Raw genomic sequence first — 47,075 nt, 5'->3', positions numbered from 1 at the left:
CCTCCCCCCCCACAACCCCCCCCCCCCCCCCCCACCCCCCCCCCCCCCCCCCCTCCCCCCCCCCCCCCCCCCGCTGTCGCGGGTGCGGTGCGTCTGCGATGCGTACGGCGGGGTGCCCTGCGTACGGCGGCGCTCGACGACCTGGGTACGGCGGGGGCTCAGCGCGCGAAGAGCTGCGCGATGTGCGCGGGCGCGTCCGTACCGGCCCATTCGACGGCGCTCTGGATCACCGCCGGGGTGGCCTCGAAGCACCTGTTGTCGGGCGAGCCCAACTCGAAGGGGGCGGGAAGGAATTCCGACGTCCGCAGCCGCTCGAAGAGCTGGGCCGCGCCGGCCTTGGCCTCCAGCGTGCCCGCCTCGACCTGCTGGCAGATGGAGCGGGTGAAGCCGAGCAGCTCCGATATGTCCTGGCCGACCGGGGCCGGGAGTCCGGGCACATCGCGCTTCTCCAGGTCGCGGAAGACCTGCTCGTCGCGCTCGGGGTCGGCCATGAAGGTGCGGTACGCCCGGTCGATGGTGACCGTCGGCAGGATGCTGGTCGACTCCCACACCCGGATGACCGCGTTCCACAGGTCGTAGTCGCGGAAGCCGACGAAGGAGCAGTAGACGAGGTCGTCGTGGATGTCGAACAGGCCCTGCTGGAGGCTGTCGACATACGCGAACCGCTCGACGGACCAGTCGCCGTCCTTGGACGCCTCGATCAGCCGCCAGGCGAGGGCGTTGACGACCTCGAGGGTGTTGGTCAGGCCGCGCGAGTACAGCGCGTCGATGAATCCGGCGGCGTGCGCGGTCAGACAGTAGCGCTCGCCGACGGTCTGCGTCGCGGAGTACTGGAGCCGGCCGGTGGCCACCCACGGGCGTACGGCGGTGGCGTCGGCGAACTGCTCGGCGATCTCGGGGTACCGCTCCAGGAACTGGTCGAACTGCTCCTGCGCGGAGACGCCGGGCTCGGCGGGGAATTTGCGCTCGTCCAGTTGCAGGCCCACGCTGCACAGCGGGTTGAGGGCGCCGTCGTGGTTGTCGAACGGGATCACCCAGAGCCAGCCGCCGTCGAAGACGTGGTGCAGGGTACCGTTGTGCCAGGGGCTGGGCTGCTTGTGCGAGCGGGCCGCCTTCGCGTCGTCGAAGGGTGTGACGCCGACCATGTGCGTGAACAGCGAGCGCGAGTGCGCCCTGGCGCGGGTCGGGGTCTCGCGCAGCCCGAACTTCTCCGCGACCGGCGACCGGAAGCCGCTGCCGTCGATGAGGTAACTGGCTTGGAATTCCTCGCCCTTGTCGGACCTCATCAGCACCCCGTGCTCGGGGAACACCTCGATGTCGGCGATCTTCGTGGCGACCTTGGGCACCGCTCCGTACTTCACGGCGAGGTTGAACAGATAGGCGTCCACGTCCTGCCGGAACAGGTGCGTCTCGGTGCGCTGCCACTCTGGCACCACGAGCTGGTTGATCTGCTCGGGGTCCTGCGGCTGCCCTTCGACGTGGTAGACGAAGCCGAAGTTCTGCTTGCGCCCACACGACGGGGCGATCTTCTCCTGGATGCCCTTGAAGCTGGCCAGCGGCTCGATCTCGGGCACCTGGTAGCGCTCGGCGATGATCCGGGTCATCGACGAGGTGTACGGGATGGTGGACTCCCCCACCGCGAAGCGCGGGTGCACGCCCGCGTCGATGAGCAGGACCTTCACCCCGTTGCGGGCCAGCACCGAGCCCAGCAGACCGCCGGCCATTCCCGCGCCGAGGATCGCCACGTCGAACTTCTCATTGGACTGGGCCTGTTGGGCGGTTGTTTTCATGCTGCTTCGTCCCTCCCGGGTAGGAATGTGTCGGGGCACGCGAAAACGTCCCCGGCTCCCGGTGCGGGAGAGGGGACGTCACGGGGTCGGTGCGGTGCTGCTGCTCGCCGCGCTGTCGCGGGGCGGTGCGGTCAGTCCAGGGTGCGCAGCACGACGGCGGAGTTGAAGCCGCCGTGGCCGCGGGCCACCACCAGCGTGGTGCGCAGTTCCGCGGTGCGCGGCGACAGGACCAGATTGAGGTCGTAGCCGGGGGACGGCAGATCGTCCGCGGTCGGCGGGATCAGGCCCTCCTCCATGGCGAGCAGGGCTGCCGCCAGGTCCAGCGGCGCGGCCGTGCCCGGGTAGCGGCGCCCGGTCATGGTGCGGGGCGCGGTGACGGGTACCGCGTGCACGCCGAACACCGCGGTGACGGCGGCCGATTCGGCCGCGTCGAGGCCGGGGACGAACACCGCGTCCACCTCGCCGGGGACGGCTCCCGCGTCGCACAGGGCCAGTTCCACCGCGCGCCGCAGGCCCGGTTCGCGTCCACCGCTCGGGTCGGGGTCGAAGGTCGCGCCGTATCCGGCGACCTCGCCGTAGATCTTGGCGCCGCGGGCCAGGGCCGCGTGCGCAGTCTCCAGTACCAGCAGCGCTCCGCCGCCGGGCCGGGCGGCGGGCGGCGGGGTGTGCGCGCTCCAGGTGGCGGGGCAGACCGGCGCGTCCACACCGCCGGAGACGATGAGCCGTCCGCCCTGCCGGATCTGCCGCCGGGCGTGCGCCACGGCGTCCAGGCCCTTCATGCCGTCCCTGATCGAGATCTGGCCGCTGCTGACGGCGTAGAACCAGGCGAAGGAGCGGTACGCGCCGCTCTGCCGCCCGGCCTGGCCGCGCGGTCCGCCGGTGCCGGTGCCGGCCCGGAAGCGGGCGCCGAAGCCGGGCCCGCGGCCCTCGCCGTACCGCCCGCCGGGAGCCGCGGCGGCGGCAGCCGCGGCGGTGACGGCCGTCACCGCGTCGGGGCCGAAGTCGGGCAGGTCCTGCGGGCGGATGCCCGCGTCGGCCAGCGCCCAGTCCGCTGCGGCCAGCGCGAGCCGGGCCATCCGGTCGGCCTGCGGCGCGGGCCTGCCCCACAGTTGGTCGCCCGGAGCGGGGTCGAGGAGGGCGGCGGTCTGCCAGGCGGGTTCGCCCGCCGTACGGGCCTCGCCGTGCCGTCCGGCGCCGCGCCCGCTCCCGCACGCCTGCGCCCAGTAGTTGCGGGCGCCCAGTCCCGCGGGCGAGACGATGCCCAGACCTGTCACCACCACAGCGCCGGTCACGGCACCCTCCGCAGCAGCTCGGCCGCGCCGGGCACCCGCCCGGTGCGGCGGGTGGGCGGGGCCGGTCGGGCCCGCTCCACGATCGCCGTGCTGTCCATGGCCACGCCTTTCCGCAGTGCCCGAGCATGGACACCGCGCCCGAGCATGGACACCGCGCCCGGTGGCGCGGTGCCCGCCGATTCCGGCCGTTCAGGCGCCCGGTCGTCGGTGCCCGGGTCCGGTCAGACCTTGAACAGCTCCTTCTTCGCGTAACCGCGCTGCCAGATCAGCTTGTTGACGACGCGCAGCGGCGGCGGGAAGGACCCGAGGAACCGCTTCTGGTCGTCCGGCGTCGCGTCGTCGATGACCCAGGGGATGTAGACGCTGACGCCGCTGATGCCGAGGTTCTTGGCGTTGGCGAGCCCGAAGGTCCGCCATTCGGCGGGCGACAGCACGTCCTGGATCAGCGGCAGCGCGGCCTCCTCCTCGTGCGTGAAGTGGCCGTCCATCACCTGGTAAAGGTCCTCGATCAGCGCGGCCAGGTCGCCCCCGCCGCCCTTGATCGCGGTGTCCACCGCCTCGATGCGCGGGCCCAGCTCGGCGTGCTCCTCTTCCATTTCCTTCATCAGCCGCTGATCGTCGGGACGGTCGGCGATCTTGGCCTCCACCTGCGGCCACAGCGCCCGGTCCTCGACCGAGTGGTGGTTGTGGAGCTGGTGATTGAAGTTGTCCCACCCCGCGCGCACCTGCGGCGCCGTCGCCTGACCGGCGGCCACCGCGGTCGCCAGCCGGCGCAGGTCGCGTCGGAACGCCTTGTGCGTCGCATACATGACGGTGAAATCGATGTCCACGTTCGGGTCTTTCGACTCGGCCACGACGGCCCACCACTTTCTTCGTACGAATGTCGTTATCGGCCCCCCGGGGATCGGGGTGACCGCTCGGAGCCTCGACGGTCCGGAGGCTCCCCTCCGGGCCCGGCGTCCGGGCCACCGCCAGACCGTGTCCGGCCCCGCGGATAAAGAGCTTCGGGCCACGGTCGATGTGACATCGTGGCACCGTGTGATCATTCCAGCACTCATGGAGATCGGTGGGGCGCGCCGGAATATCGCAGGTGAAAGAGACGCGCGTCACATTTCGCGGCGCGAGTGTCACGCTTTCGGGTCCGCGGTACCTCATAGGTAAAACGCATCACGGGAGGCTCACATCGTGTCCGACACTCCGGCTCAGCTCCCCTCGGCTGCTGGTGACCGCGCGACCGAGGTGTTCGTCGGCCATCGGGAACTCCTGTTCTCGGTGGTCTACAACCTGCTCGGCAGTGTCTCCGACACCGAGGACGTCCTCCAGGAGACCTGGCTGGCCTGGGCCCGCCGGGTCCGCCAGCCGGACGCCGAGGAGATCGACAACCCGCGCGCGTACCTGGTGCGGATCGCGGTCAACCAGGCGCTCGCCCGGCAGGCGACGATCAGCCGTCGCCGCGAGACGTACATCGGCCCCTGGCTGCCCGAGCCGCTGCTGACCCGTACGCCCGACGCCCTCGACAGCCCGCAGGGCGCGCAGGCCGTGGACGCCGCGGAGTCCGCGCTGCGCACCGAGTCGGTGTCCATGGCGCTGCTCGTGGTGCTGGAGACGCTGACGCCGCTGGAGCGGGCGGTCTTCGTCCTGCACGAGGTGTTCGGCTACGCGCACACGGAGATCGCCGAGATCCTGGGACGCAGCCCGTCCGCGATCCGGCAGCTCGCGCACCGGGCGCGCGAGCACGTCCAGGCCAGGCGGCCCCGCTACCAGGCCGATCCGCACCTCCAGCAGCAGGTCACCGAGCGGTTCGTGGCCGCCGCGCTCGGCGGCGACATCGCCGAGCTGATGAGCCTGCTCGCGCCGGACGTGACGATGTGGACCGACGGCGGCGGCAAGGTCCGCTCCGCGCTCCGGCCGGTCAACGGCCGGGACAAGGTCGCCCGCTTCCTCAACGGCTACGCCACCAGCCGGTTGCCCGAGTCGCTGGACATCCGCTACCAGCAGGTCAACGGCGACCCGTCGGCCGTCGTCTTCTCCGGCGACTCGCCGTACGCGGTCATGGTCATGGACCTCAACCCGAGCAACGACCAGATCACCGACATCTACCTGGTCACCAACCCCGACAAGCTCTCCCGGGTCCGGCTCGACGAGAGCGGTGAGCCGACGGGCGCGCCGCGGCTCGCGCCGGACGCGGTGCCCGAGCCGGAGCTGGACCCCGAGCAGGAGGACGCGCACCCCCGGGAGGCCGGACGGCGCGCGGACACCCCCTAGGCCCGGGAGCCGCCGGGTGAATCCCCCGGACCGGCCGCCCCCCGTCACCCGACGGCGCGCAGGGCGCCGGTCACCCGGCGGCTCCCGACCCCCGTCGCGAGGACGGTGCGCGACGGTACGGACTACTGTGGCGCGCTGACCGGCGGGCCGCCGTGCGGTCCGCCCTGCGGCCGGGCTGCGGTGATGCCGTGCCGCTCGCCGACCGCCTTGATCGTGTCCCAGTCGGGCCGCTCGGGGCGGGTCAGCACCTCGCTCAGCTCCTCGAAGAACAGCTCGATGCCGCCGGGCGTCATCGTGCAGAGCATGAGTCCCGTGGTCTCGCCCACGTTGAAGAAGGAGTGCCACACGCCGCGCGGGCCGTGCACCATCGTCCCGGCGGGCGCCTTGTGGATCTCCTCGCCGACCTTGACCTCGAATTCGCCCTCGAGGACGTAGAAGGACTCGTCGGTGTCATGGTGCACATGCCACACCGAGCCCTCCCCCGCGGGCATCCGGACCTCGTAGAACGAGGAACGGCCGCTGGTGTCCGAGCCGCGCAGCAGGAAGCGGGTCTCCTCGCCTCCGCCGTATGTGATCGGTACGACGTCCTCCAGTCGGACGACCTTGCCGGAATCCACGCCCATCACACCCTCCACCGGTCGAATTCGGGAACTCGCAGAAACGTCAGGAACACGAACAGCGCGGATCACCTCGGATCCACGCGGAAGACCGCGGGGCGTCGCGAAATACCGCCGTGCGACGCACCGCCGTGCCAAGGAGACAGGGAACGGGCGGGGCGGTCAGCCGTCGATGATGGGGTGCACGCCGCGCAGTTCCTCCTCCAGCGCGCCGAGCCAGCCGCGGAAGAAGACCAGCGGCTCCTGGTGCTGCCGGGGCACGCCCAACTCGACCACGCGGCCGAGGAAGATCGTGTGGTCGCCGCCGTCGAACTCCTCGACCAGGTGGCAGGACAGGAACGCCAGCGCCTCGCTGAGCACCGGAACGCCCGTCACCGACGGGTGGTTGGCCACGTCGTGGATCTCCGCGGTGCCCTTGCCCGCGAAGGCGCGGGCCACGCCCTCCTGCTGCCCCTGGAGGAAGTTGACGACGAATTTCCCCGACTCCCGCACGACGGACCGCAGTCGGGACTCGTTGTGCAGGCAGAACAGCACCAGCGGCGGGTCGAGGGAGACCGAGGTGAACGAGTTCACCGTGGTGCCTTCGGCGTTGCCGTCCTCGCCGCTGGTGATCACCGTCACGCCGGTCACGAACATCCCGCACACCGTCCGCAGTGACCGGCCGTCCACCGGGTGCGCCTGGTGCAGTGACATCAGTCTGCTCAACGGGGCCGGTTCGCCCACCCGTTCCTCCGGCGGCGCCACCGTATTTCCGGCGACGGTCCCGGCCGCCACCGCGTTCGACGACATCGCACCTGCCATCGTCCACACCTCCCACACCACAGAGCCCGACAACGCGATTCAGGGGCCGCACCCGGACGTCAGGGGACGGTCGCCATGGTCGTTCGGAGAGAATCAAAGAGAATCAGGGAGAATCCGCGAGATTCGTGAAGATTCGTAGAGATTCCGAGAGAAAGGACCGCGCCGGGGGCTTTCGCCGACACCGCACCGGATCCTGACTACCAGGTTCTTCGGTCCGCCGGTCCGTCACAAGATCCCCGGCTTCAGGTCTCGGTCAGGAACCACAGATGCACCGCCCGACCTTCCGGAAAGGGCCAGGCGCGTGTCAGAGGAGTGTCAGATCCGGCGGTCGGCGGGCGAGAGCCGACCGACCGGCGGCCCGCCGACCGACGTCCGGCCGGAGGCGGTTGGCCGTCAGACCGCGCGGCCGAGCGCGGTGAGCATCTGCCGTCCGCCGGGGCCGAGCGGGAAGCAGTTGGTCCTGGCGAGCCCGGCGCGCAGCGCGAGGCTCCCGCCGAAGGACGCGAGGTCGGCGTCGGGCGCGGTCACGACCAGCGCCACGCCGAACCGGCCGCCGACGGCGACGACACGCTCGGCGAGCCGGGTGGCCTCCAGGTCGTCGGCGAAGACGAGTCGGCAGTCCTCGACGGCGAGCACGATGCCCTGCCAGGTGTCGGTGGGATCGGGGACCGGGCCGTGGTGGCGGGCGCGGTCGGCGATCACCGCCACCGCGTCGCGCAACAGGTCCACGGTCTGCTCGCGGGTGGCGGCGGTACGGGCGGCGGCCTCGGCGATCGGCGCCGGGGTGTCGTGCCGCCCGCCGGGGTCGGCCAGCCACAGCGTGAACTCCTCGCGGCGCGCGGCCTCGTAGAGCACCATCAGCAGGAAGCTGCTCTTGCCGCTGCCGGGCGCGCCGCAGATCAGGCCGCTCTCCATGCCGGAGCCGGGGGTGTTGAGCTGCCAGTAGGCGGGCTCGCCGGTCGCGCCGACGCCGACGCGGTGCCGTCCGGTGGTCTCGTCGTAGGTCGGGCCGGGATAGCGCGGGCCGCGCTGCTGGGGCGCGGTGTCGCGGGCGGCCCTGTTCTCGGCCTCGCTGAGCGCGGACTCCAGGACGCGGCGGGCGCGGTCGGCGACCTCGGGGTCCACGGCTCCGGTCGCCACGGCGGTGTCGTGCTCGGCGACGGCGAGCAGGCGGCGCCTGGCCCGGTCGTCGCCCGCGGCCCCCGCGTCGACCACCAGCCGGGCGGCGCGCTCGCACAGATCGGCGGCCCTGGCATAGGCGCGGGCGTCCTCCGGCCGTTCGAGCCGCGCGTCGACCGCGGTGCGGTAGCAGGTCCTCGCGGTCGTCTGGAGGCGGCCGAGGTCGGCTCCGAGGGCGATCAGGACGAGCTGGGCGTGGACGATCTGCACGGCTTCCGCGTGCGAGAGCATCCTGGGGCCCGTCTCCGTCCCGACCGTCTCCCCCGAGCCGCCGTCGGCCTCGCGTAACAGGCAGTCGGTGCCGTGCGTCCACGCGTGGACGACGTCTTCCACGGCCTGCGACCGGTCCTCTGCGAACGACACGGCAATTCCCCTTCGCGTCACTGGTGTTGCGCCTGTGCCCTACGGTACGGGGCGGTAGCGTCACCCAACAGCGCGCCAGGGGGTCAGTAACCGGTCAATGCCGTGCCGCCGTCCACGGTGCCGATGGCGATGTGCGGCTGCGCCGCGGGCCGCAGCCACGCGAGGATCCGGCTCATCGCGTCGGCGGGTACCGAGACGCAACCGGCCGTCGCGCCGCTGCCGTTGACGTGCAGGAAGATGCCGGCGCCGCGGCCCTTGACCGGCTTGGCGTAGTTGAAGTCGATCAGGACGGCGTGCGCGTACTGCCCGGGGTAGTCGGCCAGGCGCTCGGACTCGGTGCCCCGGCAGTCCTTCGGCAGCGGGTCGACCCAGCGGTTGTAGGAGGTCGACTGGGTGTCCTCGCACCACCAGGCGGTCGGGGTGACCGCGCGGTACGGCAGGGCGGTGCCCGCGGGCGCGGCGGCGTTGCCGAAGGCGAGCGGCAGGCCGTAGAGGCCGGTGGGCGTGGTGCTGGTGTTCTGGGTGCGGGTCGCGCCGTCGGCCAGGCCGTGGGCGCCGAAGCGGGCGGGTGCGGTGCCGACGGCCTTCCAGCCGCCGCTCTGTTTCTCCCACCAGGTGAGGGTGCCGCTGGTGGAGCCGAGGGTGGGGGCGCTCGCGGTGACGAGCTGGGTGCCGCCGCCGGTGTCCTTCATGATCTGCGGGAGGTTCGCCACGGGCCGGGGCTGCGCCGTACCCGAGCCGGGAGCGGGACCGGCGCCGGCGCCGCCGACCGCGAGCGTGGTGGCGAGGGCTGCGGCGGTGACCAGAGTGGTCGGGGTCAGTGGGCGCACGGGGTCTCCTCGGTGCGGTGGTGGCGGATGAGCGCCAGCCGGGTGTGTGCGGGGTGTGGATGGGCAGCAGCTAAGCATGACCGTTGTGGTAATCGGCCGTATGGAGAGCATTGTCAGCTCCGCGACCACGGTCCTTCGCGAGGAGGGTTTCGACGCGCGTGGCGTCACCGGCGCGCGCGACGCCGTCTCCCTGATCGGTGCGGGCGGTGTGACGGCGCTGGTGATCGGCGGCGGTGTGGGCCCGCTGGCCGCGCGTCGGCTGCGGAAGGCCGCCGCCGCGCACTCGGTGACGGTGATTCGTGGTGGCCTGCGCGGCCAGGACGTGCGCGGTTACGTACGGCAGCAGATCGTGCCCCAACTGCGGGCCGCCGGTTCCTGACGGCCCGCGGCGGCCCGCGAACGCCCTGCGACCGTCAGCCGGTCGCCGTGGGACCTCCGGCCGGGTCAGCCTCAGGGGCGTCCGGCGTCAGGTCGATCACCCAGTCGTGGCACGTGATCGGGTTGCCCTTGGGGTACTCGAAGTCGGCCTCGCCCAGCAACGTGAATCCGGCCTTGCGGCAGACGGCGTTCGACGCCGGGTGGCTGACCTTGGGGAAGGCGTGCAGGTGGCGGTGGGCACCGGCGGCTCTGGCCGCCTCGGTCACCGCGCGGGCGGCGTCCGCCGCCAGGCCCCGGCCCTGGAACTCCGGGAGGATCGCCCAGCCGGTCTCGTAGACCTTCCCGCCCCGCCACGTCTGTTCCCAGAAGCCGATGGAACCGGCGACCTCGCCGTCCGGGACGAGCACCACGCGGTACATCCTGCCGCCGGTCTTCTCGATGTCCTGGTAGCGCTGGTGCCGGGAGAGCAGTTGCTCCTCGGTCTCCGGTCCGCCGAGGTACTCGGTCATCTCGGGTGTGTTCGTCCTGCGGAGCAGCCACAGGTCGTCCGCCGACCAGGGCTCGATGCGAAGTCGCGGCTCATGTGCGTCGTTCATGTCCGCACCGTACGACGAGGGTCTGACAGTCGACCCCCGAGGCAGGCCGGCGCGGGCCGGACACAGGCAGGAACGAGCCCGGCGCGGGTTCGGGGCGGGCCCGGAGCGGGCCCGCAGCGGGTCCGGACATGGAGGAGCCCCGGCCGGGACGGGGGGACCAGGCCGGGGCAGTAAAGGGTGAAGAACGTGTGCGAACGTCTTCACATTATTAGTTTAACACTCAATGAGCGAAGTCAAAGCCACTCGGCGCGGACGTGGACCGCGCCGGGTCCTCGGGGGCCGAGGCGACCGCGGGAGCGGACACGGGAGCGTGCAGCGGGGCGGCCGGGGCGCGGGAGCCGCCGAGCAGATCGCAGAATTTCCTGGCGTCCGCGGGCAGGTCACGGCGCCAGGCCATGGCCACGACCGGGGCGAGCAGGACGAGGGCCGCGCGCAGCGAGCTGGTGACCGACAGCCGCACCAGCGTGCCGTCGGCGTGCGGGGCGAGCTCGAAGCCGTACACGGGCACCTGGGTGCCCAGCGGGCACCACATGCGCTGGCCGCGGAAGACTATCCGGCGGCCCGGTTCGAAGGCGGCGCAGACCAGCCGGTGCGGTCTGCGCCGTCCGGGGTAGCGGTAGCGGTACTCCGCGTCCACGCCCGGCGGGACGGGCGCCGAGTCGACGAAGGCCACCCCCGAGCTCCACAGGGCGAGATTGCGGGCGTCGGCGAGGAAGTCGAAGACCTCCGTGGTCGGCCTCGACACGAACACGTTCGTGGACACGCTCGGCATCACAAACCTCCCCGGTAGCGGCGTGGGCGGCGAGCCGTCGCGGGTACGCCGACCGCACCCGTGGGGTGCGCGGCTCCGGCGCGGTACCGCCGCCTGTTTCACTCCTCTCGCACAGCGTGCCCCGCAAAGGTGCACATGTCGTGGCAATGCGCCCATTGGAGTGAGAACGCTGCGTGCCGGGGGATGAAACCGCAGGCCGGAGGCCGATAGCCTGGCGCGCGTGGAAGAGCAGAAGCTGCCGGCGCACTTCGAGCGCGGCACGGACGGACCGAAGGTCATCCTCGCCGGACTGGACGGCTCCGACACGTCGTGGCGGGCCGCCGCGTACGCGGCGGGGCTCGCGCGGCGGCAGCACGCGCTGCTCGCCCTGGTCTACGTGCAGCCGTACATGCCGACCGGCGCCGCCCTCGGGGTCCCGGTGTCGGAGGTCGACACCGGGATCGCCGAGCAGCTCATGGCGGAGATCCGCGACTCCGTCGAGCGGTTGCAGGGGACGTTCACGGTGCGATGGGAGTTCCACACCTTCCGCGGCGACCCCTACAACGGCCTGACCACGGCCGCGGAACAGCTCACCGCGGACGCGGTCGTGGTGGGCGCCTCGGAGCGCGCCGGGCACCGGTTCGTCGGCTCGGTCGCCGTCCGGCTCGTGAAAGCCGGACGGTGGCCGGTCACGGTCGTGCCGTAGCCGCGGTCGCGCCCGCGGTCGATACCGGCGCGGCGGGGGCGTACTTGTAGCCGACCCGGCGCACCGTCACGATGCTGGCGCGGTGCTCCGCGCCGAGCTTGCGGCGCAGCCGGGCGACGTGGACGTCGACCGTGCGGCCGTCGCCGACATGCCCGTATCCCCAGACCGTGGTCACGAGCTGGTCGCGCGAGTGCACCCGGTGCGGGTGCGCGACGAGGTGCGCGAGCAGTTCGAACTCCAGGTAGGTCAGGTCGAGTTGGCGACCGTCGACCGCGGCGGTGCGGCGCTCGTCGTCGATGCTGATCGGCACCTGGGACAGCGGGTCGGAGGTCTCCGTCCGGCCGGTGCGGAACTCGGGGGCCGGGGCGGGGACGGCGGTCGGGACCTGCTCGGCCGGGACGAGCACCAGGTAACCGACCATCGGGGCGCCGCCGGGGATGGTGGGCAGCACATGTCCCGGCGCGGGCAGCCAGGTGGCGCCGGGCGGCAGGAAGTCCGGTGCGGGCGGCACCTCGTCGGGGCGTACGGCGCGCAGTCGCTGCCGGTTGACGGCCGGAGCGCCGCCGGAGGAGGGCGCGCCGCCCGGTCGGGCGGGCAGCGTGGAAAGGGAGTGGACGTTCGGCAGGTTCGACATGATTCGGCTCTTTCGCGCGATGGGGTCGTCAGGACGCCGTATTGCGCGGGGACCGGTGGCTGCGGGCAGCGGCTCGGAAGCCGGTGCGGCGGGGTCAGCTCAGGACGCGGGTCCGCGCGGGGGTCGCGCGGCAACACCAGCGGTCGAAGTGGTGCTCCTGCCGGGACGGCCAGAAGGGTTCGAGGTCGTCGCGACCTGTCCCGGAGTCAGTAGTGCTGGCCATGTGTCCTATTGAACCAGACGACGTGCGCGTGCGGTGACCGCCCGGACACACTGGTGCCGCTTTGCCCGCATTCCGGCCACTGACCTGGGCGCGCGCTCCGGGTCGGCGCGCGGGCCGACCCGGAGCGCGGACGGCTCGGGGCGCGGGTCTACCCTGGGCAGCCGGACCATAAGGAGTACCCCCATGCATACCCACATGGATCTCGGCGCGTTCCACGACGTCACGACGTTCGCGATGTCGAATTCGCCCGGCCCCGGTCCGGTGATGCGCAGCATCATCGTCGTCTCGGTGGTCGGTGTGGTGTTCCTCGCCTGGTTCCTGCTGCGCGGTTACCGCAACGACGGGGACTAGTCACGCGGGGCCGCGCCGGGCGGCGGCGGTCATCTCGCGCGCAGGCCGTACGCGACCTCGTAGGCGTACAGCCAGGTCAGCGGCCCGACGGCGCCGTCCGCCGGGCCGAGCGCGGCGACGTAGTGCCGTTGGAGGGCCTTGACCTTGGTCAGGTCGAGCGCGGTCATGGTGCGGGACGGGCCGACCTTGTACGGCGGGCCCCAGTTGCCGCGTTGCAGCCAGGTCTGGAGCAGCAGGGTGTGGTCGCTGACCGCGCCGAGGACGAAGTACTCACGGCCGGGGAACGCGGGCGCCGGGTGCGTGGTGGCGGTCGGGCGCACTCGGTAGGAGGCGACCGCCGTGCCGCCGCGCGGGTCGGCGGGGTCCGCGGTCGGCGGGCAGATCCCGTCGGGGAAGCGCGGCGCGAAGTAGCCGGTGACGCGCTGGGCGTGACGCAGTTCACGGTGCGACCACACGCCGTTGCCCTGGCCCCGGTCGGTGGCCCCGGCCTTCACGCTGTTGCCGCCCTTGGTGTGGACGTAGCGCTCGTCGAAGCCGGTGACGATCTCGGTGTGCCCGCCGCCGTCCAGATTCACCCAGGCGCCGATGCTCGGGTACGCGGACCAGGCGCCCTTGCGTCGGGCCCATGTGCTGAACGCGGTCACGTTGTCGGTCTTCGGGACGGCCTGGTCGAGACCGACGTCGTGGTACATGTCCCAGTCGAAGATCACGCACCAGGAGACGCGGTTCTCTCCGTACTCCTTGCCGAATTCGGTGTCGTTGTCCCAGCCGTCGGCGCCGCTCCAGTGTTCGTAGACGCGTTCCGGGACCGCCATGACGTGTTCGATGAGTCGTTTCCACTGCGGGTCGGCCATCGGCCCTCCCCGGGGCTTGCGCCGGAAATCAGCGCGTATCGGATGATGTACACCCTGCCCAACGAGGGGGTGGCCGCCGGGACATGCGTCAGGGGCGGACACCCCCGGCGTCCGCCCCTGAGCCCTGTGCCGTCGCGCCGCCTCAGCGCAGCGGCATCCCGGACAGCGTGCGGGCGATGACCAGACGCTGGATCTCGCTGGTGCCCTCGAAGATCGTGTAGATCGCGCTGTCGCGGTGCATGCGCTCCACCGGGTACTCGCGGGTGTAGCCGTTGCCGCCGAGGATCTGGATGGCCTGGGCGGTGACCTTCTTGGCGGTCTCGCTGGCGAAGAGCTTGGACATCGAGCCCTCGGCGGAGGTGAAGGGCTTGCCCGCCGTCGCCATCCAGGAGGCGCGCCAGACCAGGAGGCGGGCGGCGTCGATCTGGGTGCGCATGTCGGCGAGCTGGAAGGCGACGCCCTGGTTGTCGATGATCGGGCGGCCGAACTGCTCGCGGCCGGTGGCGTATTCGAGGGCGTATTCGTACGCGGCGCGCGCCGTGCCGACGGCCATGGCGCCGACCGCCGGGCGGGAGGCCTCGAAGGTGGCCATCGCCGCGTTCTTCACCCGCTCGCCGCCATGGGCCGACTTGGCCCGTTCGCGGGCCCGTGCCAGCCGCTCGTCGAGCTTGTCCTTGCCGCCGAGCAGGCAGTCGCCGGGAATCCGTACGTCCTCCAGGACGACCTCGGCGGTGTGCGAGGCGCGGATGCCGTGCTTCTTGAACTTCTGCCCCTGGGACAGGCCGGGGGTGCCGGGGGGCACGATGAAGGAGGCGTGGCCCTTGGTGCCCAGCTCCGGGTCGACCACGGCGACGACGACGTGGACGTTGGCTATACCGCCGTTGGTGGCCCAGGTCTTGGTGCCGTTGAGCACCCACTCGCCGGTGGCCTCGTCGTAGACGGCGCGGGTGCGCATCGCGGAGACGTCGGAGCCCGCGTCGGGCTCGGAGGAGCAGAAGGCGGCGAGCTTGACGTCGTCGGCGTCGCCGTACATCTGCGGGACCCAGGTGCCGATCTGCTCCTCGGTGCCGTTGGCGAGGACGCCGACGGCGGCGAGTCCGGTGCCGACGATGGACAGGGCGATGCCCGCGTCACCCCAGAACAGCTCTTCCATGGTGAGCGGGATGCCCAGGCCCGTGGGGTCGAAGAACTGCTGGGCGTAGAAGTCCAGCGAGTACAGTCCGATCTTGGCGGCCTCCTGGATGATGGGCCACGGGGTCTCCTCGCGCTCGTCCCATTCGGCGGCGGCCGGGCGCATCACGTCGGCGGCGAAGCCGTGGATCCAGTCGCGCACGGACTGCTGGTCGTCATTGAGTTCGAGCGTGAAGTCGCCCATCTTCCCCTCCACGTGCCAGTTACTAGCGGTAACAGCAGTCTGTTACCGACCGGTAGGCCATGTCAACTCATTCCGCCGCGCGCGGGGGGCGGCTGGCGGGGTGTTACGTTGCGCTGACCACCAGCAATCGAACAATTGGGGAGGCGCGGGTGGACACCGGCCAGCGGCAGGACCAGCGGACGGCCACGGAGCGGCGCCGGGCGGAGCTGCTCGAAGCGGCCGACCGCGTCGTCCTGCGGGACGGGCCCGAGGCGTCCATGAACGCCATCGCCGCCGAGGCGGGCATCACCAAGCCGATCCTCTACCGGCACTTCGGCGACAAGAGCGGCCTGTACCGGGCGCTGGCCAAGCGGCACACCGACGCGCTGCTGGCCACCCTGCGGGCCGCGCTGGACTCCCCCGGCGACCGCAGGGACCGCGTCGAGGCCACCTTGCACGCGTATCTGTCCGCCATCGAGGCCCACCCGCAGGTCTACCGCTTCCTGATGCACCCGGCCGAGGCGCCCGCCGACGGCGACAAGGGACTGGACGCCGGACGGCACTCCGTACCGCTGCTGCGCCGCATGGGCGAGGACCTGGCCGAGGTGATCGCCGAACGCCTCGACCTCGGCCCCGACTCGGAGCAGCTCGCCCGCGCCTGGGGACACGGCATCGTCGGCATGATGTACGCGGCGGGCGACTGGTGGCTCGGCGAGCGGCCGTTCTCCCGCGACCTGCTGGTCAGGCACCTGGCCGACCTGCTGTGGGGCCGCCTCGCGGCGGCCGGCGACCGTGCGGGCAGCCCGGGGCTGTAACGCGGTCGGCGGATCAGGAACCGCGAGCGGGCCGCACCCGTCCCCACAGACAGCGCCGGTGGCGCGGATGCCCCCGGTGCGCGTGGAGTTCGGCGCACGGTCCGACCGGGGCGGCGCGGTGCGGTCCGGGGGCCCGGAGTCGATAGGCTGAGCCGGGACCGAACCTTGTCGGCCGCCCAAGTGGCGCTCGGAGGCGTACAACCAGCCGCCACGGGGCAGCGGGGCCGGTCGCAGTCGAGGAGGAAGAGAGACGATGGCAGGCAACTCGGAGCCGCTGTCGCCGCGGGCGAAACTGGCCGTGACGGCGGGCAAGGTGGCGGCGGGCGTGTCGCGTGCGGCAGGCCGTGGCAGCGGCTCGGTGATCGGCGGCAAGGTGGCGCTGAGATTCGACCCCGACCTGCTGGCCAGGCTCGCCCGGCACCTCGACGTGATCCTGGTGTCGGCGACCAACGGCAAGACCACCACCACCCGGCTGCTGGCCGAGGCGCTGCGCGCGGGCGGCCCCGTCGTCTCCAACGCGCTCGGCGCGAACATGCCCGCGGGGATCACCTCCGCGCTGGCGGGCGGCTCCGAGGCGCGCTTCGGCGTGATCGAGGTCGACGAGAAGTACCTGGCGGGCGTCGCCCGCGACGTCGCCCCCAAGGCCATCGCGCTGCTCAACCTCTCCCGCGACCAGCTCGACCGCGCGGCCGAGACCCGCATGCTGGCCGAGAAGTGGCGCGAGGGCCTGGCAGGCGTCGAGGCGATCATCATCGCCAACGCCGACGACCCGCTGATCACCTGGGCCGCCTCCTCCAGCCCGACCGTGGTGTGGGTCGCGGCGGGCCAGGAGTGGAAGGACGACGCCTGGTCGTGCCCGTCCTGCGGCGGCGTCCTGCAACGCCCGTCGGAGGACTGGTTCTGCGCCGAGTGCGGCTTCCGCCGCCCCACCCCGACCTGGGCGCTGTCCGGCGACCACGTGATCGACCCGCACGGCTCCGCCTGGCCGATCCACCTCCAGCTCCCGGGCCGCGCCAACAAGTCGAACGCGGCGGTCTCGGCCGCCGCCGCCGCGGCCTTCGGCATCGACCCCAAGGTCGCGCTGGAGCGGATGTACGCGGTGCAGGCGGTCGCGGGCCGCTACGACGTGGTGAGCTTCCAGCAGCGCGAACTGCGGCTGCTGCTGGCGAAGAACCCGGCCGGCTGGCTGGAGACCTTCTCGCTGATCGACGGCCCGCCCACCCCGGTGATCCTGTCGGTCAACGCGCGCGGCGCCGACGGCACCGACACCTCCTGGCTGTGGGACGTGGACTACACCCGGCTGGCCGGACACCCGATCATGGTGATCGGCGACCGCAAGCTGGACCTCGCGGTCCGCCTGGAGGTCGCCGGGCTCCAGTTCCGGGTCTGCGCCAACCTCGACGAGGCGGTGCGCTCCGCGCCGCCCGGCCGGATCGAGGCCATCGCCAACTACACCGCCTTCCAGGACCTGCGCCGCCGGGTCGGCAACTGACCGCGACCACGTCGCGTCACATCGCGTCACGTTGCTGACGACGGACAAGGAGAAGCACGCATGAGTGAGTCCAGCCTCCGCCTGGTGTGGGTCTACCCCGACCTGCTGAGCACCTACGGCGACCAGGGCAACGCGCTGGTCGTGGAGCGCCGCGCCCAGCAGCGCCGGGTGCCGGTCACCCGGGTCGACGTCCGCTCCGACCAGCCGGTGCCGACGTCCGGTGACATCTATCTGATCGGCGGCGGCGAGGACCGCCCGCAGCGGCTGGCCGCGGAGCGGCTGCGCCGCGACGGCGGGCTGAACCGGGCGGTCGCCAACGGCGCGATCGTCTTCTCGGTCTGCGCGGGCTACCAGATCCTCGGCCACGAGTTCGTCAACGACCTGGGCCGCCCCGAGCCCGGCCTCGGCCTGCTCGACGTGGTGAGCGTGCGCGGCGAGGGCGAGCGGTGCGTCGGCGACGTCCTGGCCGACATCGACCCGCACCTCAATCTGCCGCCGCTGACCGGCTTCGAGAACCACCAGGGCGTCACCCATGTCGGCCCGCAGGCCAGGCCGCTGGCCCGGCTGCGGATGGGCAAGGGCAACGGCACGGGGGACGGCACCGAGGGCGCCTTCAACGACACGGTCTTCGGCACGTACATGCACGGTCCGGTGATGGCCCGCAATCCGCAGATCGCCGACCTGCTGATCAAGCTCGCGCTGGACGTCAACGCGCTGCCGCCGGTCGACGACCAGTGGTTCGAGGCGCTGCGCGCCGAGCGGATCGCGGCGGCCGTACAGCCCGCGTGACACCGTTCCGGCCCGCCTGACCCGTACCGCGCCCGTGTCCTCGCAGGAGGGCGCGGGCGTCGTGCGTCGGCGGGGGTCCGGGGTGGGTCCGTCACGCTGCGCAGGCGTTCCCCGGAGTTTGAGTAATCGTCAGGTGTCCGCAGTTCGGTCGCCGTGGAGGCGTGACAGCCGCTCTCGGTAAGCTGGCTGCGATCCATCCGGACGACGGGGTCCGGCCGTCCGGTCGAGTTGCGGGAGTAACGAGAGCAATGCGTATTGGTGTGCTGACCAGCGGCGGCGACTGCCCCGGGCTGAACGCCGTCATCCGGTCCGTGGTGCACCGCGCCGTGGTGGACCACAGTGACGAGGTCATCGGCTTCCACGACGGGTGGAAGGGCCTGCTCGAGTGCGACTACCGCAAGCTGGACCTCGATGCCGTGAGCGGCATCCTCGCGCGCGGCGGCACGATCCTCGGCTCCTCGCGGGTCCAGCCCGCCCACCTGCGCGGCGGGGTCGAACAGGCCAGGGGCCACGTGGCCGACCTGGGCCTGGACGCGATCATCCCGATCGGCGGTGAGGGCACCCTCAAGGCGGCCCGGCTGCTGTCGGACGCGGGCCTGCCCATCGTCGGTGTGCCCAAGACCATCGACAACGACATCGCGTCCACGGACGTGACCTTCGGCTTCGACACCGCCGTGATGGTGGCCACCGAGGCCCTGGACCGGCTCAAGACCACCGCCGAGTCGCACCAGCGGGTGCTGATCGTGGAGGTCATGGGGCGGCACACCGGGTGGATCGCGCTGCACTCCGGGATGGCGGCGGGCGCGCACGCGATCCTGGTGCCGGAGCGGCCGTTCGACGTGTCGGAGCTGGCGCGGGTCGTCGGCCAGCGCTTCGAAGCGGGCAAGAAGTTCGCGATCGTGGTGGTCTCCGAGGGCGCCAAGCCGCGCGAGGGCACCATGGACTTCACCTCGGGCGCGACCGACATCTACGGCCACGAGCGGTTCAGCGGCGTCGCCAACCAGCTCTCGGTCGAGCTGGAGGAGCGGCTGGGCAAGGAGGCCAGGCCGGTCATCCTCGGGCACGTCCAGCGCGGCGGCACGCCCACCGCGTACGACCGCGTTCTCGCCACCCGCTTCGGCTGGCACGCCGTGGAGGCCGTCCACAAGGGCCGGTTCGGCATGATGACGGCGCTGCGCGGCACCGACATCACGCTGGTCCCGCTCGGGGAGGCCGTCGAGCACCTGAAGACGGTGCCCGCCGAGCGGTACGTCGAGGCCGAGTGCGTGCTGTGAGTGGCGTGTCCTGACGCTTCATGACGTGCTCCGACCACGTGCGTCGGCGCTCCCCGCCCCCGGCCGAATCGGCGTCCGGGGGCGGTTCTACTCTGGAGCGGGCACAAGGGTCGAATCGGAGCACGGGCCGGACCGGCAGCACGCGGCCCGGCGCGACAGGAGAGTGACGGATGGACCACGGCGGACACGGCATGCACATGGACTTGCCGCCGTTCACCCTCGGCCGGGGGCTGTCGTTCAGCGGCGGCGATCCGTTCTTCCTCATCGGCTGCCTGGTGGCGCTGGTCCTCTACGGCTGGGGTGTGCTGCGGCTGCGGCGGCGCGGCGACTCGTGGTCGCCCGGCCGTACCGTGGCGTTCGTCACAGGGGTGCTGACGGTCGCTCTGGTGATGTGCACCAAGCTCAACGACTACGGCATGGTCATGTTCAGCGTGCACATGGTGCAGCACATGGTGCTGAGCATGCTCTCGCCGATCCTGATCCTGCTGGGCGCCCCGGTGACGCTGACGCTGCGGGCGCTGCCCGCCGCCGAGCGCGGGCGCACCGGACCGCGCGAGCTGCTGGTGAAGCTGCTGCACAGCCGGTATCTGCGGATCATCACGCACCCGGCCTTCACGCTCCCGCTGTTCATCGCGAGCCTGTACGGGCTGTACTTCTCGCCGATCTTCGACACGCTGATGCACACCAGGACCGGGCACATCGCGATGATGGTGCACTTCCTGCTGGTGGGCCTGCTGTTCTTCTGGCCGATCATGGGCGTCGACCCGGGGCCGCACCGGCCCGGTTATGTGATGCGGATGCTGGAGCTGTTCGCGGGGATGCCCTTCCACGCGTTCTTCGGCATCGCGGTCATGATGGCCAGCGAGCCGATGCTGACCACCTTCAAGCACCCGCCCGCCTCGCTGGGCATCGACGCGCTCGGCGACCAGACGGCGGCGGGCGGCATCGCCTGGGCGTTCAGCGAGATCCCGTCGGTCGTCGTGCTGGTGGCGCTGCTCTTCCAGTGGTACACCTCCGAGCAGCGGCAGGCACGGCGCGGCGACCGGGCCGCGGACCGCGACGGTGACGCGGAACTCGTCGCGTACAACGCGTATTTGGCATCGTTGGAGGCGCGCGGTCGCGGCTGACGGAGGGGGGCCCGGGATGGGCGAACAGGTACGGATCTCGGGGGCGGCGCTGGAGCTGCCCGGCGGGGTGACGGTCCGCTTCATGCGGACGCTGCGGCTGCCCGAGAAGGGCACGCACCCGCTGCCGCCCGGCCTGGGCTCCTTCCCGCTGCGCCGCGTGGGCGACTTCGCCGGGCGGACTCCGGAGCGGTGGCGCGCGCACGGCGGGGTGCTGCTGCCGGTGTATCAGCGCGAGGCGATGTGGCTCAGCTTCTCCTCGGCCGCGCCCGCCGCCCTCCAGGTCGGTGTCGGGAAGGTGTGCGCGGTGTCGGGCCGGCCGTGGAGCGACCGGCTGTCGCGCGACCCGCAGAATTACGTGGTGCTGCCCCGGCAGCCGTGGCTGGACGGCATCAACTCCGGCCCCGGCACGATCCGGCAGTTCGTGGCCGTGCCCCTGGGGCTCGGGGCGACCGTGGAGGGGCAGGTCTCCGGCGAGGAGGTCTGGGGCGGGGTGCAGCTCCAGGTGTTCGAGCTGCGCGAGGAGCCGCTGGCGCGCTGGCGCGCCGAGCAGAGCCGCAGGACGGTGACGACGAACGGGCCGTGGGGTGTGTCGGCGCAGGCGGCCGGGGGGTACGGCGGGCCCGCGCTCCCGTCGATGGCCCCTGGCGGGGGTCCCGTGCCGCCGCCCGCACCGATGGCGGCCAGGTCGGCGCCCGCGATGGGGCTCGGCGCGGGCGGCCGGATGCGCCAGGAGGTGTACCGCGACGAGCGGCCCGCGCACGACTGGCGGAAGAAGCCGTCCGGCCGGGTCTTCGTCCATCTGGCGACGGCCCCGCAGTGGCGGGAGATCACCGGCGAACCGGCGCCCGCGTCCCCGGTGGACCGGGCGGCGTACAACGCGGCGGGGCTGCCGTGGTTCGACTACTACGACGCGGACGGCGAGGATCTGGCCGCCACCGAGCCGTTGACCGGGGTCAGGCCGGTCGGTGACTGGCTGGGCGACGACGAGCAGCCGTGGGCGCCGCCGAAGCCGGAGCAGGTCGAGCACCTGGGCGACGATCCGGGCCGGGTGACCGACGGGGAGTGGTGAGCGGCCTGGCGCGCGGCGGGCCGTGAGGCGTGGTGGCGCGCGGGGTGCCCGTGGGGTCACCATGAAGGAAGGGCCGCGATACGGCTTCCGCCTCGTCGGCGGGTGCGCGCACGCGCCTGCGGAAGGGAGGCGTGCGATGCCGGGTTCCGTGAAAGCGATGGCGTTGACCACGGTGGCGTTTCTGGTGGCGGTGGTCGCCTACACCGTGGCACTGGGGTCGAACGGCTGGCTGTGGTTCGGCTGGGTGGTGCTGGGGCTGTGCACGGCGGGGGCGGCGGCGATCCGGGAGCCGCACTGAGTGTGCGGGCGCGCCGAACGAGCGGGCCGGCTGAGCGAGCCCCGGGCCGGGCGGGCGGCCGACCGGCCTGATACGGATACGGGCGGGCGGCCGGATCGGGGCAGGCGGCCGGATACGGGCGGGCGGCCGGATCTGGGCGGGCGGCCTACTCCCCCGCCGCCGGGGCCGCGTGCCGGGCGAGGCCGGAGACCAGCAGGTCGAGGCCGAATTCGAAGCGTTCGTCGCCGACGTCCCGCATCAGCTCGTCGACCATGCCGGTGATGACGGGGAACTGCCCGCTGGGCAGGCTCTTGTAGTAGTCGCGGACCTGGGCGAGGAAGTCGTCCTTGCCCGCCGTCGTGACGCCGGTGCGGAAGGCGAGGGCGGCCTCCTCGGCCGCGGCGGCGGTGACGTACAGCGCGAGCGCGTCGACCCCGTAGGCGCAGACCTGCACGGGCAGTCGCCCCGCGGCGAGGATGGCGAGCACGCCCTCGGCCGTGCGCATCGCGTTCTCACCGGTGGGGACGCCGATCTCGATCGAGAGCCGGGCCAGGTCGCTGTGCGCGGCCAGCGCCGCGCGGGCCTGCCGCATCACGTCCTTCACCTGCTCCTGCCACCGCTCGGGGTCGGGGACCGGGCAGTGGATCTCGGCCCTGACCCGGTCGAGGACCAGGGCGATCAGCTCGTCCCGCCCGGCGACGTGCGCGTAGAGGGAGGCCGCTCCCGTGCCCAGCTCCTGGGCGACCCGGCGCATGCTCATCGCGTCGATGCCCTCGGTGTCGACGATCCGCAGGGCCGCCGCGATGATCCCGTCCTGGCTGAGGACGCGGCGCGGCGCGCGCTTGCGGGTCGGCCCCCAGGGCGGGGCGGGGATCTCGGTCACGGCGGTGGAACCTCCAGGGACAGCGGCTGCGAACATCGTACTTGACGCGAACAGTGTTCGTAAGTAGAACAGTGTTCGTTCCCAGCACGCCGTCCCGCCACCGCCCGGAGGAATCACCGTGACCGCATCGACCCTCACCGAGGACCCGGATCGCGCGTCGGAGCCGGACGCGGCCCCGGCCGGCGGTGCGCGGCTGCGCTGGCTCGCCCTCGCCGTGGTCCTGGCCGTGGAGGTGATGGACCTGCTGGACGCCACGATCGTCGGCGTGGCCTCGCCCTCGATCCAGGCGGACTTCGGCGGCAGCTCCACCCGTATCCAGTGGATCGCCGCCGCGTACACCCTCGCCTTCGCCGTCCTGATGATCACCGGGGCGCGGCTCGGTGACATCGTCGGCCGCCGCCGGATGTTCCTGATCGGGGTGGCGGGCTTCGCGGTCTGCTCGCTGCTGTGCGCCTGCTCGGGCTCCGCGGACATGCTGATCGGCATGCGGGCGGCGCAGGGCGCGTTCGCCGCGATGATGGTGCCGCAGGGCCTCGGCCTGATCAGGGAGGTCTTTCCGCCGGCCGAAATGGGCGCCGCCTTCGGCGTGTTCGGGCCGGTGATGGGTCTGGCGGCGGTCGCCGGCCCGGTGCTCGGCGGTTTCCTGACCGACGCCGATCTCTTCGGCACCGGCTGGCGGGCGATCTTCCTGATCAATGTGCCGATCGCGCTCGTCGCCTTCGCCGCCGCCCTGCGCGTTCTGCCGGAGGGCCGCGCCCCACGGCCGCCCCGGCTCGACGTGCCGGGTGTCGGCATCCTCAGCGTAGCCGTTCTGCTGCTGGTCTATCCGCTGGTGCAGGGCCGCGACCTGGGCTGGCCGCTGTGGAGTCACCTCTGCATGGCGGCGTCCGTACCGGTCCTCGTCCTCTTCGCGCGCTACCAGAAGTCGGTACGGGCCCGCGGCGGCTCGCCGCTGATCGAGCCGGGGCTGTTCCGGCACCGCGGCTACACCGGCTCCCTCGCCGTCGGCCTGGTCTTCTTCGCGGCGCTGACCGGCCTGATGCTGGTGGTCACCCTCTACCTCCAGTACGGGCTCGGCTTCAGCGCCCTGCACGCGGGCGCGACGATGATCCCCTGGGCGTTCGGCTCCGCCGTCGGCGCGACGCTGTCCGGCATGTGGCTCGGCCCGCGCTACGGCCGCCGTGCCGTACAGGGCGGGCTGCTGCTCACCGCGCTGTCCGTGGGCGCGGTGGCGCTGACCGTGCGCCTGGCGGGCGACTCCGTGACGAGCTGGCAGCTCGTACCGTCCCTGCTGGTCAGCGGCGCGGGACTCGGTGTGGTGATGGCGCCGTTCTTCGACATCGCGCTGGCGGGTGTGTCCGACCAGGAGACCGGCTCCGCCTCCGGGGTGCTCAACGCGGTGCAGCAGCTCGGCGGTTCGATCGGCGTCGCCGTCCTGGGCACGGCCTTCTTCGCCCGGACCGGACACGGCATGGGCGCGGCGGCCGTGGCCACCTTGCTGATGGCGGCGGGCGGGCTCGCCGCTGCCTTCTTGGTGGCCTTCCTGATGCCGCGCGCGGCCCAACACGCCGGGCAGGGCGAGGAGTCGGGGCCGGCCGGACACTGACCGGAGAACCGTGCGTACGCCCCGGGCCGGGCAAAGGCGCGGGTCGTGGGCGTGCTCCGGGCTCGCGCGGCGGGGGCGCGGGCACTACTCTGCCGGGGCACCGAGGATCGGGGCACCGCTCTCCGGGCGCACCGGGACGTGTCAGGGGAGGCAGCCACCGTGTTCTACCGACTGCTCAAGTACGTGGTCCTCGGGCCGCTGTTGCGGCTGATGTTCCGGCCCCGGATCGAGGGGATGGAGAACATCCCCGAGAGCGGCCGGGCGATCATCGCGGGCAATCACCTGTCGTTCACCGACCATTTCGTGATGCCCGCGATCCTGCCGCGCCGCATCACCTTCCTGGCCAAGGCCGAGTACTTCACCGGTCCCGGTCTGAAGGGGCGGCTGACGGCGGCGTTCTTCCGCAGCGTCGGACAGATCCCGGTCGACCGGTCGGGCGGCAAGGCGTCGCAGGCGGCCGTCACCGCGGCGATCGAGGTCCTGGAGCGCGACGAGCTGCTGGGCATCTACCCGGAGGGCACCCGCTCGCACGACGGGCGGCTGTACCGCGGCAGGACCGGCGTCGCGCTGATGGCGCTGCGCGCCCAGGCCCCCGTGATCCCCTGCGCGGTGCTCGGCACCTTCGAACTCCAGCCGCCGGGACGGAAGTTCCCGCGGATCGGCCGGGTCACCATCCGCTTCGGCGAGCCGCTGGACTTCAGCCGCTTCTTCGGCATGGAGGAAGAGCGGTACGTGGTGCGGTCGGTGACCGACGAGATCATGTACGCGATCATGGCGATGTCCGGGCAGGAGTACGTGGACCGGTACGCGGGCGAGGTGAAGGCCGAGCAGGCGTCGCTCGCGCAGGGCGGCACCGGGGGGCGGCTGCGCCGCAAGTCGTCCTGATCCGGGGCCTGTTCCCGCCCCGCCGGGATTGCGCCGCGCCCCGCCGGGACCCCGCCACGCGCTGCCGGGGCTCCGCCTCGCGCTGCCGGGGCTCCTTCTCGCGCTGCCGGGGTTGCGCCGAGGGCGAATCCGCGCAGGGCGAACCCCTCTGTTCCGCGCGGTGCCCGCCCGCATAGCGTCCTCACCATGACGGGAACCGCGTTCGTGATCGGCGCTTCTGGACAGATCGGGCGGCAGGCCGTACGCGCCCTGGCCGCGGACGGCTGGCAGGTGACGGCCGCCTCGCGCGGCGGCGGATCGGACGAGGGGTGGCCGCCGGGCGTGCGTACGGTCCGGGTCGACCGCTCGGACAGCGCCGCGCTGGCCGCGGCGCTCGGCGACGGCTGCGACGTCCTACTGGACTGTGTGGCCTACGACGGCGCCGACGCACGGCAGTTGCTGTCGCTGTCCGACCGGATCGGTTCCGCGGTGGTGATCTCCAGCGCGGCGGTGTACGAGGACGAGGCGGGCCGCAATTTCGACACGCAGGCCGAGCCGGACGGCTCCCCGCGCTTCCCGGTGCCGCTCCCGGAGACCTGCGCGACGGTCGCGCCGGGCCCCTCGACGTACGGCACCCGCAAGGTCGAGTTGGAGCGGACACTGCTGGAGGCGGGCGAGCGGTTGCCGTCGACGCTGCTGCGCGCCGGGGCGATCCACGGCCCGCACAGTCCGCTGCCGCGTGAGATCTACTTCGTCAAACGCGCGCTGGACGGCCGTCCGGTGCGGGTGCTGGCGTACGGGGGCAGGAGCCGGTTCCATCCGGTGCACGCGTCGAACATCGCCGAGCTGGTCCGGCTGGCGGCGGCGAAGCCGGGCTCCCGCGCGCTCAACGCGGGTGATCCGCGGGTGCCGACGGTCGCGGAGATCTCCGCAGCGGTGGACCGGGCGCTCGGTGTGACCAGCGAGACCGTGCTGGTGGACGGGCCGCCGCCGGAGCCGACCGTGGGCGACACTCCGTGGGGCATGCCGTACCCGATGGTGCTGGACATGTCGGCGGCCGAGCGCGAACTGGGCTACCGCGCGGTGACCTCGTACGAGGAGTCGCTGCCGGGGACGGTGGCCTGGCTGGCGGCGGAGCTGGACAAGGCGGACTGGCGCGAGGTGTTCCCGCTGCCCGCGCGGCTGTCGGAGCACGGCGACTGGTTCGACTACGCGGCCGAGGACCGCTGGCTGGCCGGGCGCGGGGCGTGACGCCCGGTCGGCGCCGCGGCGTCAGCGGCCGTCCCGCCAGGGCCACTTGAAGCGGCGCATCACCCGGACGTGGCCGAAGACGGAGCGTCCGGTGATCCGCACGACCGGTCCGTCCACGCCGCTCTTGTCGCTGCGGCGGCCGTGCTGGGAGCGCTTGCCGAACAGCGCCGTGCCGACGTCGTAGACCTGCGCGTGGTCGGGGACGATGACCTCGACCTTGCCGAAGAAGGAGTCGGCCTGGATGACCACCTCGCGGCGGGTGAACACCGCCTGCCGCAGGTCGATCACGACGGCGCCGAAGCTGGCCCGTACGACGGTGTGCGGCGGCACCGGCCACTGGCCCGAGCGGCGGACCTTGCTGAACAGCGCCCGCACCGCCTCGTTGTCGGCGGGCGAGGCGAGCGGGGCGCCGGGCGCGGGGGCGGGCAGGTCGGCGGTGAGCGGCGCCAAGTCGCCGCGGGTCCTGGCGGCGTAGGCCGCCTCCATCCGCTCGGCGTGCTCCTCGGCGGTCAGCCGGCCCGCGGCGAATGCCTCCGCCAGCAGCGCCGCCGTACGGTCGCGCTCGTCGTCGGACGCCCGCATCCTCGGCTCGCCGGAACGCGCCTTCGGGGACAGCTCGGACACGGCACTACCTCCCAGGGAAACGGAACGCGACTCACGATATATCGCGTCTACCGCCGCCCGCAAGAAGCCGGCCGGAAGGCCGGACGAAGCCGTACGAAGTCCGGGATCAGCCCGTACGGATCGGCCGACGGCCGCCGCGACCGCCCGAATTCACTCGCGCCGGAGCCCGTACACGCCCTACCGTCCTGGGCATGAGTGCTCGTCTGCGGAACATCGCCACGGAGAATCAGCGGATCGCGGCGGAGGGCGGGTACGACTCCCCGGCCGGACGGTACGTCCCGCTCGGCGAGGCCGTCGCGGCGGCGGCCGAGGGGACCCGGATGTACGGCCCCGCGCCGGTCGCGGTCCCCGGCGAGGGAGCGTGGGGCGACGGGCCCGTGCGCTGCGAGGTGACGCCGGAGAGCAGCATGGAGGCGGCGGCCAGGCTGGTCGCGGCAGACGCCGCGGGCGGCGCGGTGGCCGTGCTCAACTTCGCCTCCGCACGCAACCCCGGCGGCGGTTACGTCAAGGGAGCGCAGGCGCAGGAGGAGGCGCTGTGCCGTTCCTCCGCGCTCTACACCTGTCTGCTGCGCGCACCCGAGTTCTACGCCCACCACCGGGCGGACACCGATGTCTTCTACAGCGACCGCGTCATCCACTCCCCCGCCGTGCCGGTCTTCCGCGACGACAGCGGCACGCTGCTCGACGTGCCGTACACCGTCGGCTTCCTGACCTCGCCCGCGCCGAACGCCGGGGTCATCGCGCGCACGACGCCCGAGCGCGTGCCCCTCGTCGGAGCGGCCCTCGACGCGCGCGCCGAGCGGGTCCTGGAGGTGGCCGCCGTACACGGCTACCGGCGGCTGGTGCTGGGCGCCTGGGGCTGCGGGGTCTTCATGAACGACCCGGCGCGGGTGGCCGCCGCCTTCGCCCGGCTGCTGACCGGCGACGGCCGCTTCGTGGGCGCCTTCGACCAGGCCGTCTTCGCGGTCCTGGACCGGCGCGCGGCCTCCCCCACCCGTGCGGCCTTCGCCGCCGCCTTCAGCGACACCGCCGCGAAGCGGCCGTAGCCGTACCGCGGTCGTCGTCGCCCCGTGGCGGCGCGGCCGTCACGCCGGACGCGCGGCGGGCGGCCCACCGCACCGTGAAGGTGGGTGGACCGCCCGTACGCGGTCTCGCCGGTTCCTCGCCCTAGGGCGCGGCGGGGACGGGTGCGGCGTGGGGTCCGCACACCACGTCGTGGGCGTCGACCGTGCCCGTCAACAGATAGCTCTCGACACGGGAGTTGATGCACGGGTTCACCAGGTTGGTGACGCCGTGCGAGCCCGCGTCCTTCTCGGTGATCAAGCGGGAGCCCGCCAGGCGGCGGTGGAGTTCGAGCGCCCCGGTGTAGGGGGTCGCCGCGTCCCTGGTGCTCTGCACGATCAGCACGGCGGGCAGCCCGTGGTGCGAGCGGACGTCCACCGGGCGCTGCTGCTTGACGCCCCAGGTGGCGCACGGCAGGTTCAGCCAGGCGTTCTCCCACGTCAGGAAGGGGTACTTGGCGTGCAGCGCGGTGTTGTCCCGGTCCCATGTGCGCCAATTCGTGGGCCACTTGGCGTCGGTGCACTCCACCGCGGTGTACACGGCGTTGCTGTTCTCGGCCGAGATGTTGCCCGCGGTGTCGGACAGGTCGGGCGCCGCCGCGTCGAGCAGCGCCTGGGTGTCACCCGCCTCGTAGCGGCTCCAGACGCCCGCGACCGTGGCCCACGTCGAGTCGTAGTAGGGCGCGTTTTGGAAGAAGCCGAGGAGTTCGTTCGGCCCGACGACGCCGCCGATCGGGTGGCTCTTGGCGGCGGCGCGCAGCGCGAGCCACTTCTGCTCGACCTTCGCGGGCGTGTCGCCGAGGTGGTAGACGGAGTCGTACGTCGCGACCCACGCCTCCCAGTCGTCCCAGCGGCCCTGGAAGGCCACGTCCTGGTCCAGGTTGTTCCGGTACCAGATCTGGTCCTGCGCCGGGTTGACGACGCTGTCCACGATCAACCGGCGCACGTGCGTCGGGAAGAGCGTCGCGTAGACCGCGCCGAGGTACGTGCCGTAGGAGACGCCCAGGTAGTTGAGCTTCTTCTCGTGCAGCGCGGCGCGGATGACGTCCAGGTCGCGGGCGGTGTTCTGCGTGGTCATCTGGGAGAGCGTCCGCGCGCCGGTGCGCTCCAGGCAGCCGTCGGCGTACTCGGCGGCGAGCTTGCGCTGCGCGAGCTTGTCGGCCTCGCTGTCCGGCACCGGGTCGGCCTTGGGGGCTTTCACGTACTCCTGCGGGTCCTCGCAGGAGATCGGGGCGGAGTGGCCGACGCCGCGCGGGTCGAAGCCCACGAAGTCGTACGCCTTCGCCGTCTTGACCCACAGCGCGGAGGAGGTGGTGACCCGGACCGGGAAGCGCAGTCCCGAACCGCCGGGACCGCCCGGGTTGTAGATCAGCGCGCCCTGCCGTTCGGCCGGGGTACCGGTGTTGCCCGCCCGGTCCACGGCCAGCTTGACGGTCGCGCCGAACGGCTTGCCGTAGTCGACGGGCACGGTCACATAGCCGCAGGTGATCGGCGACGGAATGTTCCAACTCGCCGGGCAGGCCGCCCAGTCGATGCCCTTGCGGGCGGCGTTCGCGGCGGCGATCACCACGCCGACGGACTCGGGTACGGTGACGGACCGCGCCGATCTCGACGGCTGGTCGTGCGACTGTGCGGTGGCCGCCGGGGCGGCTGCGATGGCGCCCGCGATCAGGGCGCCGGTGGAGACGAGCACGATCGTGCGTCTCAAGGCGGAAACTCCCCTCCTGGTCCGTGGCTTGTGGCCACGGTGGTCACAGTTGCTGCGGAGCGAATCCTTTCCCCTGTGAGTCGTCTGTGAACAGGCCAGGCGGGTGATTCTTCATCAAAGTGTGATTCTGCGGACGAGTTGGGCGTGAGGTGGCTGCCGCCGCACGGGTGACGGCCGTTTACCCGGACACGCCCTAATCGGCCGGGGCGCTCGCGGCCCGGACGGCCGCCAGACCGGCGTCCAGCAGACGGCGCAGGCGCAGGCCGTCCGCGGCCACCGCGGTGATCAACGCGGCGGGGCCCGCGAGCGGGGTGACGGCCGCCCGGCCTTCCGCGGGGTCGGCGGGCAGCGTGCGGGCGACGGCCGGGAGGTCGGCGAAGCCGGGTTCGATCAGCAGGAGTTGGCCGACGGCCCGGTAGCGGCCGAGGACGGCCGGGCCGTCCCAGCCGGTGGGGGCGCCAGGGCCGAAGCGGAGTTCCTGGTCCAGGAGCGGGCGGCCGTCGAGGTGGGCGGTCAGCCGGGTGCTGAGGTGGCCGGGGGGTTCCGCGTGGCGGCCGAGGATCTGTTCGTCCCGCAGCAGGAGGCGCGCGCCGGGGCCGAGGTCCACGCGGGTGGTCATCCGCAGGTCGCTGCGGTGGGCGGCGATCACCGGCTCGGGCAGCCAGCGCAGCGCGCCACCGGCCCGTACGGTCAGCCGCACGTCGTACGTCGCCCGCCCGCCGTCCCGCCCCGGCAGGGACACCGTGGCCGCGGCGGACCCCACCGCGAGCCGTGCGCCCTGCCCCACCTCCGCCTCGATCCGCAGCCGGTCGCCGCCGAGCGGCGCGCTCATCGCGCCGACCACCATCACCCCGGCCCCTTCGCCGTCGGCGCCGCCGACGACCCGGCTGCGCCGCAGCGCCAGCGGTCCGTCACCGGCCAGCACGGGCAGCGCCGTACCGCCGTGCCCGTCGGGGGCGGCGACGATCCGCGCCGTGGCGACGACGCCGCGCGCGGTGTCGCGGACCGCCACGTCGTTCACGCCGTCGTCGCGGGGACGGTGGCCCAGGCGGCCAGGCGGTCGCCCACCCAGGCGGCGACCGGGGCGACGCCGTCGGGGGCGGCGACGGAGGTGAGGACGACGGGCAGGTCGCCGCGCTGGGCGGCGGCGTCGCGGGACATGCGGGTGAGGTCGGCTCCGACGTAGGGGGCGAGGTCGGTCTTGTTGATCACGAGGAGGTCGGCGGTGGTGACGCCGGGGCCGCCCTTGCGGGGGATGTCGTCGCCGCCCGCCACGTCGATGACGAAGATCTGCGCGTCCACCAGTCCCTTGGAGAAGGTGGCGGTCAGATTGTCGCCGCCGGACTCGACGAGGATGAGGTCGAGCGGGCCGACCGCGTCCTCCAGGTCCTCGACGGCTTCGAGATTCGCGGAGATGTCGTCCCGGATCGCGGTGTGCGGGCACGCGCCGGTCTCCACGGCGGCGATCCGTTCGGCGGGCAGCACCGCGTTGCGCAGCAGGAATTCGGCGTCCTCGCGCGTGTAGATGTCATTGGTGACCACGGCGATCGACAGGTCGTCGCGCAGTCTGCGGCACAGCGCCGCAACGGTCGCGGTCTTGCCGGACCCGACCGGGCCGCCGAGCCCGATCCGCAGCGCGCGCCGCCTGCCGTCGGCGCGGACGGCGGGCGAGGAGTGCGCGTACCGCTCGGGGAAGGTCTCGGGGTGGTCGAGATGCATGGTCAACTCCGTTGGTGCGGACGGCGTTCGGAACCGGGCTGCGGATGAGGCTGCGGATCGAGAGGCGGATCAGGCTGCGGATCGGAAGGCGGATCGGGAGGCGGGTCAGGAGGCGAATCACGAGGCGAAGAGGCGTACGGGCCAGGCGGCGTGGTCCTGCGCGGCAAGGTCGAGCAGCGGCGCGGACGCGGCGGGCAGCACGTCCGGGCCTTCGGCGAGGGCGCGTTCGGCGGCGAGCGCCGCAGCGGCGGCCGCCTCGTCGACGCACGGTGCCAGCCGGGCGAGTACGGCCGCGGCGTGGAAGGGGTCGAGGCTCAGCAGCCGTACGGCGGCGGTCGCGGGCCCGCTGACGGACTCGTAGGCGGCGACGTGTGCCGCGTCCTGCGGGAGCAGGCCGGCGGCGCGGGCGGTGACGCCGAGGACGACGGGCTGGTGGGCGCCGCGCGGGCGGGCGGCGGCGAGCTGGTCGAGCGCGGGTGCGGGCCAGGCGGCGCGGGCGGCGCGCAGAAGCTGGCGGCCGAGCTTGCGGGAGGTGGTGCGCAGGGCGGGCGAGGGGGTGCGGGCGTCGGCCGCCGCGTCGAGGACGAGCGGGTCGAGGCCGAAGGTCGCCGCCGCGGCCAGTGCGGCGGCGACCAGTCCAGTGGTGTGCAGACGGCCCCGGCAGAAATCCGCCAGGGTCGCCGCGTCCCGCACCCGGCCGTCCGCGACCGCGGCCTCCGCGCCGCCGGAGTGCGCGTGGCCGCCGGCCGGGAAGCGGCCGTCGGCGAGCAGCAGCAGGGCGGCGCGCGCGGCCGGTGTCGTGGTCGTAGGGGGCGGTGTCGTCGGGGTCATGGTCTCAGAAGAGGAAGTACCGCTGGGCCATGGGGAGTTCCGGCGCGGGCGCGGGCTCCACGACCTCGCCGTCGATCCGTACGGTGAACGTGTCGGGTTCGACCTCGACTCTCGGCAGCGCGTCGTTCTCCCGCATGTCGGCCTTGGTCACGGCGCGTGTACTGCGGATCGGCACGAACTCCTTGCCGAGGCCGAGGCGTTCGGGCAGGCCGTCCTCCAGCGCCGCCTCGTTGACGAAGTTGACGGAGTTGGCGGCGGGCGCGGCGCCGACCGCGCCGAACATCGGCCGGGGAAGCACGGGTTGGGGGGTGGGGATGGACGCGTTGGCGTCGCCCATCTGGGCGTAGGCGATCTGCCCGCCCTTGATGACGAGTTGCGGCTTGACTCCGAAGAACGCCGGTTCCCACAGCACCAGGTCGGCGAGCTTCCCGGCCTCGACGGAGCCGATCTCGTGGTCGAGGCCCTGCGCGACCGCGGGGTTGATGGTGTATTTGGCGACATAGCGGCGGGCGCGGTGGTTGTCGGCCGCGCCGTCGCCGGGGAGCGCGCCGCGCCGTCGCTTCATCACGTGCGCGGTCTGCCAGGTGCGCAGGGCGACTTCGCCGATCCGGCCCATGGCCTGTGAGTCGGAGCTGATGATGCTGATCGCGCCGAGGTCGTGCAGGACGTCCTCGGCGGCGATGGTCGACGGGCGGATCCGGGACTCGGCGAAGGCGAGGTCCTCGGGGACCGACGGGTTGAGGTGGTGGCAGACCATCAGCATGTCGAGGTGCTCCTCGACGGTGTTGACGGTGTGCGGCCGGGTCGGGTTGGTCGAGGACGGCAGCACGTGCGGCTGCGAGACCACGGTGATGATGTCGGGCGCGTGCCCGCCGCCCGCGCCTTCGGTGTGGTAGGCGTGGATGCCCCGGCCCGCGATGGCGGCCAGGGTGTCCTCGACGAATCCGGCCTCGTTCAACGTGTCGGTGTGGATGGCCAGTTGGGCGCCGGTCCGCTCACAGACCGTCAGGCAGGCGTCGATGGCTGCGGGGGTTGCGCCCCAGTCCTCGTGGATCTTGAACCCGACGGCTCCGGCGCGCAGTTGGTCGTGCATGGACCGCTGGTTGACGGTGTTGCCCTTGCCGAGCAGCCCCACGTTGACCGGGTACGCCTCCAGGCCCGCGAACATCCGCGCCAGGTGCCAGCCGCCGGGCGTGACGGTGGTCGCCTTGGTGCCCTCGGCCGGTCCCGTGCCGCCGCCGATGACGGTGGTGACGCCCGCCGACAGGGCCTGCGGCAGCAGCGTCGGCGAGATGAAGTGGACGTGCGCGTCGATGGTGCCCGCGGTGAGGATTTTGCCGTTGCCCGCGATGATCTCGGTCTCGGGGCCGATGACGAGGTCGGGGTGGACGCCGTCCATCGTCTCGGGGTTGCCCGCCTTGCCCAGCGCGGTGATCCGGCCGTCGCGGATACCGATGTCCGCCTTGACCACGCCCCAGTGGTCGAGGACGACGGCGCCGGTGATGACGGTGTCGGGCGCGCCCTCCGCGCGGCTGGTCCGCGCCTGGCCCATCGACTCGCGGATCACCTTGCCGCCGCCGAAGACGGCTTCGTCGCCCGCGAGTCCCGGCCCGCCCGCCAGGTCGCGTTCGACCTCGATCAGCAGGTCGGTGTCGGCCAGCCGGACCCGGTCCCCGGTGGTGGGGCCGTAGAGGTCGGCGTATACGGCCCGCGAGAGGTCAGCCATCGAGCGCCCCCGCGGTCTCGCCGCGCAGCCCGGCCACAACGCGCTGTCCGGCGATCGGCACGAGTTCGACCTCGGCGGGGATGCCGGGCTCGAAGCGTACGGCGGTGCCCGCGGCGATGTTCAGCCGCAGGCCGCGGGCGGCGGCGCGGTCGAACTCCAGACCGGGGTTGGCCTCGGCGAAGTGGTAGTGCGAGCCGACCTGGACGGGCCGGTCGGCCGCGTTGAGAACGGTGAGGCGGGTCACCGGGCGGCCCGCGTTGAGCGGCACGGGCGCGTCCGCGCTGAGGATCTCTCCGGGGATCATGGCGCTCCTGCCCGTCAGACGATCGGCTGGTGGACGGTGACGAGCTTGGTGCCGTCGGGGAACGTGGCCTCGACCTGCACGTCGTGGATCATCTCGGGGATGCCGTCCATGACGTCGGCGCGGGTCAGCACGGTGCGCCCGGACTCCATCAGTTCCGAGACGCCGCGGCCGTCGCGGGCCCCTTCGAGCAGATGCGCGGTGATGAGCGCGACCGCCTCGGGGTGGTTGAGCCGCAGCCCGCGGGCGCGCCGCTTGGCCGCCACGTCCGCGGCGACATGGATGAGCAGGCGTTCCTGCTCGTGGGGGGTCAACTGCACAGCCACACCTCACAGTCGTCAGAACCCGCGAGATTAGTTCGACGCGGTTTCGACTGCGTTAACCCCTGTTACGGGCGGCGGTCGCTGTTACGGACGGCGGTCGCCGGTCTGGTGACCCCGGTGCTCGGCCGCGATGCCGAACCGTCGGCGTTCGCCCGTGGCGGACGTACGGGAGCCGACGGCGGAGACCGTACTGATCACCTGCTCCTCGGCCTGCTCGTCGAGATCACGCAGTCGTTGCAGGTCAGCGGCGGACACCAGGGCGACGAGGGGCTTGCCGTGGCGGGTCAGCACCACCTGTTCGCCGCCGTAGACCACGCGGTTGATCAGTTCCGCGAGCTCGGCACGCGCTTGTGTCACCGGGACGTCATGGGTCATGCTCCCCATCATAACGAGATGTACGTCCTGTACATTTTGACCTGTGGCCAGTTCCTGCGCCCAGATCCGCCCGGAGGTGCACGCCGTGTTCCGTCCCACCGCCCGCTACGTCCTGCCCGAGTTCACCGAACGCAGCAGCAACGGCGTCCGCACGATGGACCCGTACTCCAAGCTGCTCCAGGAGCGGATCATCTTCCTGGGCACCCAGGTCGACGACACCTCGGCGAACGACGTGATGGCCCAGCTCATCCACCTGGAGAACGCCGCCCCCGAGCAGGACATCAACCTCTACATCAACTCGCCCGGCGGCTCGTTCTCGGCGATGACCGCCATCTACGACACGATGCAGTTCGTCACCTGCGACGTGGCGACGGTCTGCATCGGGCAGGCCGCCTCGGCCGCGGCCGTGCTGCTGGCGGCGGGCGCGCCGGGCAAGCGCATGATCACTCCGGGCGCGCGGGTGCTGATCCACCAGCCGTCGCTCGGCGAGGTGGTCCAGGGGCCCATCTCGGACCTGGAGATCCAGGCCAACGAACTGCTGCGCACCCGCGAGCAGTTGGAGACGCTGCTGGCCCGGCACACCGGCCGGGACATCGAGCGGATCCGTACCGACATCGAGCGGGACAAGGTCCTCGACGGTGAAGAGGCCGTCGCCTACGGGCTGGTGGACAAGCTGACCACCAGCCGCAAGACCAACGGCCCCGCGTACGGCCTGCGGTGACCCGCGGTGGTCCCGGAACTGCCGCCGCTTCCGGCGCTCACCCGCTCCGAGGGTGAGCTGATCGACTCCTACCTGGAGGTCGTCGATCTGCTCGGCCGGATCAATCCGTCCCGCACCGCCGACACCTACAGCGCCCTGCGGGCCGCCCAGGCGCTGGTGGGCCGGGCGACCGCGCTGCGCGACGCGCTGACCGTGATGCACATGCGGGGCGAGACCGAACTGCACCACGCCACGCTGGCCCGCGCCCTGCGGGTGCTGGACGGCGAGCGGCGGTCGGGGCTGGTGGCGCTGGCGCCCGATCCGGCCGCGGGACCGCCGCCCGCGTGAGGCTGGTGCGGACAGCGCGGCCCGTGCGGTCCGTGCGGCCCGTTGGTGTGAGCCTCGTGCGGTCCGCCGAAGGAGAGCTCGCGCGGCACGCCGACACAGACCAGGTGTGAGCGCGGTCACTCTGCGCGCTCGAAACCGTCGGCACTGCACCAAAGGGGCTCATCCCATCGGCGTATTCACCGCCGATTCATGCTCTCCGGCCGAATTGCGCGCACCGGCCAAAACCGCCCATCGTCCGTCACATATCCGCAGGTCAGATGATGCGACCGGAGGCGCGGACCGGGTGATTCGCCCCGGTGTCCACCCCAATAGGTGAGTCGTGACCTGACTCACACCGCGCGTTTCCCGCCCGGCTGTGGCCGGTTCTGTGCGTCACCATCCGTAGTGACGACAAGCCCCCGCCGCCGTGGCGGGGCGGTCCACGCGGACGCCCAGTCCCGCCGCCGCGTGGACGTCAGGTCGACATGAGTGCACCGGCGGGAGCGGAGGACCCAGGTACGACGGGTCGGTCACGGCACAGCGCCGGAGCCGTCCCTTGGGGTGAAGCCGCACCACGCGGCCGGGCATCTTCGCCAGCCCGAACCCGACAGGTCATCCTTCGGAGGCTGATGACGAAGGGTTGCGCATGTTCGCGCTCAAGTGCATCTCCGGACGGCTGTCCCGGCTCGGGACGGCCTCCGTGCTCACCGCCACAGCGGTCGCACTGCCCGCGCTGCTGCCGGGCACCGCCCAGCAGGCCGAGGCCGCGACGATGGGCGTGAAGGCCCTGAACGTGGCGGCGTCGAAGAAGGGCTCGCCCTACCAATGGGGCGCCACCGGCCCGAACCGCTTCGACTGCTCGGGGCTGACGCTGTACTCGTTCAAGCGCGCGGGCAAGAAGCTGCCGCGTACCGCCGCCGCCCAGTACAACAGCACCCGGCACATCTCGTCGGGTGCCCGCCGCGTCGGTGACCTGGTGTTCTTCCACACCGGCCGGTCCATTTACCACGTCGGGATCTACGCCGGGAGCGGCCGGATCTGGCACGCCCCCAAGACCGGCGCCAGGGTCCGGCTGGAAAGGATCTGGACCAGCGCCGTCTGGTACGGGCGGGTGGCGTGACCCGGACGGCCGATTCCGGCCGCGCCGCGTATCGCGCCCGTACGGCGTATACGCTCCGTGGAGCGGTGGGCACTCGCCGCCGCGCGGCCCGGCCGTGGTCCGGCCCGAACAGCGGCCCGGAGCCGTAGGACAGTGCGGGCCGGCGGCTCGGGTGCGACGGGGGGCGACCCGCCGCACCCCCTTCAGCGGCGTGGACAGCCGGTCCGGCCGGGGGTACGCCCCCGCCGGATCGGGGACGGTCAGCCCGCCGGGAGCAGCACCGGCGCGAGCGGACGCGGCGCCGGAATCCCGCGCCACGGCACGTAGTACGGGTTGCGTACGCAGCCGGCCAGGTCCTCGTCCTTGGTCGCCTTGTCGACGGGACAGGCGCCGACGATGAAGCGCCGGGCGAGGCCGCCGGGGAAGGCGACCTCGTGCTGGTCGGCCCACTTGTGGGTGTCACCGATCGTGGCGTTGACGTCGATGCCGCCGGGCGCGTCCACGTAGTAGTTGAAGCCGGGCTTCCACTGCTTGTAGAGGTCGTGGTCGTAGCTGGTGCTCACGAACGGCGACGGCTGGTTCTTCAGCACGTACGCCGCGAGGTCGTACTGCCCGTCCTGCGCGGCCTTGGGCTGGAAGCCCTCCTGGAAGACCACGGCGGGGGCGCGGCCGTCCGAGCGGAACAGCTCCCCGCACGTGCGGCGGTAGGACGGCTCGGGGGTGATGCGCTCGACGTCGACGCTGCGGTCGGCGGCGGCGAACAGCGGGTCGTGGACCACCGGGCACCAGCCGTCGTCGCCCGCGGGGGCGGGACGGGGCACGAGGGACGTGGAGGGCGCGGACAGGGCGGTGGGCGCCGCGGGGGACAGGGGTCCGGAGGCGACGGCCGACGCGGTCTCCGACGTGGCCGCGGTCTGCGCGGCGAGTACGGCGGTCAGGGTCAGCGCGCCGGTCGTGAGAAGCGACCGGACTCGGTTCTTGATCATGACGCACAGACTCGCGGGACCGGCCCCGCGATCGGCCGCATGTCACCCGATCGTAGGCGCGTCCGGCCGCGTACGGGACGGCTGAGAGGATGGTCGGATGAGCTCGCCGACCACCGCGGCGCACCGCGCCGGGCCCTCCCTGCGGTCCCTGCTGGACGCCGCCGCGCGAGGCGACTTCCCGCCCGCCGACGGGACCGTCACCTTCGTCGCCCAGCCGTCGGCCCGCGACGCCGGAGTCATCGCCTTCACCGCCCACACCGTGGTCTTCGCCGACATCGCCGACGCGTCGGGGACGGCGGGTACGGCGGATACGGCGGATACGGCGGATACGGCGGATACGGCGGATACGGCCGAATGCCCGGCGTCCGAAGACACCGACGCCGGTCTCCGTGCCCTGCTCCCGCCCGACGACCTGTCCGCTCCGCTCAACCCGCCCTTCCTGAGCGCTCTTTGCGCCCGCACCGGCCGTGTGGTCAACAACCTCGACCTGCTGACCCTGGCCGCCCCGCTGCCGGGCCCGCCCCCGCTCCCCCTCACCGAGACCACCGACCGCTCCCATCCGCGGATCGTGCGGGCGCTCCAGCACCGCGACGACGTGCGGGCCTGGACCGCGCCCGGCGGCACCGTCCTCATCGGCCGCGGTGTGGCGGGCCGTTGGGAGACCGCCGTCGAGGTGGACCCGGACGCCCGCGGCAAGGGCCTCGGCCGCCTTCTCGCCCTCGCGGCCCGTCATCTCGTCCCGGACGGCGCGCCGTTGTGGGCCCAGATCGCCCCGGGCAACGCGGCGAGCGTGCGGGCCTTCCTCGCCGCCGGTTTCGCACCGGTCGGAGCCGAGGCGCTGCTGGTGCCGCCGACGCGCCCGTGAACAGCGCCCGTCGCTCAGGCCACCGGGACCGCCCAGGGGATCGTGATCCAGACCGTCTTGCCGCCCTCGTCGGTCGGCGTGATCCGCAGCCTGCCGCCGGACTCCGCCGCCAGATGCCGAATGATCACCATCCCGCGCCCGTTGTCCTGCTGGACCGCCGCGGGCAGCCGCTGGGGCCAGCGCGGGTGGCTGTCGGTCACGCCGATCAGCAACTGCTCCTGCCGTTCGAGACGCACGTCCACGGTGAAGGTCGGCGACATTCCCGAGGTGTGCAGCACCGCGTTGGTGGCCAGCTCGGAGACGATCAGGCGCACGGCGTCGACCGAGGGGGCGTCCGACGGCAGTCCCCATTCGGCGAGTCGGGCGCAGACGTAGCGCCGGGCCGCCGGTACCGAGGCAGGGTCGCTCGGCAGAGTGACGGAAGCTTCCTGCAGATCTGCCATGGCGACATCGTTCCTTTCCCATCCACTGCGGACCGGGGTATCGGCGCGGGCTCTCCGGGCCACGCCCGGAAGTGGCTGGTTCGCGCCAGACTGCCACTAATCGTGCCGCCGTTTCGGACGGTCCACCGCGCAATGCATATATCTGTCGCTCAAATCGGTGAACTCTGCTACGTGGATACGCATTTGGTCGGCACACTGTCGTAATGACCGCCCGACTACCGGCATCCCTCACTTCAGGAGGTGCGAGAGGCCATGGAACGGGTCCCCGCCGTACGACGACGCAAGCTCGGCGGCGAACTGCGCCGACTCCGCGACCTGTCCGGAATGACCAGCGAGCAGGTCGCCGAGGCGGCCGGCTGGCACCAGTCGAAAGTCAGCCGTATCGAGACCGGCCGCAGCAGCGTCAGCGCCGAGGACGTCGACGTGCTGCTCGACGTCTACGAGGTGCGCGACCGCGATCTGCGCGACCTGCTGGGCACGCTGGCAGGTCAGGGCAGACAGCGCGGCTGGTGGCAGGACTTCCGCGACGTACTGCCCGTGGAGTACCGCGACTTCATCAGCCTGGAGGCGGGTGCCAGCCGGGCCCGCTCGATGGAGAACAGCGTGGTGCCCGGCCTGCTCCAGACCCCCGCCTACGCCCGGGCGCTCACCCGCGACGTCATGCCGCATCTGACCCGGAGCGAGGCCGGCGCACTGGTCGACGTGCGGATCGCCCGGCAGGCGGTGCTGCGCCAGGACGAGCCGCTGGAACTGTGGGCCGTGCTGGACGAGGCCGTGCTGCGCCGCGTGGTCGGCGGCCCCGCGGTCATGTCCGATCAGTTGCGGTCGCTGGAACGCGCCGCCGCGCTGCCGCAGATCCGGCTCCAGGTGCTGCCCTTCGGTGCCGGAGGCCACATAGGAGTTACGGGTTCGTTCGTTATCTTCTCATTTCCGCGCATCGCTGATCTCGACGTGGTTGTTATCGATCATTTGACGAGTAGTCTCTACGTCGATCGAAAAGAAGACATCACCGCTTACGGCGCCGCTTTCACCCGATTGAGCAACATTGCCCTTCCTCGCGACGAGTCCGTCGCGTTGATCAGTAAGATCGCCGGGGAGATGTCGCGATTCGCAGGCGCATAAAGGAGGCCACCATGGCGGCACAGTCCGGGTACGTTTCCTCGAGCGCGTCGATTTCCGGCGTGACATGGCGGAGGAGCAGTCACAGCACCGCCGCGAACAACTGCGTGGAGACCGCGAGACTGGCCTCGGGGCTGCTCGCCGTCCGCGATTCCAAGGACCAGGAGGGGCCCGCGCTGCTCTTCCCACCGGGTGCCTGGTCGCACTTCGTCGGGGCGCTGCGCCGGGACGAACTCGGCCCCGCGTAGGACCGGGTCGGTTCCTGCGGCGGACGGACGGCGGCGGGCCGCGCCCTCAACCGCGTGGCGCCGTACGGACGATGACGTCCACCGCGCCCGCGACCTGCGCGTCCGTCAGGTCGCAGCGCGCGGTCAGCCGCAGCCGGGACACCCCGTCGGGGACGGACGGCGGCCGGAAGCAGCCGACGGCCAGACCCGCGGCCCGGCACCGGGCCGCCCACTCGACGGCCGCCTCGGGCGAGGGCGCGCGCACCGACACCACACAGGCGTCGGGCGCCGTCGCGTCCAACTCCGCGGCGGTCAGCATCCGGTGGAAGGCGCGGGCCACGTGCAACGCGCGGTCGGCGCGCTCCGGCTCGCGCCGCAGCAGCCGCAGCGCGCCGAGGGCGGCGCCCGCCGCGGCCGGGGCGAGACCGGTGTCGAAGATGAAGGTGCGGGCGGCGTTGACCAAGTGCTCGATGACGGCCGCGGGGCCGAGTACCACACCGCCCTGCGCGCCGAACGCCTTCGACAGCGTCGCCGTGCTCACCACGTCGGGGGCTCCGGCGAGTCCGGCCGCCGCGAGCGCGCCGCGCCCGCCCTCGCCCAGCACGCCGAAGCCGTGCGCGTCGTCGACGAGCAGCGCGGCGCCGTACTCGCGGCAGGCCGCGGCGAGCGCGGGCAGCGGCGCCGCGTCGCCGTCCACCGAGAACACCGAGTCGCTGACGACGACGGAGGGCGCTCCCCCGGACCGGGACGCGTCGGCGTCCCGCCGGGCCCGCGCGCCGAGCGCCTTGCGTACGGCCTCGGGGTCGGCGTGCGGCACCACTTCGGTGGTGGCGCGCGACAGGCGGCAGCCGTCGATCAGTGAGGCGTGGTTGGCGGCGTCGGAGACCAGCAGGGTGTCGGGGCCGGTCAGCGCGGTGACGGCGGCGAGGTTGGCGGCGTAGCCGGAGGCGAGGACCAGGGCCGCCTCGAAGCCGGTGAAGTCGGCGATCTCCGCTTCGAGTTCCGCGTGCAGCGCGGTGCTGCCGGTGACCAGCCGGGAGCCGGTGGCGCCCGCGCCCCAGCGCAGGCAGGCGTCGGCGCCCGCCTGCGTGACCTCGGGGTGCCGGGTCAGGCCGAGGTAGTCGTTGCCCGCGAGGTCGAGCAGTTCCCAGTCCGCCGGGCGGGGGCGCAACTCCCGCCGGAGCCCGGCCTCGCGCCTGATCCTGGCCTGTTCCGCGATCCAGCCGAAGGGACCTGACGGGTCGGCGGTGTCGCTCCCGGCGGAGGCGTGCGGGTCGGCGGGGTCGGTGCTCTTCACGGGTGTCCCTGGGGTCGGCGGGTCGATGGATCGGGCGGATCGGTGCGCGAGCCGGTCGGGCGGATCGGCGGCTTTTCGGCTCAGCGGTTCTTCGGCTCAGCGTTTCAGTGGCACTTCGGTTCAGCGGCACTTCTGGTCGGGCCGCGCGCCCCCTCACACGGACGTCATCAGCAACGTACTGGCCCGCACACATGCACAGGGTGTGGTGATGCACACACCAGTAGCCACCCGAGTTGTGCGGTCCGCCATTGGCCGCGGGTGCCGTCGTGCGCGAGGATCGCCCCTATGGATCTGCTGACCACTCTCGTGGACAAGGGGCTGCGGCGCGAGCTGCCCACCAGGGACGAGGCGCTTGCCGTCCTCGCGACCTCCGACGACGAACTGCTCGACGTGGTGGCCGCCGCGGGCAAGGTGCGCCGCCAGTGGTTCGGACGCCGGGTCAAGCTGAACTACCTGGTCAACCTCAAGTCCGGGCTGTGCCCCGAGGACTGCTCGTACTGTTCGCAGCGGCTCGGCTCGAAGGCCGAGATCCTCAAGTACACCTGGCTCAAGCCCGACGAGGCCGCCGCGGCGGCGCGCGCCGGGGTGGCGGGCGGCGCCAAGCGGGTGTGCCTGGTGGCGAGCGGGCGCGGTCCCACCGACCGCGACGTGGACCGGGTCTCGGCGACCATCGCGGCCATCAAGGACCAGAACGAGGACGTCGAGGTGTGCGCCTGCCTCGGCCTGCTCTCCGGCGGCCAGGCCGAGCGGCTGCGGACGGCGGGCGCGGACGCGTACAACCACAACCTCAACACCTCCGAGAACACCTACGGCGACATCACCACGACGCACACCTACGCCGACCGCGTGGACACCGTGCGGCAGGCGCAGGCCGCCGGGCTGTCCGCGTGCTCGGGGCTGATCGCGGGCATGGGCGAGAGCGACGCGGACCTGGTGGACGTGGTGTTCTCGCTGCGCGCGCTCGACCCGGACTCGGTGCCGGTGAACTTCCTGATCCCGTTCGAGGGCACGCCGCTGGCCAAGGAGTGGAATCTCACCCCGCAGCGCTGCCTGCGCATCCTGGCGATGACGCGGTTCGTCTGCCCGGACGTCGAGGTACGGCTCGCGGGCGGCCGTGAGGTGCACCTGCGCACGATGCAGCCGCTCGCCCTGCACCTGGTCAACTCGATCTTCCTGGGCGACTATCTGACCAGCGAGGGCCAGGCGGGCCAGGCCGACCTCGACATGATCGCCGACGCGGGCTTCGAGGTGGAGGGCGCGGGGACGTCCACGCTGCCCGCGCACCGCGCCGACGTCGCGGAGGCGGCGACCGGCTGCGGTTCCCACGCTTCCGGCTCCGTGTGCGGCTCGCACGAAGGCGGCTGCGGCCCCTGCGGCCACGCCGAGGACGCGGCACCCGCCGCGAGCGCGGCGCCCGTGCGGACCGAGACGGTGCGGACGGAACCGGTACGCGCCGAGGGCCCGCGCCCCGATCTGGTGGCGGTACGGCGACGCGGCGCGGGGACGGACCTGCCGCCCAATGCCTGAGCCCTGCCCCTCGCCCGACGCGCCGCTCGACCCGGACACGCTGCTGGCGCTGGACCGGGAGCACGTCTGGCATCCGTACGGCCCGATGCCCGGCCGTCAGGAGCCGCTTGTCGTCGCGTCCGCCTCGGGCGTACGGCTGCGGCTCGCGGCGCCCGCCGAGGGCCGTACCGAACTGGTCGACGGCATGTCGTCGTGGTGGTCGGCGATCCACGGCTACCGGCACCCCGTGCTGGACGACGCGGCGCACGCCCAGCTCGACCGGATGAGTCATGTGATGTTCGGCGGGCTCACGCACGAGCCCGCCGTACGTCTCGCGGCCAAGCTGGTGGAGATCACGCCGGAGCCGCTGCGGCATGTCTTCCTCGCCGACTCGGGTTCCGTGTCGGTCGAGGTCGCGATCAAGATGTGCCTCCAGTACTGGCGTTCGCTGGGCAGGCCGGACAAGCAGCGGCTGCTGACCTGGCGCGGCGGCTACCACGGGGACACCTGGCAGCCGATGTCGGTGTGCGATCCGGACGGCGGCATGCACGAGCTGTGGTCGGGCGTGCTGCCCCGGCAGATCTTCGCCGACGCCCCGCCGCCCGGCTTCGACGCGGCGCCCGACGCCGTGTACACCGCGCATCTGCGGGAGTTGATCGGACGGCACGCCGACGAGCTGGCCGCCGTCATCGTCGAGCCGGTGGTGCAGGGCGCGGGCGGCATGTCCTTCCACTCCCCCGAGTACCTGCGGGTGCTGCGGGAGGCGTGCGACGAACACGACGTCCTGCTGGTCTTCGACGAGATCGCCACCGGTTTCGGCCGCACCGGCACGCTCTTCGCGGCCGAGCACGCCGGGGTCTGCCCCGATGTGATGTGCGTCGGCAAGGCGTTGACCGGCGGCTATCTCACGATGGCGGCGGCGCTGTGCACAGGCGAGGTCGCCGAGGGCATCTCGCGCGGCGAGGTGCCGGTGCTGGCGCACGGCCCGACCTTCATGGGCAATCCGCTGGCCGCCGCCGTCGCCTGCGCCTCCGTCGACCTGCTGCTCGACCACGACTGGGCGTTGGAGGTCAAGCGCATCGAGTCCGGGCTGCGCGAGGGCCTGGACGGGGTCGCCGCGCTGCCCGGTGTCCGCGATGTGCGGGTGCTCGGCGCGATCGGCGTCGTCCAGCTCGACCACCCGGTCGACATGGCGGCGGCCACCGCCGCCGCGGTGCGCGCCGGGGTGTGGCTGCGGCCCTTCCGCGACCTCGTCTACACGATGCCGCCCTATGTGACGGGCGACGACGACGTGGCGCGGATCTGCGCGGCGGTACGGGACGCGGCCGTCGCGGGCTGACCGGGCCGCGTCCCGGGCGGCAGACGCACGGCATCCGACATACCGCGCGCCGTACGGCATACGTCGTACGAGCTGACCGCGCTCGTCACCAATTGGGCGGAATGAGCGGTCCCGGCACGGGTACGAGGCGCGCCGGGACCGTACGCTCCGGGCACACGCGCGGCGCCCGGAGCGTACGGCGACATGACATGGCACGGCAACGAGGAACGGAGCGACACCATGGCCATCGTGGTCATCACCGGAACGGGTACCGAGGTCGGCAAGACGGTGGCCACCGCCGCCGTGGCCGCCGCGTCGCTCGCGCAGGGGCTGAGCGTGGCCGTGCTCAAGCCCGCCCAGACGGGCGTGGCGGACGGCGAGCAGGGGGACGCCGCGGAGGTGGCCAGGCTCGCGGGTCCGGTGACGGCGGCCGAACTGGCCCGCTACCCCGAGCCGTTGGCGCCCGCGACGGCGGCCCGCCGCGCCGGACTGCGGCCGGTGGGCCCCGAGGACATCGCCGAGGCGGCGGCCAAACTGTCCGCGGTGCACGACGTCGTGCTGGTCGAGGGCGCGGGCGGGCTGCTGGTCCGCTACGACGAGCAGGGCTCGACCCTCGCCGACGCGGCGGCGCTGCTGCGGGCCCGTGTGCTGCTGGTCGCCCCGGCCGGGCTCGGCACCCTCAACAGCACGGCGCTGACCGTCGAAGCGCTCAGCGCCCGCAAGGTCGACTGCATCGGTGTGATCATCGGAAGCTGGCGCGCCGAGCCGGAGCTGGCCGAGCGCTGCAACATCGCGGACCTGCCCGAGGTCGCGCAGGCGCCGCTGCTCGGCGCGCTGCCGGAAGCCGCCGGCGCCCTGTCCCCCGCCGCCTTCCGCACCGCCGCCCCCGACTGGCTGGCCCCGCAGCTCGGCGGCACCTGGGACGCGGCCGCCTTCGCGGAGGTCTTCGCCCCGGCGCCGTACAAGGCGTAGCCGCGCGGGGCGTCGCCGTACAGGGCGCAGCCGTACGTACGGGCGACCGCGAGCGGGCGCAGCCGTACGTACGGGCGACCGCGAGCGCGCCGCTATCCGACCTGTCCGGCCGGGCCCAGCTCCGCCTCCGTCGTCCAGGTGCGCAGCTCGTCGGCTATCCGGTCCAGCGGCGCCGAGCCGTCCTTCACCAGCCGGGCCAGGTCACGTACCTGTTCCGGCGTCATGGAGGGCTTGAGGCGGCTGGCGACGAGGTAGGCGTAGGCCACGGCGGAGGCGAACAGCGCGTTCGTCTCCTCCAGCGCCGGGACGTGCACGAGCAACTGGAGCATGGCGGCGGCGCGGGTGTGGGTGTCGGTGTAGACGGGCGTGCCGAAGATCTCCGCGTCGTGCCTGCTGACGGCCGCGACGAGCGCGCCCCAGTCGGTCACCTGCGGGTCGCCCGGCGTGTAGTGCTCGGCGACCATCAGCAGCCATGCGAGGTCGATACGGAGGGTCAACGCGCGCCTTCACCCCGGGCGGCCGCCCGGGTGCCGAACTCCTCGGCGAAGACCTCTTCGTAACGCTTCATGAAGTCGGCGGCGGCCTCGACGAATGCCTTGCCGTTCTCGCCCTCGTCCTGCTGGACGAGTTCCTCGATATAGCGGTTCACACTGATACCGCGCTGCGACGCGCGCTGCCGGGCCGTCTCGGCCGTGGCTTCGTCCACCCGAACGTTCAACTGGGTCTTCGACATGCGTCCACGCTAGCGCCGTGGCGCTAGTAGCGGCAAGGGCGCCTTCCTCGGCAACGCCGGGAACCTCCCGCGCCCCCCGGGGACGGATCGGGGCCTTCGACCGTTGGCAGGGCATGAACGACATTCATCTCGCATGCCGGAATTCCCCACCCGGAAATCGGTGCGGTGATTGGCTGCGGTGATGAGCGATCTTCACCTTCGGACCGCCACCCCCTCCGACGCCCTGCCTGTCCTCGCCTTCTGGCGGGTCGCGGCCGAGGGCACCAGCATCAGCGACGACCGGGCGGGGGTGGAACGACTGATCGCCCGCGACCCCGGCGCCCTGCTCCTCGCCGAGCGGGACGGCGACCTCGTCGGTACGGTCATCGCCGGTTTCGACGGCTG

53 protein-coding genes and 1 riboswitch (1 of these 54 cut by a window edge) are annotated in these 47,075 nt (G+C 72.6%); of the genes, 25 read left to right on the top strand and 28 right to left on the bottom strand.

Going from position 1 to position 47,075, the window contains the following annotated elements:
- Positions 1 to 158: 158 nt before the first annotated feature.
- The 3 genes from ACZ4EF_RS12890 to ACZ4EF_RS12880 form a co-directional block, all read right to left on the bottom strand.
- Positions 159 to 1,790 carry an NAD(P)/FAD-dependent oxidoreductase gene (locus ACZ4EF_RS12890; protein ID WP_467504273.1) on the bottom strand — a complete coding sequence of 544 codons (1,632 nt, stop codon included), beginning with the start codon at positions 1,788 to 1,790 and terminating at the stop codon, positions 159 to 161.
- Between the two features lie 131 nt (positions 1,791 to 1,921).
- Positions 1,922 to 3,082 (bottom strand): beta-ketoacyl synthase N-terminal-like domain-containing protein, encoded by a 1,161-nt coding sequence (locus ACZ4EF_RS12885; protein ID WP_467504271.1) that lies wholly within the window; start codon positions 3,080 to 3,082, stop codon positions 1,922 to 1,924.
- Positions 3,083 to 3,303: 221 nt separating this feature from the next.
- Positions 3,304 to 3,936, bottom strand: coding sequence for a hemerythrin domain-containing protein (locus tag ACZ4EF_RS12880; protein ID WP_355341092.1), 633 nt, complete (start codon positions 3,934 to 3,936; stop codon positions 3,304 to 3,306).
- A gap of 331 nt (positions 3,937 to 4,267) precedes the next feature.
- On the opposite strand from ACZ4EF_RS12880, the gene sigJ reads away from it, so the two are divergent.
- Positions 4,268 to 5,347: an RNA polymerase sigma factor SigJ gene (sigJ, locus tag ACZ4EF_RS12875; RefSeq protein ID WP_355341095.1), complete on the top strand. Its 1,080-nt coding sequence runs from the start codon at positions 4,268 to 4,270 to the stop codon at positions 5,345 to 5,347.
- A 122-nt stretch (positions 5,348 to 5,469) separates the two neighbouring features.
- Here sigJ and ACZ4EF_RS12870 read toward each other — a convergent pair whose 3' ends face one another.
- From ACZ4EF_RS12870 to ACZ4EF_RS12855, 4 genes are all read right to left on the bottom strand, one after another.
- Positions 5,470 to 5,970 carry a cupin domain-containing protein gene (locus ACZ4EF_RS12870; protein WP_355341098.1) on the bottom strand — a complete coding sequence of 167 codons (501 nt, stop codon included), beginning with the start codon at positions 5,968 to 5,970 and terminating at the stop codon, positions 5,470 to 5,472.
- Positions 5,971 to 6,126: 156 nt separating this feature from the next.
- Complete coding sequence (locus ACZ4EF_RS12865) at positions 6,127 to 6,765, bottom strand: flavin reductase family protein (RefSeq protein WP_355341101.1); 639 nt, start codon at positions 6,763 to 6,765, stop codon at positions 6,127 to 6,129.
- A 393-nt stretch (positions 6,766 to 7,158) separates the two neighbouring features.
- Positions 7,159 to 8,307 carry a hypothetical protein gene (locus ACZ4EF_RS12860; protein WP_391161962.1) on the bottom strand — a complete coding sequence of 383 codons (1,149 nt, stop codon included), beginning with the start codon at positions 8,305 to 8,307 and terminating at the stop codon, positions 7,159 to 7,161.
- Between the two features lie 83 nt (positions 8,308 to 8,390).
- Positions 8,391 to 9,113, bottom strand: a complete 723-nt coding sequence (locus ACZ4EF_RS12855; protein ID WP_401722260.1) for a L,D-transpeptidase family protein — start codon at positions 9,111 to 9,113, stop codon at positions 8,391 to 8,393.
- Between the two features lie 100 nt (positions 9,114 to 9,213).
- Between ACZ4EF_RS12855 and ACZ4EF_RS12850 the strand changes: the two genes are divergently transcribed.
- Positions 9,214 to 9,516 (top strand): hypothetical protein, encoded by a 303-nt coding sequence (locus ACZ4EF_RS12850; RefSeq protein WP_355341107.1) that lies wholly within the window; start codon positions 9,214 to 9,216, stop codon positions 9,514 to 9,516.
- Between the two features lie 34 nt (positions 9,517 to 9,550).
- On the opposite strand, the gene ACZ4EF_RS12845 is transcribed toward ACZ4EF_RS12850, so the two are convergent.
- On the bottom strand, positions 9,551 to 10,111 hold the full coding sequence (locus ACZ4EF_RS12845; RefSeq protein WP_467504268.1) for a GNAT family N-acetyltransferase: 561 nt from the start codon (positions 10,109 to 10,111) through the stop codon (positions 9,551 to 9,553).
- Positions 10,112 to 10,331: 220 nt separating this feature from the next.
- Positions 10,332 to 10,874 (bottom strand): SRPBCC family protein, encoded by a 543-nt coding sequence (locus ACZ4EF_RS12840; RefSeq protein ID WP_355341113.1) that lies wholly within the window; start codon positions 10,872 to 10,874, stop codon positions 10,332 to 10,334.
- 229 nt (positions 10,875 to 11,103) lie between these two features.
- Here ACZ4EF_RS12840 and ACZ4EF_RS12835 point away from each other — a divergent pair, with 229 nt between their 5' ends.
- Positions 11,104 to 11,568: a universal stress protein gene (locus ACZ4EF_RS12835; RefSeq protein ID WP_355341116.1), complete on the top strand. Its 465-nt coding sequence runs from the start codon at positions 11,104 to 11,106 to the stop codon at positions 11,566 to 11,568.
- Here the strand turns inward: ACZ4EF_RS12835 and ACZ4EF_RS12830 are convergent.
- Together ACZ4EF_RS12830 and ACZ4EF_RS12825 are read right to left on the bottom strand one after the other, a co-directional pair.
- On the bottom strand, positions 11,552 to 12,202 hold the full coding sequence (locus tag ACZ4EF_RS12830; protein WP_401853848.1) for a winged helix-turn-helix domain-containing protein: 651 nt from the start codon (positions 12,200 to 12,202) through the stop codon (positions 11,552 to 11,554). The genes ACZ4EF_RS12835 and ACZ4EF_RS12830 overlap by 17 nt on opposite strands.
- A gap of 94 nt (positions 12,203 to 12,296) precedes the next feature.
- Positions 12,297 to 12,425, bottom strand: a complete 129-nt coding sequence (locus ACZ4EF_RS12825; protein ID WP_262928374.1) for a hypothetical protein — start codon at positions 12,423 to 12,425, stop codon at positions 12,297 to 12,299.
- A 183-nt stretch (positions 12,426 to 12,608) separates the two neighbouring features.
- Here ACZ4EF_RS12825 and ACZ4EF_RS12820 point away from each other — a divergent pair, with 183 nt between their 5' ends.
- Complete coding sequence (locus ACZ4EF_RS12820; RefSeq protein WP_355341375.1) at positions 12,609 to 12,776, top strand: hypothetical protein; 168 nt, start codon at positions 12,609 to 12,611, stop codon at positions 12,774 to 12,776.
- A 29-nt stretch (positions 12,777 to 12,805) separates the two neighbouring features.
- Here the strand turns inward: ACZ4EF_RS12820 and ACZ4EF_RS12815 are convergent, their stop codons facing one another.
- On the bottom strand, positions 12,806 to 13,630 hold the full coding sequence (locus ACZ4EF_RS12815) for a hypothetical protein (protein ID WP_355341123.1): 825 nt from the start codon (positions 13,628 to 13,630) through the stop codon (positions 12,806 to 12,808).
- Positions 13,631 to 13,772: 142 nt separating this feature from the next.
- On the bottom strand, positions 13,773 to 15,005 hold the full coding sequence (locus ACZ4EF_RS12810) for an acyl-CoA dehydrogenase family protein (protein ID WP_355341126.1): 1,233 nt from the start codon (positions 15,003 to 15,005) through the stop codon (positions 13,773 to 13,775).
- A 149-nt stretch (positions 15,006 to 15,154) separates the two neighbouring features.
- Between ACZ4EF_RS12810 and ACZ4EF_RS12805 the strand changes: the two genes are divergently transcribed.
- The 7 genes from ACZ4EF_RS12805 to ACZ4EF_RS12775 all read left to right on the top strand — a co-directional run bounded on the left by ACZ4EF_RS12805 (position 15,155) and on the right by ACZ4EF_RS12775 (position 21,848).
- The gene (locus tag ACZ4EF_RS12805; protein ID WP_188282467.1) at positions 15,155 to 15,799 is read left to right on the top strand and encodes a TetR/AcrR family transcriptional regulator; all 645 of its coding nucleotides are present in this window, start codon (positions 15,155 to 15,157) and stop codon (positions 15,797 to 15,799) included.
- Between the two features lie 253 nt (positions 15,800 to 16,052).
- Complete coding sequence (locus ACZ4EF_RS12800; RefSeq protein WP_355341129.1) at positions 16,053 to 17,291, top strand: MurT ligase domain-containing protein; 1,239 nt, start codon at positions 16,053 to 16,055, stop codon at positions 17,289 to 17,291.
- A gap of 60 nt (positions 17,292 to 17,351) precedes the next feature.
- Positions 17,352 to 18,080, top strand: a complete 729-nt coding sequence (locus ACZ4EF_RS12795) for a type 1 glutamine amidotransferase (protein ID WP_188282469.1) — start codon at positions 17,352 to 17,354, stop codon at positions 18,078 to 18,080.
- 248 nt (positions 18,081 to 18,328) lie between these two features.
- On the top strand, positions 18,329 to 19,354 hold the full coding sequence (locus tag ACZ4EF_RS12790) for a 6-phosphofructokinase (protein WP_188282470.1): 1,026 nt from the start codon (positions 18,329 to 18,331) through the stop codon (positions 19,352 to 19,354).
- 170 nt (positions 19,355 to 19,524) lie between these two features.
- Positions 19,525 to 20,481: a cytochrome c oxidase assembly protein gene (locus ACZ4EF_RS12785; RefSeq protein WP_467504264.1), complete on the top strand. Its 957-nt coding sequence runs from the start codon at positions 19,525 to 19,527 to the stop codon at positions 20,479 to 20,481.
- 16 nt (positions 20,482 to 20,497) lie between these two features.
- Positions 20,498 to 21,550 (top strand): hypothetical protein, encoded by a 1,053-nt coding sequence (locus ACZ4EF_RS12780; protein ID WP_467504262.1) that lies wholly within the window; start codon positions 20,498 to 20,500, stop codon positions 21,548 to 21,550.
- A 136-nt stretch (positions 21,551 to 21,686) separates the two neighbouring features.
- A complete protein-coding gene (locus ACZ4EF_RS12775) occupies positions 21,687 to 21,848 on the top strand; it encodes a hypothetical protein (protein WP_355341139.1) in 162 nt (53 codons plus the stop codon).
- A 145-nt stretch (positions 21,849 to 21,993) separates the two neighbouring features.
- On the opposite strand, the gene ACZ4EF_RS12770 is transcribed toward ACZ4EF_RS12775, so the two are convergent.
- Entirely contained in the window at positions 21,994 to 22,710 is a 717-nt protein-coding gene (locus ACZ4EF_RS12770) for a TetR/AcrR family transcriptional regulator (RefSeq protein WP_467504260.1), read from the bottom strand.
- Positions 22,711 to 22,828: 118 nt separating this feature from the next.
- Between ACZ4EF_RS12770 and ACZ4EF_RS12765 the strand changes: the two genes are divergently transcribed.
- The 3 genes from ACZ4EF_RS12765 to ACZ4EF_RS12755 all read left to right on the top strand — a co-directional run bounded on the left by ACZ4EF_RS12765 (position 22,829) and on the right by ACZ4EF_RS12755 (position 26,431).
- A complete protein-coding gene (locus ACZ4EF_RS12765; RefSeq protein ID WP_467504258.1) occupies positions 22,829 to 24,316 on the top strand; it encodes an MFS transporter in 1,488 nt (495 codons plus the stop codon).
- A 159-nt stretch (positions 24,317 to 24,475) separates the two neighbouring features.
- Positions 24,476 to 25,201 (top strand): lysophospholipid acyltransferase family protein, encoded by a 726-nt coding sequence (locus tag ACZ4EF_RS12760; protein WP_467504256.1) that lies wholly within the window; start codon positions 24,476 to 24,478, stop codon positions 25,199 to 25,201.
- A 186-nt stretch (positions 25,202 to 25,387) separates the two neighbouring features.
- The gene (locus ACZ4EF_RS12755) at positions 25,388 to 26,431 is read left to right on the top strand and encodes an NAD-dependent epimerase/dehydratase family protein (RefSeq protein ID WP_391161974.1); all 1,044 of its coding nucleotides are present in this window, start codon (positions 25,388 to 25,390) and stop codon (positions 26,429 to 26,431) included.
- Positions 26,432 to 26,452: 21 nt separating this feature from the next.
- Here ACZ4EF_RS12755 and ACZ4EF_RS12750 read toward each other — a convergent pair whose 3' ends face one another.
- A complete protein-coding gene (locus ACZ4EF_RS12750; RefSeq protein WP_355341153.1) occupies positions 26,453 to 27,055 on the bottom strand; it encodes a DUF1707 SHOCT-like domain-containing protein in 603 nt (200 codons plus the stop codon).
- Between the two features lie 191 nt (positions 27,056 to 27,246).
- On the opposite strand from ACZ4EF_RS12750, the gene ACZ4EF_RS12745 reads away from it, so the two are divergent.
- On the top strand, positions 27,247 to 28,101 hold the full coding sequence (locus ACZ4EF_RS12745) for a TIGR02452 family protein (protein ID WP_467504253.1): 855 nt from the start codon (positions 27,247 to 27,249) through the stop codon (positions 28,099 to 28,101).
- 121 nt (positions 28,102 to 28,222) lie between these two features.
- Here ACZ4EF_RS12745 and ACZ4EF_RS12740 read toward each other — a convergent pair whose 3' ends face one another.
- From ACZ4EF_RS12740 to ACZ4EF_RS12705, 8 genes are all read right to left on the bottom strand, one after another.
- A complete protein-coding gene (locus ACZ4EF_RS12740; RefSeq protein ID WP_401311165.1) occupies positions 28,223 to 29,824 on the bottom strand; it encodes an alpha/beta hydrolase in 1,602 nt (533 codons plus the stop codon).
- Positions 29,825 to 30,017: 193 nt separating this feature from the next.
- Positions 30,018 to 30,845 (bottom strand): urease accessory protein UreD, encoded by an 828-nt coding sequence (locus tag ACZ4EF_RS12735; RefSeq protein WP_467504251.1) that lies wholly within the window; start codon positions 30,843 to 30,845, stop codon positions 30,018 to 30,020.
- Positions 30,842 to 31,543 (bottom strand): urease accessory protein UreG, encoded by a 702-nt coding sequence (gene ureG / locus ACZ4EF_RS12730; protein WP_467504249.1) that lies wholly within the window; start codon positions 31,541 to 31,543, stop codon positions 30,842 to 30,844. Before ureG ends, ACZ4EF_RS12735 begins: the two co-directional genes overlap by 4 nt.
- A 117-nt stretch (positions 31,544 to 31,660) precedes the next feature.
- Entirely contained in the window at positions 31,661 to 32,374 is a 714-nt protein-coding gene (locus ACZ4EF_RS12725) for an urease accessory protein UreF (RefSeq protein WP_355341168.1), read from the bottom strand.
- 4 nt (positions 32,375 to 32,378) lie between these two features.
- Positions 32,379 to 34,100: an urease subunit alpha gene (locus ACZ4EF_RS12720; protein WP_467504247.1), complete on the bottom strand. Its 1,722-nt coding sequence runs from the start codon at positions 34,098 to 34,100 to the stop codon at positions 32,379 to 32,381.
- Positions 34,093 to 34,404, bottom strand: a complete 312-nt coding sequence (locus ACZ4EF_RS12715) for an urease subunit beta (protein WP_355341174.1) — start codon at positions 34,402 to 34,404, stop codon at positions 34,093 to 34,095. The genes ACZ4EF_RS12720 and ACZ4EF_RS12715 overlap by 8 nt, the downstream gene beginning before the upstream one ends.
- A gap of 14 nt (positions 34,405 to 34,418) precedes the next feature.
- Positions 34,419 to 34,721 (bottom strand): urease subunit gamma, encoded by a 303-nt coding sequence (locus tag ACZ4EF_RS12710; RefSeq protein WP_355341177.1) that lies wholly within the window; start codon positions 34,719 to 34,721, stop codon positions 34,419 to 34,421.
- A gap of 87 nt (positions 34,722 to 34,808) precedes the next feature.
- Entirely contained in the window at positions 34,809 to 35,099 is a 291-nt protein-coding gene (locus ACZ4EF_RS12705; RefSeq protein ID WP_188285531.1) for a type II toxin-antitoxin system Phd/YefM family antitoxin, read from the bottom strand.
- 85 nt (positions 35,100 to 35,184) lie between these two features.
- Here ACZ4EF_RS12705 and ACZ4EF_RS12700 point away from each other — a divergent pair, with 85 nt between their 5' ends.
- The 3 genes from ACZ4EF_RS12700 to ACZ4EF_RS12690 all read left to right on the top strand — a co-directional run bounded on the left by ACZ4EF_RS12700 (position 35,185) and on the right by ACZ4EF_RS12690 (position 37,246).
- The gene (locus ACZ4EF_RS12700; protein WP_188285535.1) at positions 35,185 to 35,820 is read left to right on the top strand and encodes an ATP-dependent Clp protease proteolytic subunit; all 636 of its coding nucleotides are present in this window, start codon (positions 35,185 to 35,187) and stop codon (positions 35,818 to 35,820) included.
- Positions 35,821 to 35,826: 6 nt separating this feature from the next.
- Positions 35,827 to 36,147: a hypothetical protein gene (locus ACZ4EF_RS12695; RefSeq protein ID WP_188285530.1), complete on the top strand. Its 321-nt coding sequence runs from the start codon at positions 35,827 to 35,829 to the stop codon at positions 36,145 to 36,147.
- Positions 36,148 to 36,640: 493 nt separating this feature from the next.
- Positions 36,641 to 36,769, top strand: a riboswitch (cyclic di-AMP (ydaO/yuaA leader).
- A gap of 3 nt (positions 36,770 to 36,772) precedes the next feature.
- Complete coding sequence (locus ACZ4EF_RS12690) at positions 36,773 to 37,246, top strand: C40 family peptidase (protein WP_355341181.1); 474 nt, start codon at positions 36,773 to 36,775, stop codon at positions 37,244 to 37,246.
- 239 nt (positions 37,247 to 37,485) lie between these two features.
- Here ACZ4EF_RS12690 and ACZ4EF_RS12685 read toward each other — a convergent pair whose 3' ends face one another.
- Positions 37,486 to 38,211 carry an ADP-ribosyltransferase gene (locus ACZ4EF_RS12685; RefSeq protein ID WP_391045140.1) on the bottom strand — a complete coding sequence of 242 codons (726 nt, stop codon included), beginning with the start codon at positions 38,209 to 38,211 and terminating at the stop codon, positions 37,486 to 37,488.
- Positions 38,212 to 38,308: 97 nt separating this feature from the next.
- On the opposite strand from ACZ4EF_RS12685, the gene ACZ4EF_RS12680 reads away from it, so the two are divergent.
- A complete protein-coding gene (locus tag ACZ4EF_RS12680) occupies positions 38,309 to 39,076 on the top strand; it encodes a GNAT family N-acetyltransferase (RefSeq protein WP_467504244.1) in 768 nt (255 codons plus the stop codon).
- 14 nt (positions 39,077 to 39,090) lie between these two features.
- Here the strand turns inward: ACZ4EF_RS12680 and ACZ4EF_RS12675 are convergent, their stop codons facing one another.
- Entirely contained in the window at positions 39,091 to 39,519 is a 429-nt protein-coding gene (locus tag ACZ4EF_RS12675) for an ATP-binding protein (protein ID WP_355341190.1), read from the bottom strand.
- Positions 39,520 to 39,771: 252 nt separating this feature from the next.
- On the opposite strand from ACZ4EF_RS12675, the gene ACZ4EF_RS12670 reads away from it, so the two are divergent.
- Both ACZ4EF_RS12670 and ACZ4EF_RS12665 read left to right on the top strand, forming a co-directional pair.
- On the top strand, positions 39,772 to 40,641 hold the full coding sequence (locus ACZ4EF_RS12670; RefSeq protein WP_355341193.1) for a helix-turn-helix domain-containing protein: 870 nt from the start codon (positions 39,772 to 39,774) through the stop codon (positions 40,639 to 40,641).
- Between the two features lie 11 nt (positions 40,642 to 40,652).
- Complete coding sequence (locus tag ACZ4EF_RS12665; RefSeq protein ID WP_467504242.1) at positions 40,653 to 40,886, top strand: DUF397 domain-containing protein; 234 nt, start codon at positions 40,653 to 40,655, stop codon at positions 40,884 to 40,886.
- A 46-nt stretch (positions 40,887 to 40,932) separates the two neighbouring features.
- On the opposite strand, the gene ACZ4EF_RS12660 is transcribed toward ACZ4EF_RS12665, so the two are convergent.
- Positions 40,933 to 42,162: an 8-amino-7-oxononanoate synthase gene (locus ACZ4EF_RS12660; protein ID WP_467504240.1), complete on the bottom strand. Its 1,230-nt coding sequence runs from the start codon at positions 42,160 to 42,162 to the stop codon at positions 40,933 to 40,935.
- Positions 42,163 to 42,447: 285 nt separating this feature from the next.
- Here ACZ4EF_RS12660 and bioB point away from each other — a divergent pair, with 285 nt between their 5' ends.
- The 3 genes from bioB to bioD all read left to right on the top strand — a co-directional run bounded on the left by bioB (position 42,448) and on the right by bioD (position 45,958).
- Positions 42,448 to 43,689, top strand: coding sequence for a biotin synthase BioB (gene bioB, locus ACZ4EF_RS12655; RefSeq protein WP_402711953.1), 1,242 nt, complete (start codon positions 42,448 to 42,450; stop codon positions 43,687 to 43,689).
- A complete protein-coding gene (locus ACZ4EF_RS12650) occupies positions 43,682 to 45,007 on the top strand; it encodes an adenosylmethionine--8-amino-7-oxononanoate transaminase (RefSeq protein ID WP_391045151.1) in 1,326 nt (441 codons plus the stop codon). Before bioB ends, ACZ4EF_RS12650 begins: the two co-directional genes overlap by 8 nt.
- 219 nt (positions 45,008 to 45,226) lie before the next feature.
- Complete coding sequence (bioD, locus tag ACZ4EF_RS12645; RefSeq protein WP_355341205.1) at positions 45,227 to 45,958, top strand: dethiobiotin synthase; 732 nt, start codon at positions 45,227 to 45,229, stop codon at positions 45,956 to 45,958.
- A gap of 92 nt (positions 45,959 to 46,050) precedes the next feature.
- On the opposite strand, the gene ACZ4EF_RS12640 is transcribed toward bioD, so the two are convergent.
- Complete coding sequence (locus ACZ4EF_RS12640) at positions 46,051 to 46,455, bottom strand: fic family toxin-antitoxin system, toxin component (protein WP_355341208.1); 405 nt, start codon at positions 46,453 to 46,455, stop codon at positions 46,051 to 46,053.
- Positions 46,452 to 46,691 (bottom strand): antitoxin, encoded by a 240-nt coding sequence (locus ACZ4EF_RS12635; RefSeq protein ID WP_355341211.1) that lies wholly within the window; start codon positions 46,689 to 46,691, stop codon positions 46,452 to 46,454. The genes ACZ4EF_RS12640 and ACZ4EF_RS12635 overlap by 4 nt, the downstream gene beginning before the upstream one ends.
- Before the next feature lie 181 nt (positions 46,692 to 46,872).
- On the opposite strand from ACZ4EF_RS12635, the gene ACZ4EF_RS12630 reads away from it, so the two are divergent.
- A protein-coding gene (locus tag ACZ4EF_RS12630) for a GNAT family N-acetyltransferase (RefSeq protein ID WP_355341214.1) crosses the window boundary here: on the top strand, positions 46,873 to 47,075 show its start. 223 nt of this gene lie beyond the right edge of the window; the window shows 203 of its 426 coding nt (coding positions 1–203); it begins with the start codon at positions 46,873 to 46,875; its stop codon lies beyond the right edge, outside the window.

The sequence above is a fragment of the Streptomyces sp. NPDC025721 genome, from assembly GCF_055558595.1.
Note: the sequence above shows the minus strand (reverse complement) of the source record. Positions and strands in the feature narration are given on the sequence as shown.

What these genes read in the sequence shown, in the direction of transcription:
- ACZ4EF_RS12755 (WP_391161974.1), top strand. Translation starts at nt 25,388, where the DNA reads ATGACGGGAACCGCGTTCGTGATCGGCGCTTCTGGACAGATCGGGCGG.
- ACZ4EF_RS12815 (WP_355341123.1), bottom strand. Translation starts at nt 13,630, where the DNA reads ATGGCCGACCCGCAGTGGAAACGACTCATCGAACACGTCATGGCGGTC.
- ACZ4EF_RS12715 (WP_355341174.1), bottom strand. Translation starts at nt 34,404, where the DNA reads ATGATCCCCGGAGAGATCCTCAGCGCGGACGCGCCCGTGCCGCTCAAC.
- ACZ4EF_RS12705 (WP_188285531.1), bottom strand. Translation starts at nt 35,099, where the DNA reads ATGACCCATGACGTCCCGGTGACACAAGCGCGTGCCGAGCTCGCGGAA.
- ACZ4EF_RS12680 (WP_467504244.1), top strand. Translation starts at nt 38,309, where the DNA reads ATGAGCTCGCCGACCACCGCGGCGCACCGCGCCGGGCCCTCCCTGCGG.
- ACZ4EF_RS12865 (WP_355341101.1), bottom strand. Translation starts at nt 6,765, where the DNA reads ATGGCAGGTGCGATGTCGTCGAACGCGGTGGCGGCCGGGACCGTCGCC.
- bioB (WP_402711953.1), top strand. Translation starts at nt 42,448, where the DNA reads ATGGATCTGCTGACCACTCTCGTGGACAAGGGGCTGCGGCGCGAGCTG.
- ACZ4EF_RS12775 (WP_355341139.1), top strand. Translation starts at nt 21,687, where the DNA reads ATGCCGGGTTCCGTGAAAGCGATGGCGTTGACCACGGTGGCGTTTCTG.
- ACZ4EF_RS12685 (WP_391045140.1), bottom strand. Translation starts at nt 38,211, where the DNA reads ATGATCAAGAACCGAGTCCGGTCGCTTCTCACGACCGGCGCGCTGACC.
- ACZ4EF_RS12670 (WP_355341193.1), top strand. Translation starts at nt 39,772, where the DNA reads ATGGAACGGGTCCCCGCCGTACGACGACGCAAGCTCGGCGGCGAACTG.
- ACZ4EF_RS12850 (WP_355341107.1), top strand. Translation starts at nt 9,214, where the DNA reads ATGACCGTTGTGGTAATCGGCCGTATGGAGAGCATTGTCAGCTCCGCG.
- ACZ4EF_RS12635 (WP_355341211.1), bottom strand. Translation starts at nt 46,691, where the DNA reads ATGTCGAAGACCCAGTTGAACGTTCGGGTGGACGAAGCCACGGCCGAG.
- ACZ4EF_RS12675 (WP_355341190.1), bottom strand. Translation starts at nt 39,519, where the DNA reads ATGGCAGATCTGCAGGAAGCTTCCGTCACTCTGCCGAGCGACCCTGCC.
- ACZ4EF_RS12820 (WP_355341375.1), top strand. Translation starts at nt 12,609, where the DNA reads ATGCATACCCACATGGATCTCGGCGCGTTCCACGACGTCACGACGTTC.
- ACZ4EF_RS12790 (WP_188282470.1), top strand. Translation starts at nt 18,329, where the DNA reads ATGCGTATTGGTGTGCTGACCAGCGGCGGCGACTGCCCCGGGCTGAAC.
- ureG (WP_467504249.1), bottom strand. Translation starts at nt 31,543, where the DNA reads ATGCATCTCGACCACCCCGAGACCTTCCCCGAGCGGTACGCGCACTCC.
- ACZ4EF_RS12650 (WP_391045151.1), top strand. Translation starts at nt 43,682, where the DNA reads ATGCCTGAGCCCTGCCCCTCGCCCGACGCGCCGCTCGACCCGGACACG.
- ACZ4EF_RS12810 (WP_355341126.1), bottom strand. Translation starts at nt 15,005, where the DNA reads ATGGGCGACTTCACGCTCGAACTCAATGACGACCAGCAGTCCGTGCGC.
- ACZ4EF_RS12690 (WP_355341181.1), top strand. Translation starts at nt 36,773, where the DNA reads ATGTTCGCGCTCAAGTGCATCTCCGGACGGCTGTCCCGGCTCGGGACG.
- ACZ4EF_RS12800 (WP_355341129.1), top strand. Translation starts at nt 16,053, where the DNA reads ATGGCAGGCAACTCGGAGCCGCTGTCGCCGCGGGCGAAACTGGCCGTG.
- ACZ4EF_RS12720 (WP_467504247.1), bottom strand. Translation starts at nt 34,100, where the DNA reads ATGGCTGACCTCTCGCGGGCCGTATACGCCGACCTCTACGGCCCCACC.
- bioD (WP_355341205.1), top strand. Translation starts at nt 45,227, where the DNA reads ATGGCCATCGTGGTCATCACCGGAACGGGTACCGAGGTCGGCAAGACG.
- ACZ4EF_RS12725 (WP_355341168.1), bottom strand. Translation starts at nt 32,374, where the DNA reads ATGACCCCGACGACACCGCCCCCTACGACCACGACACCGGCCGCGCGC.
- ACZ4EF_RS12795 (WP_188282469.1), top strand. Translation starts at nt 17,352, where the DNA reads ATGAGTGAGTCCAGCCTCCGCCTGGTGTGGGTCTACCCCGACCTGCTG.
- ACZ4EF_RS12890 (WP_467504273.1), bottom strand. Translation starts at nt 1,790, where the DNA reads ATGAAAACAACCGCCCAACAGGCCCAGTCCAATGAGAAGTTCGACGTG.
- ACZ4EF_RS12665 (WP_467504242.1), top strand. Translation starts at nt 40,653, where the DNA reads ATGGCGGCACAGTCCGGGTACGTTTCCTCGAGCGCGTCGATTTCCGGC.
- ACZ4EF_RS12745 (WP_467504253.1), top strand. Translation starts at nt 27,247, where the DNA reads ATGAGTGCTCGTCTGCGGAACATCGCCACGGAGAATCAGCGGATCGCG.
- ACZ4EF_RS12785 (WP_467504264.1), top strand. Translation starts at nt 19,525, where the DNA reads ATGGACCACGGCGGACACGGCATGCACATGGACTTGCCGCCGTTCACC.
- ACZ4EF_RS12845 (WP_467504268.1), bottom strand. Translation starts at nt 10,111, where the DNA reads ATGAACGACGCACATGAGCCGCGACTTCGCATCGAGCCCTGGTCGGCG.
- ACZ4EF_RS12825 (WP_262928374.1), bottom strand. Translation starts at nt 12,425, where the DNA reads ATGGCCAGCACTACTGACTCCGGGACAGGTCGCGACGACCTCGAACCC.
- ACZ4EF_RS12870 (WP_355341098.1), bottom strand. Translation starts at nt 5,970, where the DNA reads ATGGGCGTGGATTCCGGCAAGGTCGTCCGACTGGAGGACGTCGTACCG.
- ACZ4EF_RS12830 (WP_401853848.1), bottom strand. Translation starts at nt 12,202, where the DNA reads ATGTCGAACCTGCCGAACGTCCACTCCCTTTCCACGCTGCCCGCCCGA.
- ACZ4EF_RS12780 (WP_467504262.1), top strand. Translation starts at nt 20,498, where the DNA reads ATGGGCGAACAGGTACGGATCTCGGGGGCGGCGCTGGAGCTGCCCGGC.